We start from the raw sequence: 53,940 nt of genomic DNA, 5'->3' as shown, positions 1-53,940 counted from the left end.
GACTGGTAGCTGTCGAGGAGCGCCTCGGGGTCCGGTGCGTCGCCGCGCAGTACGGCGGTGAGCTTCCAGGAGAGGTTGGCCGCGTCCTGGAGGCCGGTGTTCATGCCCTGGCCGCCGGCGGGGGAGTGGACGTGGGCGGCGTCCCCGGCGAGGAAGACCCGGCCGACCCGGTAGGAGGGGGCCTGGCGCTCGTCGCTGTGGAAGCGGGAGATCCAGCGGGCGTCGTGCATGCCGAGGTCGGTGCCGAGGGCACGGCGGGTGAGCTCGCGGATCTCTTCCAGGTCGACGGGTTCGGTGTCGGGGACCTGGCGGGTGCGGCTCCAGCCCATCACCCGGAACCAGCCGTCGCCGAACGGGGCGATGAAGGCGAAGGCGTCCCCGGAGCCGTTGACACTGAAGGAGTCGGCCGGCTCCTCGGCGAGGCGGACGTCCGCGAGGACGATGGAGCGGATGACGGAGCCGCCGGGGAAGGGCAGGCCGAGGGCGGAACGGACCGTGCTGCGGACGCCGTCCGCGCCCACCAGGTGGCGGGCGGTGAGGGTGAGCGGGGTCCCGTCGGCGTCGGTGAACTCGGCCGTGACCGTGTCGGCGTCCTGGCTCAGGGTGCGCAGCTCCGTCCCGTACCGGAAGGTGACTCCGGCGGTCACCGCCCGGCGCTCCAGGAGGCGCTCCACCTCGTACTGCGGGGTGACGAGCAGGTGGTTGAAGCGGCTGGGGAGGCGGGTCAGGTCGAGGTCCGCGCGGCCGAAGAGCCGGGCGCTGCCGAGGGGCGTGCCGGTGGCGACGAGCTCGTCCGCGAGGTCGCGGGCGTCGAGCTGCTCCAGGGTGCGGGCGTGGACGCCGAAGGCGCGGGTCATGTTGGCCAGGCCGTGCGGGCGGCGCTCGACGAGGGTGACGTCGATTCCGGCGGCGGCGAGGTCGCCGGCGAGGAGCAGGCCGGTGGGGCCCGAGCCGATGACGAGTACCTGTGTGTCGGTCGTTCCCTTGGTGCTCATGGCTGCCTCCAGGATGCCCACGGTCGTTGGCCAACGGTTGTTGGTCAACGCTTGTTGGCAACTGTAGGCGCGGCTCGGATGGAATGTCAACGACTGTTGGCCTACAGTCGTTGACATGACGACCGCACGCCGCTCCGACGCCACCAGGGCCGCCATCCTGGAGGCCGCCCGGGAGCGCTTCGCCACCGACGGGTACGAACGCGCCACCATCCGGGCCATCGCCCGTGACGCGGGGATCGATCCGTCGATGGTCATGCGCTACTACGGCAACAAGGAGGGCCTGTTCGCGGCGGCTTCGGAGATCGAGGTCGACCTGCCCGAGCTGGGCGGACTGCCGGCCCAGCACATCGGTGCCGTCCTGGTCGGCCACTTCCTGGAGCGCTGGGAGCGGGACGACGTCCTCACCGGGATGCTGCGGGTCGCGGTCACCAACGAGGCCGGGGCCGAGCGGATGCGGGAGATCTTCGCCGCGCAGCTCGGACCCGTCACCCGGGGCGTCTGCCCCGATCCGGCGGAGGCTCCGCAGCGGGCCGCGCTCGTCGCGTCCCAGATCCTCGGCATGGCGCTCAGCCGCTACGTCCTGCGGTTCCCCCCGGCCGTCGAGATGACGCCCGAGGAGATCGTGGCCTGGCTGTCCCCGACGGTGCAGCGCTACCTCACCGCCGAGACCCCGTAGGGGTGTCTGCTCCGTACAATCTCTGCATGCCGCAGAAGAAATCCGCCCGGCGCGAGGCGCTGATGTCCGAGCTGTTCGGGGAGGCCCGCCGCTACATGGCCGCCTACGCCCTGTTCAACCAGGCCGTCGCCGATCATCTGGGGCTCCACCCGACCGACGTGCAGTGCCTGAGCCTGCTCAGCCTCGAGGAGCGGCCGGTGACCACCGGGCGGGTCGCCGAACTGACCGGGCTCACCACGGGCTCGGCGACCCGGCTCGTCGACCGCCTCGAACGGGCCGGGTACGTGACGCGTGAACGGGACGCCGAGGACCGGCGCCGGGTCCTGGTGGCCCTCGTGCCCGAGCGGATCGCGGAGCTCGGCGACCTGTGGCGCAAGCTCAACGGCACCTGGGGCACGATGTTCGACGTGTACAGCGACGCCGAGATCGCGCTGCTCACCGCCCATATGCGGCGCACCGTCGAGGTCAGCAACGCCCAGATCGAGCGCCTGCGCGGCGGCGACCTGGCCTGACCGGCGCCACGGCGGGCCCGAGGCCGGAACGGGGCCGGACCGGCCGGAGGCGGGCCGCAGCCGGGTGTCAGACGGTGGTGGTGCCGCCGAACTCCCGTACCGCGTCGGTGACGATGGCCTCCAGGCGGGCGTGGTGCGCGCCCCGCCAGTAGACCCGGCCGCACTCCACGCACTCCGCGAACACGTCGTACGTCTTCTCCGTGCCCCGCTCCAGGCGCTCGCGCACCGCGTCCTTGTCGGCGCCGCTCAGCTCGCCGTTGCACGCGGTGCACCGCGTCCAGGGTGCGAGCGGCGGCGCGAAGCGCTCGAGGACGTCGCGGAGCTGGTCCTCCGGGCGGTCGCTGTAGATGTAGGCGCCCGCCCACAGTTCGCGGCGGCGCAGCAGCCCGCGGTCCCGGGAGAGCATGACGCGCCGCTCCCGCGCGGAGAGCGCGGCGAGGGCGGGGTCGCCGATGTCCTCGCTCTCGTACGCCGCGTCCACCCCGAGCAGGCGCAGTCGCCGGGCCAGCGTGCCGAGGTGCACGTCGAGCAGGAACCGGAGGGGCGCCCCGGCCCGCACCGGCTGGGGGCGGGCGACGCCTTCCACCTCGACCGTCTCGCCCGCGGCGGGAACGTGCGAGGCGTCGACGGGCCGCCCGTCGACCAGGAGCCTTCCGGCCTCGGTGAGCGGCACGCCCAGTGACTCCACGACATGGCCCAGCGAGGAGGCGCCGTCGGTGGTCACGGCCGTCCGGCCGGTGCGCCGCTCCGCCGAGACGAAGAGCGCCAGGCCGGGGGCGAAACTGATGTGGATCTCCGGTCCGTTCACGGGGACAGGATCGCATCGGGGCGGGACGGGCGGCCAGGGATTTCGCCGCCGCCGGCGAGCGTGCCGCGGGCGGCCGACGGCCGGTCGGTGCGCGCTCCACCGGACGGCGGCCACCCGACCGGCCTGTCGGCCTGTCGGCCTGTCGGCCCGTCGGCCCGTCGGGTCAGGGGCGGGGCAGGAAGGCCTCGGCGTGGTCGGCGGCCCAGGTGGCGAAGGTGCGGGCCGGGTGGCCGGTCAGCTCCTCGACCGTGCGGGTCAGCGGGGCGGGACGGCCCTCGTGCGCGGCCCAGTGCGACAGCAGCGCGTCGGCGAACACCTCGGGCAGGAAGGCGGAGACCGACCGCTTCCACTCCTCGGGGGTCACGACGGTGTGCGGCGCGGGCCGCCCGGTCGCCTCGGCGAGGACCGCCAGCTGCTCGACGAAGGTCAGCGACTCGGGTCCGGTCAGCAGATACGAGGAGCCGCGCAGCCGGGGTTCGGTGAGCACCGCGAACGCGGCCTCGGCCACGTCGCGCTCATGGATGGGGTCGCCGGAGGAGTGCGGGTGGGGCAGGGCGGGGCCGCGTCCGTCCCGGAGCGAGGGGGCCCACTGCAGGGCGTTCGTGGCGAAGGCGCCCGGCTGGAGGTGGGTGGCCTCGAAGTGCCCGGCGTCCGCGGCGGCGGAGAGGGCGCGCTCGGCCGCGAGGTGGGAGGCGGCGATCGGGTGGTCGGCGGCGTCCGGCGCGAGGACGGAGCTTGAGGAGAGCAGGACGACGTGCTCGACGCCGGCGGCCCGGGCCCGGTCGGCGAAGGCTTCTCCGTGGCTCGCCTCGGCGTACAGGAAGACGGACTCGACGCCGGCCAGGGCGGTGTCGAAGGTGTCCGGGTCGGTGAGGTCGCAGCGCACGGTGTCGGTCCCGGGCGGTGGCGAGAGGTCCGCCGGGTTCTTGGAGGCGGCCCTGGCCTTGACGCCCGCGGCGTCGAGGAGTCCGAGAAGGGTGGAGGCGACGCGGCCACGGCTGCCGGTGACGAGAACGGTCATGAGAGGTGTCCTTTCGGTGGGCGGGTCGGTCCCGCCTTCCCTTGCGTGGCGCATCATCTGCGTCACGCAGATAAATATCCCGGCGCGTGCCATCCCCGTCAACCCGGATAAAACCCTGAGGTACGGTCCCGGCATGAAGATCACCGACCTCGATCCCGGCGACCCCCGGCTGGAGAACGACCTCCTGCCCGTCCTCCGCGAACTCCGCCCTCACCTCACCCCGGAGCTCTTCCGCGAGGTGTACGAGGCCGGCCACCCGCAGGGCCTGCGCTTCAGCGCGGCCTACGGGGACGACGGCCGCTGCGTCGGCGCGGCCGGCTGGCGGATCATCAACAACACCAGCTCCCTGCGCAAGCTCTACGTCGACGACCTGGTGACCGCCGCCGCCGTCCGCTCCACCGGGGTCGGCCACGCGCTCATCGCCCACCTGGAGGGCCACGCCCGCGCCGCCGGCTGCCACGAGCTCAACCTCGACTCCGGCACCCACCGCACCGGAGCCCACCGCTTCTATCTGCGTGAGCGCTTCGACATCGTCGCCTTCCACTTCACCCGGCCGCTCACCGCACCGGAGGACGCCTCCTGATCCGGCCCGCCGGGCCGCGTCAGGGGGCCGTCAGGTCGAGCCGCCAGTCGTTGCAGCGCAGCGCGTGCCCCGGCGGGTACTCGAAGTCCCGCTCGCCGAGCAGCGCGAACCCGGCCTTGCGGCACACCGCGTTCGACGCGGCGTTCCCCGTGGACGGGTACGCGTGCAGGAAGCGGTGAAGGCCCGCCGCCCGGGCCTCCGCGGCCACCGCGCGCGTGGCGGCCGTCGCCACGCCCCGGCCCTGGAAGCCCGGCAGCACCGACCACCCGGTCTCGTACACCGGGCCGTCGTCCTCGGTGTGCTCCCAGAAGCCGATGCTGCCCACCACGGCCTCCTCCGGCAGCAGCACGATCCGGAACATCCGCCCCCTGCCCGGGTCGTCGGCGCTCAGGTCCACATATCTCCGGTGCCGCTTGGCGAGCTGTTCCTCGGTCTCGGGGCCGCCGAGGTGCTCCATCAGCTCCGGCGCGTTCAGCGCGCGCAGCAGGTCCGCGTCGGCCTCGGACCAGGCTTCCAGCCGCACGGGCGAGGACGCGGGGGAGAGCACGGGCGAGGTGGCGTCGTCAGTCATGTCCGAACGGTAGATCAGGGCAGTGACAGCCCCCGGGCGTAGGCCGTCGGCGGCACCCCGATCGTCGCCGTGAAGTCCCGTACGAGATGGGCCTGGTCGCTGTAGCCCAGCTCGGCCGCCAGCGCCGCCCAGTCCGGGGCGCCCGCCGCCCCGGCGGCCTCGGCGCGCTCCAGGGCCTCGTGGATGCGATAGCGCAGGATCACCCACTTGGGGCCGACGCCCACCTCGGCCGCGAAGAGCCGCTGGAGCGAGCGCGCCGACAGGCCCGAAGCCGCGGCGAGCTGGGACACCCTGCGGACCGAACGGTCGCCGCGGACCAGGTCCACCAGCTCCATGGCCCGGTCGGCGGCCGGGTCGGGCGCGGGGCCGTGGGCCAGCAGGAAGGCGTCCAGCGCCGCCACGCGCGCGTGGTCGGTCCCCGGGGACAGGACGGCGGACATCAGGTCGGCGGAGGTGCCCGCCGCGCCGCCCCCGCTCGTAACCGCCGCGCCGCCCCCGCTCATAGCCGCCGAGCCACCCCCGCTCGTAGCCGCCGCGCCGCCCCCGCCCGTGTCGGGGAACACCTCGGGGAGGGGGACCCGGCGGCCCGTCCAGGTCGACACCGGCCACCCGGGCGCGAAGGGGCGGAAGCCGCCCGGCCGGAACTGGATCCCGCAGACCCGGCCCGTCTCCGTCAGCTTGTGGGTGGCAAGGCCGAGCCCGATCCCCGAGACCTCGGCGGACGCGTGCGCCGCCGACGCGGGCGCGCCCAGCGGCCCGTACCGCTGGAAGACGACGTTCACCGACGGATGCGGGACGACATGGCTCGCGTACGGCTCCGGCAGCTCCCAGTCGATCAGCCAGTAGTGCTCCAGATACGGGCGCAGTTCCGCCGCCGGGGCGTGCCGGCGGAACCGGACCCGGGAGAGCAGTTCGGCGGGGTCGACGATGCCCCGGGTGTCCCGGCGGGGAACGGAGTCGGACATGCTCCGATGCTAGGCGCGGACACATCTGTGGCCTGGCGTGTTTCTTCAAGACCGGGGTGGGCAGGCTCTCCTAGCGTCGCTCCCATGACGAACGAGTCCCCGCCCCGCATCGGTGACATGCTCCGCAGCGCCGCCGCGCAGGCCACGCCCCTGGTCAGGGGCACCGCCGACGCGTCCCTCACCGCGCCCACGCCCTGCGCCGAGTACGACGTGCGCGCCCTGCTGAACCACCTCTTCGGCGTCGTCCTGAACTTCCAGGCCCTCGCCGCCAAGCAGCCCGCCGACCTCTCCTACACGGCCGACCGGCTCGCCGACCCCGACTGGCGGGACCGGTTCGAGGCCGAGACCGGGAAGCTGGTCGAGGCGTGGTCGGCGCCGGGTGCCGAGGAGGGCACCACCGGCGGGATGGGGCTGCCCGCGCGCACCGTCGGCTCCATGGTGCTGCTCGACCTCACGGTGCACGCCTGGGACCTGGCCCGTGCCACCGGGCGGAGCTTCGCACCCGACCCGGCGGTCGTCGCCGGGCTCGCCGACGAGGTGGAGCGGATGGCCCCCATGGCCCGGCAGATGGGTGTCTTCGGTGCCGTCGTCGACCTGCCCGAGGACGCCGACGCCGATGCCTTCGCGCGGCTGCTCGCGACGACGGGCCGCGACCCGCGCGCCTGGCGGGCCTGAGGCGCCCACTGCTCAGCGCTCCCGGCCGAGGCGGTGGCCCGCCCCTCAGCGCAGTCGGCCCGGCGAGCCCTGGGAGAGTCGCGACACGACCTGGCCGAAGGCGTGCTCCTCCGCGGGTGTCAGGGGCACCGACTCCTGCGGGTGCCACACCCGCTCCAGCGGGGCGTGCGCCCGCTCGCGGCGGGTCCGGGCGCGCAGGCCGAGCGACAGCCACACCACGGTCGACACGGCGAGCAGGCCGAAGAGCGTGAGGACACGGGGGTCGGAGAACTGGCCGGGCAAGGACATGGCTCACTCCAGAGCGTGAGGGCCGGCCGTACGCGGCGCGCCCCGGCAGGTGGCGCGCGGGCACGACGGCACCGACGATTCCTACTGCTTCCTCCCGACCTGTTCAGTTAACACCACCCTGGGGGACTTTCGGCAGGGGGGTCCGGGACCTTGGTCCCGGACCGGTTCGTTCCGGTGGCCGGCCGTGGCTCCAGGCCCTCTTGTGCGGGCCGGGCAACCCCTCCAAGGTGGCGGAAGAGGCACATTCCGGCCGGGGAGGGAGCAGCCGTATGTCCGGGACGCAGGCATGGGGATTCACGGACGACAGGGGTACGGAGCTGGGGGCGGCCCGCGTGCCGCGTCGGGTCGTCGCGTACGTACGGGCCGGGGCGGCCCTCTGCGACCTGGGGGTGACGCCGGTCGCGGTGTACGGCTCCGGGCACGACGGCGCGGTCCTCGACCCGGCGAAGGAGGGCGGCCTGCGCGCGGCCGGGGTGACGTACCTCGGGCCCGGCCGGGGGCCGGTCGAGGACCGGCTGCGGGAGCTGCGGCCGGACGTGATCGTGGACGTGACCTACGACGGGAAGAGCCCCTACGCGCTCGACGAGGCCGTCGCCGAGCGGCTCGGTGTCCCGCTCGTCGCGCTCTCCGTCGGCAACGAGCTCACCCTGCCGGCGATCCTCGACCGCTTCGCCGCGCTGGCGACGAGCCTGGGCGCGACGCCGGGCGAGCCGTCCGCCCCCTCGGCCGCCGGGGGTTCCCCGGCCGGCCTCCGGGCCGCCGAGGACGCGCTCCGGGAGGTCGCCGCGCGGACCCGGCTCGGGGTCCTCGCCCTCTCCGGGGCCGGTCCCGACCAGGTGCACCTGGCCAGGCCGCTCGCCTGGCCCGAACTGGCGCGGCTCGCCGAGCTCGGCGTCCGGCTCGTCGACCCGGGCCCCGGGCCGGGAGCCAACTGGCTCACCGGCGACTGGGGCCGTGCCGCCGAGCTCCGCCCCGACCTGGTCCTCTTCGACAGCCGGGCGCACGCCACGGTGCCGGACGGGGCGGCCCTGTCCGGCGTCCGGTTCACCCCCTGGAACCCGGAGACCTCGCCGAGCCCGGCCGCCTACGCGGCCTTCTTCCGCACCCTGACCGCGGCCCTCGCCGACTGAACGGGGTCGCCGGCGGTCAGGCCGGGGTCGCCGTGAGGCGGGTGTGGCGGAGGGATTCGGCGAATTCCTCCGCGCGGGAGAGCTGGGCGCGCAGTTCGGCGACCCGTTCCGCCGCGGCCCGCTCGTACCCCTGGACGCGGGCCACCAGCGTGGCCCGCTCGTCCGGTTCGAGCTCGGTCTCGGTGCCCGCGCGCTCGGCGGCCAGCCGGTCGACGGCCGTGAGGAGTTCGCGCGTCTCGTCGAGGGTGAAGCCGAGCGGCTTCATGCGGCGGACCACCATCAGCCGGGAGACGTCCGCGTCGGTGTAGAGCGGGAAGCCGCCCGGCGAGGCCGCCGACGGCACGACCAGGCCGTTGTCCTCGTACTGCCGGATCGTGCGCAGGGACAGTTCGGTCCGTGCGGCGACCTCGGCGATCTGCATGGGCTCGCCGGCCATCCGTACTCCTCGTGCTCCTCGTGCTCCGCTCACGCGGCAGGTCCTTCCTCGTACGGGGGCTCCCGCAAGGCGTACGGAGCTCCCACCGGGCGCGGCTTCCGCGCATTACATACCATTCGTCCTAACTTCAGCACTTATGAGAGCTGGAAGTGCGGCGAAACGCCTGCTCGTAGGTCGTCCGTTGGACAGCGGCCGGCTGGGGGAGACCCTGCTGCCGAAGCGGGTCGCCCTGCCGATCTTCTGCAGCGACCCGCTCTCCTCGGTCGCGTACGCCACCGAGGAGATCCTGCTGATCCTGGCCCTGGGCGGGCTCGCCGTACTCCATCTGGCCTGGTACGCGGCGGTCGGCATCGTGATCCTGCTCCTGGTCGTCGTCGCCTCCTACCGGCAGACCTGCTACGCCTACCCGGGCGGCGGCGGAGCCTATGTCGTCTCCGCCGAGAACCTCGGGCAGCCCGCCGCGCTCACCGCCGCCTCCGCGCTGCTCATCGACTACGTGATGACCGTCGCCGTCTCCGTCGTCTCCGGGGTCGCCGCCATCACCTCGGCCGTCCCCTCGCTCGACGGGCACGCCGTCGCCATGTCGGTGTTCTTCGTCGCCGTGCTCGCCTGGATGAACCTGCGCGGGGTACGCGAGTCGGGACGCTGGTTCGCCGTCCCCACCTACGCCTTCATCGCCGTCATCTACCTGATGTTCGCGGTGGCCGCGGTCCGGATGGCGACCGGGGCGACGATCCGCGCCGAGTCCGCCGAGCTGCCCGTCCACGCGGTCTCCACCTACTCGGGGATCGCGCTCGTGTTCCTCGCGCTGCGCGCCTTCGCCTCCGGCTGCACCGCGCTCACCGGTGTCGAGGCCGTCAGCAACGGCGTGCCCGCGTTCGCCAAGCCGAAGAGCCGCAACGCCGCCATGACGCTCGCGATCATGGGCGGGCTCTCGGTGACCATGTTCTTCGGGATCACCGTGCTCGCCATGGTCTACGAGGTCCACGTCGCCGAGGACCCCACCGAACTCGGACTCGCCCCCGGAACCCCGATGTCCACCGCGCTCGCGCAGATCGGACGGGCCACCTTCGGCGACTGGCACATCCTCTTCTACGTGCTCCAGGCCGTCACCGCGGGCGTCCTCATCCTGGCCGCCAACACCGCCTTCAACGGCTTCCCCATGCTCGCCTCCGTCCTCGGCCGCGACCGGTACGCGCCCCGCCAGCTCTTCCACCGCGGCGACCGGCTCGTCTACTCCAACGGCATCGTCCTCCTCGCCCTCGCCGCGATCGTCCTGATCGTCGCCTTCGACGCGCAGCTGACCCGCCTCATCCAGCTGTACATCCTCGGCGTCTTCGTCTCCTTCACCCTTTCCCAGGCCGGCATGGTCAAGCACTGGCGGCGAGAACTCGCCACGCCCGCCGGGGCGGCCGACCGCCACAACATCCACCGCCGGCTCGCGATCAACGCCTTCGGCGCCTGCCTCACGGCGGTCGTCCTCGTCATCGTCCTCATCACCAAGTTCACCCACGGCGCCTGGCTCGTCGTCATCGCGATGCCGGTGCTCTACGCCGGGATGAAGGGGGTCCGGCGGCACTACGACGCCGTCGCCGCCGAGGTCGCCGTCGGCCCGGGTGAACGGCCCCAGGCCCTCGCCGGGAACCACGTCCTCGTCCTGGTCGCCTCGGTCAACGCGCCCAGCCTCCGGGCCCTGTCCTACGCGAAGACGCTGCGCCCCGCCTCGCTCACGGCCGTCACCGTCGCCGAGGACCCGGCGGAGGCGGAGGTGCTCCGCGCGAGCTGGGAGGCCCACGGCATCGACGTACCGCTGCGGGTGCTCAGCTCCCCGTACCGCTCGATCGTCCAGCCGGTCCTGCGGCACGTCAGGGAGGTGCCCGAGCGCACGGAGGGCGCGGTGATCTCGGTGGTCATCCCCGAGTACGTGGTGGGCCACTGGTGGGAGCAGCCGCTGCACAACCAGAGCGCGCTGCGGCTGAAGACCCGGCTGCTGTTCATGAAGAACGTCGTCGTCATCGACGTGCCCTACCGGCTCGCCTCGGCCCGCGAACTCGCGGCCGAGCGCGCGAAGGCGGCGCGGGCGGCGCAGGACGCCGAGAAGCAGGCCTGAGCGCCTGCCCGACGGCCCCGACGCCCGGAACGTCCCTGCCCGGCACCGCCCGACCCGGCCTGAGCGCCCCGCCCAGCCCCGCCCCCGTCAGACGCTCAGGGCCACACCAGGCAGTACGGCTGGTGGCCCGCCTCGTGGAGGCGTACCGAGAAGTCCTGCCACTCGTGCAGCAGCTGGTAGACGTCGAAGGCGTCACGCGGGCCGCCGCGGTCCGGGACCGTGGACCAGATGAAGGCCGCCGCGCCGACCGACTCCTCGCCGATCCCGCGCAGCGGGTCGACGACGGTCATCGGCAGCTTGACCACCGCGTAGTCCGGGTGCAGCACCACGAGCTCCAGCGGGGGCACCTTGTTCAGGGGCATGCCCTGGATGCCGGTCAGGACCATGGCGGCTATGGTCTCCGGCTTGATCTTGGTGAACATCCCGCCCATGCCGAGCTCATCCCCGCCGAGCTCTTCGGGCCGCATCGAGATCGGGACGCGGGCCGCCGTGGCGCCGTCGGGCGCGCCGAAGTACTTGTACGTCACCCCCAACCGGCCACTCCCGCCTCCGGTGACCGGTTCCCCGGCAGGGTCCGAGGCCCCCGGAGCGCCTTGAGTGCCCGGCGATCCCGAGGTCGGGTCCTCGCTCCGCCGGCGCCGGTGCCTGCCCCGGCGGGCAGACTCCGGACCCAGGTCGCCCGTCCCCTCGCCCGGTCCGCCACCGCGATGCATATCTCCACCCGACTGCTTTTTCTCGGCAACACGACCCCGCCGCGCGACCCGATCATCGTGTCAGTGACCTCCCCCGCGTTCGTACGGTGAAACACCTGTCCGCAAGAACGCCGTGGCCTCTGACACCATGGATTCCGTGAGCCATCCCTATGACGCCCCAGTTTCGCAGACGCGGAGGGCGAGCGCCCCGGCGTAATACCCCGGATGTTCACACCCCTCCTCCGTTCCCGATGTCGTGCCCGAAGTCGTTCTCGCAGGTCAGGATCACAGTGCCGTATTCATACGAAGCCCCAGTCTCACAGACGCTTTTCGACCGCGCTTCCCTCGTGACGCCCGGCGGCGTGAACTCACCGGTGCGTGCCTTCCGGGCCGTGGGCGGAACGCCCCGGTTCATGGTGTCCGGTTCCGGTCCCTACCTCACCGACGCCGACGGTCGTGAGTACGTCGACCTGGTCTGCTCGTGGGGGCCGATGATTCTCGGCCACGCGCACCCCGAGGTCACCGCCGCCGTGCAGGACGCCGTGGCCCGCGGCACCTCCTTCGGCACGCCCGGCGAGGGCGAGGTCGCGCTCGCCGAGGAGATCGTGGCGCGCGTCGAGCCGGTCGAGCAGGTGCGTCTTGTCTCCTCCGGCACCGAGGCGACGATGTCCGCGATCCGGCTCGCCCGCGGGTTCACCGGGCGGGCGAAGGTCGTCAAGTTCGCGGGCTGCTACCACGGCCACGTGGACGCGCTGCTCGCCGCGGCCGGTTCCGGTGTCGCCACCCTTGGCCTGCCCGACACGCCCGGCGTGACCGGCGCGCAGGCCGGCGACACGATCGTGCTGCCCTACAACGACCTGGCGGCCGTCCGGGCCGCGTTCGCGGCGCACCCGGGCGAGATCGCCTGTGTCATCACCGAGGCCTCGCCCGGCAACATGGGCGTCGTCCCGCCGGTCGAGGGCTTCAACCAGGGCCTCGCGGACCTGTGCCGGGAGAACGGCGCGCTGTACATCTCCGACGAGGTGATGACCGGATTCCGCACCTCGAAGGCCGGCTGGTACGGCGTCGACGGCGTCAAGGCCGACCTGCTGACCTTCGGCAAGGTCATGGGCGGCGGCTTCCCGGCCGCGGCGTTCGGCGGCCGCGCCGACGTCATGGGGCACCTCGCCCCGGCCGGCCCGGTCTACCAGGCGGGCACCCTCTCCGGTAACCCGATCGCGACCGCCGCCGGGCTCGCGCAGCTGCGGCTGCTCGACGACGCGGCGTACGCCAGGGTGAACGCGGTCTCGGCGGAGATCCAGGGCCTGGTCACGGGCGCGCTGGCCAAGGAGGGCGTGGCGCACCGGCTGCAGACCGCGTCCAACATGTTCTCGGTCTTCTTCACCGCCGACGAGGTGCGGAACTACGACGAGGCGAAGCAGCAGGAGGCCTTCCGCTTCAACGCCTTCTTCCACTCGATGCTGGCCGACGGCGTGTACCTGCCGCCGTCGGCGTTCGAGTCCTGGTTCGTGTCGGCCTCGCACGACGAGCGGGCGATCGAGCGGATCGCCGCGGCTCTTCCGGCCGCCGCCCGCGCCGCCGCGGAGGCGACGGCATGAGCGACACGACCAGCCCCCAGGGCGGCCAGGACATCACCGTCGTCCATCTGATGCGGCACGGCGAGGTGCACAACCCGGACGGCGTGCTGTACGGGCGCCGCGCCGGCTACCACCTCTCGGAGCTCGGCCGGCAGATGGCGGACCGGGTCGCCGAGCACCTGGCCGACCGGGACGTCACGTACGTCGTCGCCTCCCCGCTGGAGCGGGCGCAGGAGACGGCGACGCCGGTCGCCAAGTCCCACGGCCTGGACCTGGCGACCGACGAGCGGCTCATCGAGGCGGCGAACGTCTTCGAGGGCAAGACCTTCGGCGTGGGTGACGGGGCGCTGCGCAAGCCGGCGAACTGGAAGCACCTGACCAACCCGTTCCAGCCGTCCTGGGGCGAGCCGTACGTCGAGCAGGTCGTCCGCATGATGGGCGCGCTCGACGCGGCGAAGGACGCGGCCCGGGGTCACGAGGCGGTCCTGGTCAGCCACCAGCTGCCGATCTGGATCGTCCGCAGCTTCGTCGAGAAGCGCCGGCTCTGGCACGACCCGCGGCGGCGCCAGTGCACGCTGGCCTCGCTGACCTCGTTCACGTACCGGGGCGACAAGATCGTCTCGGTCGGCTACAGCGAGCCGGCCCGTGACCTCGTCCCGGCGCATCTGCTCGCCGGCGCGAAGCCGGTCAAGGGCAAGTCAAAGGCGTTCGGGGCGTAGTCGACGGGGCTCGGGGCGTCGTCGACGGCGCTCGGCGGGTGCGGTCGGCCACGCTCGGCGGGTGTCTCCCGCGGGGCCGTGTGTAGTCCTTCGGTGAAGGGTTACGGCCCCGCTGGACAGCGCGGGAGTCCAAGGTCCACAGTTCAGGGCGGTCGGATGGTGTTCATGCCAACCGACCGCCCTTAAATTTTTGTGCGATTTTCCGGAACCTACGTGTTCCTCCCGGCATCTCACTCATTGTCGGTTTGGATGACGTTTCGGTCATACGTCAGCGCGAATGGGGATGTCATGCGCGGGATCAGTGGAATCAGTCGAAGGGGGCTGCTCGGCGCGGGTGTTGGTGCCGCGGCGGCGATGGGAATCGCGGCATGCAGCAGTAACAATCAGGACAAGCCGGGACGTTCTGGACCGGGTAAGGGGGGCGACACCTCGGCGAACCCGGGTACCGCCACCCCGACGAAGGACGACGCCAAGCTCATCGGTGACGGTTCCACCGCGGACACCGGCAAGCAGCCGCACCAGCCCGACGCCCCCACCCCGCTCGAACCCGGCCAGACCCCTCCCCAGTTCGTCGTCTTCTCATGGGACGGCGCCGGCGAGGTCGGCAACGGCCTCTTCCCCCGCTTCCTCGAACTCGCCAAGAACCACGACGCGGCGATGACCTTCTTCCTCTCCGGGATCTACCTCCTCCCCGAATCGAAGAAGAACCTCTACCGCCCGCCGAACAACCGCGTCGGCGCCTCCGACATCGGCTACCTCACCGACGGCCACATCAAGGACACCCTGAAGTACGTCCGGCAGGCCTGGCTCGAAGGCCACGAGATCGGCACCCACTTCAACGGCCACTTCTGCGGCGGCTCCGGCTCCGTCGGCAACTGGACCCCGGCCCAGTGGCAGAGCGAGATCGACCAGGCCATGAAGTTCGTCACCGAGTGGAAGACGAACAGCGGCTGGACCGACCTCGACCCGCTGCCCTTCGACTACTCCAAGGAGCTCGTCGGCGGCCGCACCCCCTGCCTCCTCGGCCAGGACAACCTGCTCCCCACCGCCAAGCGCCTCAACTGGCGCTACGACGCCAGCTCGCCCGGCGGCCGGCAGATGTGGCCCACCAAGCGCCAGGGCATCTGGGACCTGCCGCTCCAGGCCGTGCCCTTCCCCGGGCACTCCTTCGAGGTCCTGTCCATGGACTACAACATGCTCGCCAACCAGTCGAAGAACACGACCAAGGGCATGCCCTCGCGCTACCCGGGGTGGCGCAAGCAGGCCACCGACGCGCTGCTCGGCGGCTTCACGCGCGCGTACGAGTCGAATCGCGCGCCGTTCTTCATCGGCAACCACTTCGAGCAGTGGAACGGCGGCATCTACATGGACGCCGTCGAGGAGGCGCTCAAGGGAATGGCCGGAAAGAAGGACGTCCGGCTCGTCTCCTTCAAGCAGTTCGTGGACTGGCTCGACGTCCAGGACCCGAAGATCCTCCAGAAGCTGCGGAGCCTGGAAGTGGGACGGAAGCCCGCGGGCGGCTGGAACGCTTTCCTCCGGCCCGCGTCGGGCGCTTCGACGTCCGCTTCCACGCCTCCCGCTTAGGCGATCTTGACAAGGGGCTTTACGGGCACGTAGGGGGGTGCCCAAGATCCCCCAAACGCCCATGCGAAACTTTTCACATGAGCCTTGACCGTGCCCCTCGACGCACCCTGCTCGCCGTCGGAGTGCTGTCCGCCGCCCTCGCGCTCTCGGCCTGCGGCGGCGACAGCAACGGCAAGTCCGGCGGCGGTGGCAACACCAACTTCGTCACCAACACCGGCGGCATCTCCACCGCCCCGCAGGGCAAGCGCGCGGCCACCGGCGAACTCGCCGGCGAGACGCTCGACGGCAAGCAGCTCGACGTCGCCGACCTCAAGGGCAAGGTCGTCGTCCTCAACGTCTGGGGCTCCTGGTGCTCGCCCTGCCGGGCCGAGGCCCCGCACTTCGCGAAGGTCGCCAAGGACCTCAAGGGCAAGGGCGTCGAGTTCGTCGGACTCAACACCCGCGACCCCAACAAGCAGCCCGCGATCGCCTTCGAGGAGGACTACGGGGTCGAGTACCCCAGCCTCTACGACCCGCAGGGCAGGCTCATCCTCTTCGGCTTCCCCAAGGGCACGCTCTCCCCGCAGTCCATCCCCTCCACCGTCGTCCTCGACAAGGAGGGCAGGATCGCGGCCCGCTCCCTCATGGCGCTCAACGAGGAGAAGCTCCGGTCGATGATCGAGCCCCTCCTCAAGGAGAAGTGAGCCGGTGAACGAGACGGTCACCAGCGGAGCCCTGCTGCTCGCCCTGCCCCTCGCGGTCCTCGGCGGCCTGGTCTCCTTCTTCTCGCCGTGCGTCCTGCCGCTCGTCCCCGGCTACCTCAGCTACGTCACCGGGGTCACCGGCACCGACCTCGCGGAGAGCCGTCGCGGCCGGATGACCGCGGGGGCCGTCCTCTTCGTCCTCGGATTCACCGCCGTGTTCGTCTCCGGCGGCGCGCTCTTCGGCTACTTCGGGTCGACCCTCCAGGAGTACCGCGGGACGCTCACCACGATCCTCGGCGTGCTCATGATCCTCATGGGCGTGTTCTTCCTCGGCCTGATGCCCTGGTTCACCCAGCGCGAGTTCCGCTTCCACAAGAAGCCCGTCGCCGGACTGGTCGGCGCGCCGCTGCTCGGCGCGCTCTTCGGCATCGGCTGGACGCCGTGCATCGGCCCGACCCTCGCCTCGGTCAACGCGCTCGCCCTGGAGCAGGCCAGCGCGGGCCGCGGGGCGATACTCGCCTTCGCGTACTGCCTCGGGCTCGGCGTGCCGTTCGTGCTCGCCGCGATCGCGTTCCGCAAGGCGCTCGGCGCGTTCGGGTGGGTCAAGAAGCACTATGTGTGGGTGATGCGGATCGGCGGCGGCATGATGCTCGTCACCGGTGTCCTGCTCCTCACGGGCGCGTGGGACAGCATGGTCGCCACGATGCAGGGCTGGTCCAGCGGTTTCACGGTGGGGATCTGAGTTCCATGAGCAAGACCGACACGACGGAGCAGCAGGACAACCTCGGTGAGGCCGGGGCCCAGCTCTCCACCGCCCCCGTCGAGGAGCGCGCCTCCGTCATCGGCGGCCCCACCCTCGGCGTCGTCGGCTGGGTCCGCTGGTTCTGGCGGCAGCTGACCTCCATGCGGGTCGCCCTGATCCTGCTCTTCATGCTCTCCCTGGGCGCCGTGCCCGGCTCCCTGATCCCGCAGACCAGCGCGGACGAGCTCAAGGTGCAGGCCTTCAAGGACGCCCACAAGACGCTCACGCCGCTGTACGAGAAGCTCCAGTTCTTCGACGTCTACAGCTCGGTGTGGTTCTCCGCGATCTACATCCTGCTGTTCGTCTCCCTCATCGGCTGCATCGTCCCCCGCAGCTGGCAGTTCGTCGGCCAGCTCCGCAGCCGCCCGCCGGGCGCCCCCAAGCGCCTCGACCGGCTCCCCGCGTACACCACCTGGCGCACCGAGGCCGAGCCCGAGCAGGTCCGCGAGGCCGCGCTCACCCTCCTCAAGGGCCGCCGCTTCCGCGCCCTCACGGCGGGCGACGCCGTCGCGGCCGAGAAGGGCTACCTCCGCGAGGCCGGGAACCTGGCCTTCCACGTCGCCCTGATCGTGATGCTCGTCGCCTTCGCCTGGGGCCAGCTCTTCAAGTCCGAGGGCGGCAAGCTGATCGTCGAGGGCGACGGCTTCTCCAACACGCTCACCCAGTACGACGACTTCAAGTCCGGCTCCCAGTTCGGCATCGACGAGCTGGAGCCGTTCAGCTTCAAGCTGGACTCCTTCAACGGCACGTACGAGAAGAACGGCCCGCAGCGCGGCACCCCCCGCACCTTCGAGGCGGCCGTCTCCTACTCCCAGGGCGGTACGGACAAGAAGGCCGTCATCCGGGTCAACGAGCCCCTCGAGGTCGGCGACTCCAAGGTCTACCTGATCGCCCACGGCTACGCGCCCGTCGTCACCGTCAAGGACGGCCGCGGCAAGACCGTCTTCCACGGCGCCGTGCCGCTGCTGCCCATCGACAACAACATCACGTCCACCGGCGCGATCAAGGTCATGGACGGCTACCGCGACAAGAACGGGAAGAAGGAGCAGCTGGGCTTCCAGGCCTTCTTCGTACCGACCTTCGCGGGCGCGGGCGCCGGCACGATGTTCTCCCAGTTCCCGGCGCTCGACTTCCCCGTCATGGCGCTCACCGGCTTCCACGGCGACCTGCGGGTCAACTCGGGGCTGCCGCAGAACGTGTACCAGCTGGACAAGTCCAAGATGAAGCAGTTCATGGACGCGTCCGGCAACAAGCTCGCCCAGCGCATGCTGCCCGGCGAGACCATGACGCTCCCCGACGGCGCCGGCTCGATCACCTTCGAGAAGGACGTCAAGGAGTGGGCGAGCTTCCAGATCTCGCAGCAGCCCGGCAACGGTCTCGCCCTCGCGGGTGCGATCGCCGCGATCGCCGGTCTGACCGGCTCGCTCTTCATCCAGCGGCGCCGGATCTGGGTCCGGGCCGTGCGGGGCGAGGACGGCGTGACCGTCGTCGAGATGGCGGGCCTGGGCCGGAGCGAGTCCGCGAAGCTCCCCGAGGAGCTCGGTGACCTGGCGGTCGCGCTCACGGCGGACGCGCCGCCGGCACCGGACGCCGCACCCGTACCCCCAGCAGAAGACCCTGCCCCTTCTGGAGAGGCCGACAAGTGATCCTCGCCGCCACGACCAACGAGAGCCTGGCGCGGATGAGCGACCTGCTCATCTACTCCTCGATGGCCGTCTACACCCTCGCCTTCTTCGCCCACATCGCCGAGTGGGTGCTGGGCAGCCGCAGCAAGGTCGGCCGCACCGCCGCCGCCCTCACCGCGCGCACCGGGGCCGCCACGTCCGCCGTGACCGTCCAGGTCAAGCAGGCGGCCGGGGGCACCGCCGTGCTGGAGAAGCCGAAGGTCGTGACCCGTTCCGCGGCCGGCACCCGGGACGTGCCGGACGGCCCCGGCGCCGCCGGCGGCACCGTCAAGGGCGACCTGTACGGCCGTATCGCCGTCTCGCTCACCGTCCTCGCCTTCGTGGTCGAGGCCTCGGGCGTGGTCACCCGGGCGCTCTCCGTGCAGCGGGCCCCCTGGGGCAACATGTACGAGTTCTCCACCACCTTCTCGACGGTGGCGGTCGGCGCGTACCTCGGCTTCCTCGTCGCGAAGAAGAACGTGCGCTGGCTCGGCCTTCCGCTGGTCACCACCGTCCTGCTCGACCTGGGCATGGCCACCACCTGGCTGAAGACCCCCAGTGACCAGCTGGTCCCCGCGCTCGACTCGTACTGGCTGTGGATCCACGTCTCCACCGCGATCTTCTGCGGTGCGGTCTTCTACCTGGGCGCCACCGCCACCCTGCTGTACCTCTTCCGCGACTCGTACGAGAACAAGCTCGCGACCGGCGGCAACCCGGGTGCCTTCGCCCGCTCCGTGATGGAGCGGCTGCCCTCGGCCGCCTCGCTCGACAAGTTCTCCTACCGCGTCAACGCGGCGATCTTCCCGCTCTGGACCTTCACGATCATCGCGGGCGCGATCTGGGCCGGCGACGCGTGGGGCCGCTACTGGGGCTGGGACGCCAAGGAGGTCTGGTCCTTCATCACCTGGGTCGGTTACGCCGCGTACCTGCACGCACGCGCGACCGCCGGGTGGAAGGGGCGGAAGGCCGCGTACATCGCGCTCATCGCCTTCGGCTGCTTCCTGTTCAACTACTACGGCGTGAACATCTTCGTCAGCAGCAAGCACTCGTACGCGGGCGTCTGAGCCGGCACGGCTGGCACCGGGCCTGCCCCGGGGTGACGCTGGAGGCATGAGCGAGACACTCCGGGGCAGGAGCGAGCCCCACGACGGCGGCACGCACCTGCTGCGGTTCGCCGTCGAGCTGCCGCACCCCCTGGCCGACGTCTGGGAGGCCGTCGCCACCCCTCAGGGCCTGCAAGGCTGGCTCTGCGCGGCGGACCCGCTGGAACCCCGGCTCGACGGCCGGGTCACCCTCCGCTGGCTGAACGGCGACACGACGGCCTCCGGGCGGGTGACCGCCTGGGACCCCGAGTACGTGGCCGAGTACACGGTCGATCCGACGCACGGACGCATCCGGTTCCATCTGGAGCCGGGGGCGGCCGGCGCGGGGTCGACCGTGCTGCGTTTCACCAACGAACTGCGGGCCGACCGGGAGTACCGGCTGGACTGCCTCGCCGGGTGGCACGACCACTTCGAGCGGCTCGTGGAGGCGCTCGCGGGGCGCCCCACCGACTGGGCGTCCTGGGACGCCGCGCGGTGGCAGCACCTGCGCGACCTGTACGAGCGTGACGAGGCCCGCTGGCCGAAGTGGGTGCCGTAGGCCCGGTCAGCCCCGCTTCGGAGGGAGGCAGGCCGTCGTCGGGGGACGGTTCTCCGGCCACGCCAGCTGCACGAAGCGCTGGGAGCCGTCCGGGGCGAGCTCGACGATCGGGACCGCCTTGTTGTACGGGTTGCCGTAGTTGTCCAGGCAGATCCAGCCGCTCGCGCCCTCCACCCGCAGCGAGCCCTTGACCTGCGGCCACTGGGTGACGACGTCCGCGAGCTCCGGGAACCGGGAGCCCTGCGGGGTGGCCTGGCGGATCGCGTGGACCGCCGTCGCCATCGCGTCGTACGCGACGATCGCCTGCCCGTCCGCCAGCGCCACCGGCTGCTTCGACGCCCGGGCGACGTCCGACACGAACGTCCCGTACGCCACCACCGAACCGCCCGTCGCGGGGACCGGCCGCCCCGGCGCGGGCTTCCAGGCGTCCGGGTGGGCCAGCGCGGCGTACCGCACGGTCAGCCTCGCCTTGAGGGCGCCCCGGTCGAGCTTCTCGTCCGCGCCCAGGTACGAGCCCTCGTCGCCGGTCAGGATCGTGAAGGGGCGGTCGACGCAGCCGCGCGCGCCCAGCGCGTTGATGAACTGGCGCAGCTGGGTGTGGCGGCCCGCGAAGAACACCGTCTCGGCGCGGGTGTCGCAGATCAGATGGGTGATCTGACGGAAGGTGTTCGCGGTGGTGCCCTCGTCCGTGGGGTCCGTGGGCGAGGTGAAGAGCTGCGGTTCGTAGGGCGCGCCCTTGAGGGAGGCGGCGAAGGCCGCCTTCAGGGTGTCGGTGTAGTGGTCGCCGCTGCGGGTGTCCTGGACGAGGAGCGCCCGGGCGGCGTCGACCCGGCCGAAGTTGGCGAGGGCCTTGGCCTCGTCGCTGTTGGTGGGGGAGACGCGGGCGAGGCCGGGGTAGCGGTTGTGGCCGGGGCCCGGGCCGTTGGCGATGTCGTCGGCGGTGATGGTGGTGCCGACGACGGCGATCCCGGCGCCGGTGAGCGCGGCCACCGATTCCCGTACCTCGGTGGAGGAGGTGGCGACGCCGGAGACGGCCCGCAGCCGGTCGGGGGCGCCGGTCATGCCGATCAGCCGGTCGACGGTGGCGCGCCAGTGGGCGTTGCCCTTGCCGGTGTTGGCGAGGACGAGACGGATCTTGGGGGTCTCGCTGTTGGACTCGTGGTTGGCCCGGTACTGGTAGGCGTACGCGCCCTGGACCTCGTGCAGCACCTTGACCCGCATGCCGCTGTCGGTGGAGGTCAGCGGCAGGAGAACGGCGACGGTCGCGTACTCGCCGTCCTTGAGGGTGGCGTTCTCGGCGCCGATGAGCCCGGCGATCTCCTGGAGTTCGGGTATGCCGAAGGCGTGGCCGTCGCCGCTGACGCCGACGCACTCGGAGCTGCCCTCCGGTCTCTCGACGCCGGGGGCGCAGGAGCGGTCCTCCGGGGTGGTGAGCCGGGCGACGCCGTAACCGCCAAGGCCGAGGACCACGGCGACCGTGACGAGCGAGGCGAGCAGCTTCTGGCGGGGGGTGCGGACGCGGCGGCGGAGCAGGCCGAGGGGCCGGCCGGTACGGGGGTCGGTCGGGCGGTCGGGCATGGCGTCAGACTCCGTCCTCGCGGCCCGGCGGCAGCGAAAGCTCCCGCCAGGCACGGATGTCGCGCGGCCAGTGGGTGGCCGCGTCCCAGAGCGAACCGCTGCCCGTCAGATGACGGCCGGAGAGCCGGCGCAGCTCGTGCGCGAGCCGGTCGGTCACCTCCTCGTCGGGCAGCGCGAGCGGATCGGTCAGCAGCCATACGGCGTGCAGCAACCGCCGTACGGACAGGTGGAGTTCGGTCGCGTCGGCGTCGAGCCCCGGCGGCATGTCACCGGGCGGCCCCTGGCCGAGGGCGACGGCCCGGCGCGGGTCGGGCCCGGCCGCGCCCCGCTCCCGCGGGTAGGGGGCGGAGGCGATGAACCGCAGCCGCCCCAGCCAGCCGAGGACGTCCTGCCCGGGGAAGCCGACCCGCAGCTCGGTGACCGCCTCCTCGGTGCGGCCGAGCGCCAGATCGTGGTGCAGCCGGTACGGGCCGGGCTCGGGGCCGTAGTGCCGGTGCAGGGTCTCGTGGACGGCGCGCCAGGCCGCGTACCGGGGATGGTCGCCGTCCTCGAAGCGCAGCCGGTGCAGGAGCAGGGCGCGCAGCAGCGGATCGGCGACGAAGTGCCGGGGGCTCTCGCTCCAGTCCTCCGAGCGCAGCTGGTCGCGGACGCGCAGCGCCACGTCCCCGTCCAGGGCCTCGCCCTGGAGCCGGGCGTGGGCCAGCATCCGGGCCGACTCCTCGTCGTGGGCGGCGGCCAGCACCGCGTACGGGCCGGGGCGCCGCACCGGGAGCAGTTCGGCGAGGAGGGTGGCGGCGACCGGCACCGGGGCCGCGTCCTCGCGCAGCTCCACGGTCAGGTCGAGCAGCCCGCCGGGCGTGAGCGCGGGCCGCAGGTGCTCGGGGGCCTCGCCGGCGGCCCGGCCGAGCAGCGCCACGCCGAGCGGCCGACCCGCGGTCAACCGGTGCACCGCGCGGGCGAGTTCGGGCGGCGTCCGGCCGTCCGGGTCGTGGCGGTCGAAGGCCGAGCGGGTCTGGGACGGGGAGAGCGGCGTCAGCTCCACGGCGAGGATGCCGGAGCCGACCCGGCCGTCGCGCGGGGCGGGCGCCCGGTGGGCGGTCTCCGGCAGCCTGATCCTGGTCGCGTGCCGCAGCCCCTCGTGCTCGCGGACCCGCGAGGCGGCCAGGACGACGGTCCGGTCGCGGCGGCCCTCGGCGCGGGCGCGCAGGATCGGTTCGACGAGCTGTCGGCCGAGCGGCTCGTGGGCGTTGTCGAGGAGGACGAGCGGGCGGCCGATGCGGCCGCCGCGCCGGATGCCGACGTACGGGTGGAGCAGGTCCTCGGTCAGCGCCCCGACGAGGAACCCCTCGGCCTCGGCGCGCCGCCTGCCGCCCTGCTCGAAGTCGATCGCCAGCTGCTGGAGGCCCGCCTTGCCGCGGCCGCCCGCGTTGCGATAGGCGCCGTACCAGCTCTCCGAGGTGCGCTGGAGGCGGCCGAAGACCTCTTCGAGGACGGTCTCCACGGTCGCCTCGGCCAGCAGTCCGGCCAGCGGGACCGTCGCCTCGGCGAAGGTCGCGGCCAGCTTGGCGAGGACCTTGCCGACCCAGTGGGCGGCCGCGCCCCGGGTCGCGTCGACGGTCGCGAGCAGCGGGCCGAGCCGCTGGAGGTCACGGCGGACCCGCTCGTCGTCCTCCCGGGACCAGCCGAGCGAGGCGACCGCGACGAGCCCGAGCGAGACCCGGGGGAACTTCACCGGGCGCGCGCCCAGCACCCGCGGCGACAGCTGCACGGCCAGTTCGGCGAGCGCCCCGGTGAGCGGGGTCCAGCCGGGGCCGTGGTCGGCGGGCGGCTCGATGTGCGCGCAGTCGAGGAGCGCGAGCGGTGTGTACCCCTTGTAGCGGTTGCGGACCTCCTTGAGCAGGGCGGTCTTGCCGGTGCCGCGGCCGCCGGTGAAGACGGTGACCGGCGGGTCGTCGCCGTGCTCGAACGGCACCCGGGAGACCCCGTGTTCCGTGAGGCCGCTGAGACGTGCGACCAGTCCTGATGCGTGCAGTGCCGCCTCGCGGCCGTACAGCTCCCTGTCCACGCCCCGTCACCCCCGTCACAGTCAACTCCAGAATATCGACGGTGTGTTGGGAAAGCGGCCGGCTTTTCGACTCTGTTGTGGACGTGTTGTCACTCCGTGGCGATCGCGTCGAGCTGGGCCCGCAGATAGCCGTGCGACTCGATGCCGTGGATCGTCGTCCCGGGCGTGCACTCGTAGAAGTACACCAGCGACATCAGCTCCTCCGTGGGCACGTCCGCCGGCGGCGGCAGCACCCGGTGGCGCCCCGAGCGCCACCGGCCGCCCGTCCAACCCGCCATCAGATCACCGATGTTGACGGTGAATGCCGCCGGGTCGTACGGCGCGTCCTGCCAGCCGCCCGCGTCGGTGAAGACCTGCAGGCCGCCCTTGCCGGCCTCCCGGTCCAGGACGGTGACCGTGCCGAAGTCCGTGTGCGGACCGATCCTGAACTGCCCCGGCTCCGGCTCGCCCGTCCGCTCCCGGCCCGGATACCAGTTGATGTTGAAACCGAACGTGGGGTGCCCGGTGTGCCGGGTGAAGAAGTCCCGCTCCTCGCCGAGCGCCACACCCAGCAGGTCCAGGACCCGGTCCGACAGCGCCTTCATCTCCGCCAGATACGTCTCCACCAGCGGCCTCAGCTCGGGCACCTCGGCCGGCCAGGCGTTCGGCAGGAACCACTCGGCGTCCACCACCGGGTCCCCGGTCGGCTCGTCCGCCGCGAAGGACAGCGACTCCTTGAGGTCGGGCGGGGTCGCCGTACCCTCCGCGTACCCGTTGGCCTCCGCGCCGGGACCCAGCCAGCCGCGGCCGCCGACCCGCACCGCGTACCGCTCCTTGACGGCGGGCGGGAGGTGGAAGAAGCGGCGGGCGGCCGCCCGGATCTCCGCCCGCACCCCCGGATCGACCTCGTGCCCGGTGACCAGCAGGAACCCGGCCTCGCGCAGCGCGCGGTCGACGGCGGGCAGCTGCGGCGCCGGATCACGGCCGAGATCGATCGTGGGCAGGGCCGCCACGCGTCGCGCCTCACTCATCGCCGATGTCCTCGTTCCACAGGGCCGGATGCCGCACCACGAACTCCCTCATCAGCGCGGCGCACTCGGGATCGTCGAGCACCAGGACCTCCACCCCGTGCTCCGCCAGCCAGTCGTGCCCGCCGTGGAAGGTCTCCGCCTCACCGACGACCACCCGCGAGATCCCGAACTGCCGGACCAGACCGGAGCAGTACCAGCACGGCGACAGGGTCGTCACCATCGTCGTACCCCGGTACGAGCGCTGCCGGCCCGCCGCCCGGAAGGCGGCGGTCTCCGCGTGCGCCGACGGGTCGCCGTCCTGCACCCGCCGGTTGTGCCCCCGGCCCAGCAGCGCCCCGTCCGCCCCGTACAGCGCGGCCCCGACCGGGACACCGCCCTCGTCCCGGCCCGCCCGGGCCTCGGCGAGAGCGGTCGCGAGCCACTGCCGGGCGCGCGGGGTGGTCAGGGGCTCGTCCATGCCGGGATGGGGCTCGTCCATGCCGGGATACTTCCCCGGCACGGACGAGGCCTCACCTCCGGTTACCCGTTCAGCGTCGGGTAGTCCGTGTAGCCGCGGTGGTCACCGCCGTAGTACGTCGCCGGGTCGGCCTCCGTGTACGGGCCGCCCGCCTCGGCCCGGACCGTCAGGTCCGGGTTGGCCAGCCACGCCCTCGCCAGGACCACCGCGTCGGCCAGGCCCTCGCGGAGCGCCTCCGCACCGGACTCCGGCGTCGCCGGGGACGCCTCCGTCGCGTGCGGGCTCAGCAGGAGCACGCCCGGCCACTCGGCGCGGATCAGCCGGGTGATCTCCCGCGTCATGACCTCCGCCACGTGGACGTACGCGAGCGGCGTCGCGGCCAGCGAACGGGCCAGCGCGGTGTACAGCTCCGGGCTGTCGGTCTCGCCCATGCCGTTGATGGTGACGGCGGGGGAGACCCTGATGCCCGTGCGCTCCGGACCGATCGCGGCGGTGACGGCGGCCACGACCTCCTCGGTCAGCCGGATCCGGTTCGCGATCGAGCCGCCGTACGCGTCGGTGCGGCGGTTGGTCGAGTCGTCGAGGAACTGGTGCAGCAGGAAGCCGTTCGCCGCGTGGATCTCCACACCGTCGAAGCCCGCCTCGATCGCGTTGCGGGCGGCGGCGGCGAAGTCCTCGACGGTCACGGCGATGTCCTCGGCCGTCATCTCGCGCGGCACCGGATGCTCGAGCATCTCCTCGGGGGTGTAGAGCTGCTCGCCGGAGGCGATCGGCGAGGGGGCGATCGGCAGGGCGCCGTCGGCGTACAGGCTGGGGTGGCCGATGCGGCCGCAGTGCACCAGCTGCGCGAAGATCCGGCCGCCCGCCGCGTGCACCGCGTCGGTGACCTCGCGCCAGGCGTCGACCTGGCCGGCGGTGTGCAGGCCGGGGCTGTAGAGGTAGCCGGAGCCGATGTCGCTGATCCCGGTCGCCTCGCTGATGATGAGGCCGGCGGAAGCGCGCTGCGCGTAGTACTCGGCCGTCAGCACCGTCACCTGCCCGCCGTCGGGGACGCGGGAACGGGTCATCGGACCCATCACCAGGCGGTTCGGCAGATCGAGCTTGCCCACGGTCAGAGGGGAGAAGAGCGTCTCCATAAGGCTGTTCACGTCCGTATCTCGGGTTGGTGGCCGACGGATCAACCCTGCGGCCGGCCCCCGCACCCCATCAATGAGCAGGATCGCAACGCACCGTTCGGCGCGGCTGAACGAACCCCCGCCCGGAGGAGGATCGTTCAGCCTGGGTGAACGGGCTACCGTGTCCCCGTTACGGGGAAAAGCGCGGGGGACACGGATCGTTCACTCTCGCTGAACGATCAGGGGGCACGCCGTGGAACGACGCGAGATGGAGATCTTCCTGACGCTGGCCGACGAACTGCACTTCGGACGGACCGCCGACCGCCTCCACATCTCCAACGCCCTCGTCAGCCAGACCATCAAGACCCTCGAACGCCGCCTCGGCGTCGCCCTCTTCGACCGCACCAGCCGCCGCGTGGCCCTGACCGCCGCGGGACGGCGCTTCCGCGACGACCTCGACCCGCTCTACCAGGGCATACGGGAGGCCGTCGACCGGGTGATGGCCGCGTCCGGCGACGTCACCGGCCTCCTCAAGGTCGGATTCGAGGGCCACCGCGCCGCCCGGGTGGTCCACGCGGCCTCCGAGCTCTACCGCGCCCGGCACCCCGGCACCCGCGTCGACGTCCACGAGGTACAGCTCTTCCACCAGCGCGAACTCCTCCGCCAGGGACAGGTGGACGTCCAGATCACCCTCCTGCCGATCCGGGACCCCGACGTCACCGTGGGCCCGATCGTCTCCACCGCCCCCCTCCACCTCATCGCCGCCGTCGGCCACCGCCTCGCCGACCGCGAGTCGGTCGTCCTCGACGACCTGGCGGGAGAGACCTGGTTCTCCCCGAGCGAAGAGGTCCCCGACTACGTCGTCGACTACTACTTCCCCCGCCGCACCCCCAGCGGCCGGACGATCCGCCGCAGCAACCAACGGTGCCGCACCTTCACCGAACTCATCACGACCGTCGCGACGGGCCAGGTCATCGGCGGCGGCAGCGGCAACGAACTCCACCACTACTACGCCCGCAGCGACGTCGCCTTCATCCCCATCACCGACGCCCCGGCCGTCAGCCACGCCCTGATGTGGCTGACCGACCACGAGGACAGCCGGATCCGCGCGTTCTGCGAAATCGTCTCCGAGGTGGCACCGACGATCCCGTAGACACCGCGACCGCGACCCCATCGGTTCTGCCGATCGGGGGTATCGGGAGGTGTCCTCGCTGGGGCGTGGACCGGGTTCTTGGGGGCTCGTAGGTTCGGGGGCATGAGAAACGAGACCAGGGGAACCGTCGAACTCACCCTCGCCATGGTGCTGTCCGGGACGCTCGGCGTGTTCGTCGTCGAGTCCGGGGCGTCGCCGTTCGAGGTGGTGTTCTTCCGGTGCTTGTTCGGGGCGCTCGCGCTCGGGGTGTACAGCGGGGTCCGGGGGTTCTTCACCGGGCACGGGTTCACCGGGCGGAAGCTGGGGCTGGCCGCGCTCGGGGGCGCCTTCATCGTCTTCAACTGGGTGTTCCTGTTCGAGGCCTACCAGGCGACCTCCATCTCCCTCGCCACCGTCGTCTACCACACGCAGCCCTTCTTCCTCGTGCTGCTCGGGGCGCTGTTCCTGCGGGAGCGGATCTCCGCCGGGAAGCTCGGCTGGCTCGGGCTCGCCTTCGTCGGGCTCGTGCTCGTCTCCGGGGTGCGGCCGGGGGAGACGGCCTCCCTCAAGGGGCTCGGCTTCGCCCTCGCCGCCGCCGTGCTCTACGCCCTCGCCACCTTCGTCACCAAGCGGATCACCGGCGTACGGCCCCATCTGATCGCGCTCGTGCAGGTGCTGGTCGGGCTTCCGCTGCTGCTGCCGTTCGCCGACTTCGGCGCGGCGGCGAAGCTCGGCGCCGGCTGGGGCTGGCTGGTGGGTCTCGGACTGATCCACACCGGGCTGATGTACGTGCTGATGTACGCCGCCTACGCCAAGCTCCCCACCGCCAAGATCGCCGTGCTCGCCTTCACCTACCCCGCCGTCGCCATGGGCGTCGACTGGGCCGTGTACGGGCACCACATCGGGCTCGTCCAGGCGCTCGGCGTCCCGCTGATCGTGTTCGCCAGCCTGAAGGTCACCCTCGCTGCTCCCGCACGAGGCGCCGCGCCTGCTCCACGAACAGGCGGACGTGCGGCGGAAGCCGCTTCCCCCGTCGCCACGCGAGTTGGGTGAAGAGGGTGAACGGGGCCTGCCAGGCGAGCTCCACCAGGGTTCCGGCGGCCAGCTCCGAGGCGACCGCCACCCTCGGCAGGAGCGCCACGCCGAGGCCCCCCGCCACCCCCCGCTTGGTCGCCTCGATCGTGCCGAACTCCATGAACGGCGGCGACCACTCCCCGAGCTCGCGCTCGAACAGGTCGCGGTACGGGCAGCCCGGCTCGGTGCCCACCAGCTGGGCGCCGGCCACGTCCGCGGCCGTCAGCCCCGTACCGCCGGCGAGGGGATGGTCCGGGCCCGCCACCAGGACCAGCGGCTCCGGCGCGAGGACCTCCGACTCCAGGCCGTCGTGCTCCGTCTCCGGCTCCATCAGGAACCCCACGTCGTACGTGCCCTGGCGCAGGGCCTGCCGGGTCTCGTCGCCGAGGGTGGGCCGCAGCGTGAGCCGCACCCCCGGGTAGCGGTGGTGGAAGTACTCCAGGAGCGGCGGCAGCCGGTAGGAGGTCAGCGACTCCATCGTGCCCACCGCGATCGTGCCCGTGGGCTCCGCGGTGGCCGCCACGGCCGTACGGGCCTCCTCCGCGAGCTCCGCCATCCGCCGGGCGTACGGCAGGAGGCGCTCACCGGCCTCGGTGAGGCGGATGCGGCTGCCGAGGCGCTCGAAGAGCTCCACCCCGAGCGAGGACTCCAGGGAGCGGACCTGGCCCGTGACGCTGGACTGCGCGTACCCCAGCTCGGCGGCGGCCCGGGTGAAGGAGAGGACGGTCGCGACCTTCTCGAAGGTGGCGAGGAGCCTGAGCTCCATCAGCTCTCGGTGTCCTCGCCGCGCTCGCGCCCGCGGCGGTCCTCCTCGCCGCGCTCGCGCTTGCGCAGCTCCTCCTCGCGGCGGCGGAGGTCCGCCTCCCACTCCTTGAGGCCGGCCTCGTCGTCCCGCGCCGCGTCCTCGTCCCGGGCCGGGTCGTTACGGGCCGGTTCGTTCCGGAGGGACTTCAGGAAGTCGGGGTTGTCGTCGGGGGCCACCCAGCCGCCCGCGCCGCCCCTGGCCCCGGCCGGGCGCCTGACCTTGCCCGCGGCGATCCAGCCGATCGCCCCGACGACCCAGAACAGCAGGATGACGATGACCCAGACCACCTTCGGCAGGTGCTTGGCCTCTTCTTCCGGGGTGTTCAGGCAGTCGATGAAGGCGTAGATCATCAGCGCCAGCGGCAGGATGAACAGCAGCGCCCTGAGCATGTGGGACAGCCCCCTGGAAGCGGTGGCGGGGGCGCGTTTCGGCGGCCCCGGTGACAGGTCAAGGGTAGCCGGTGACCGATACTGGCCCCTATGGCTTACGACGATCTCCGCTCGCTGCTCAGGGCCCTCGAGCGCGAAGGCGACCTCAAGCGCATCAAGGCCGAAGTCGACCCGTACCTGGAGGTCGGGGAGATCGTCGACCGGGTGAACAAGGCGGGGGGTCCGGCGCTTCTCTTCGAGAACGTCAAGGGCGCCTCGATGCCCCTCGCGATGAACGTCTTCGGCACCGACCGCCGCCTGCTCAAGGCCCTCGGCCTGAAGTCGTACGGCGAGATCAGCGAGAAGATCGGCGGGCTGCTCAAGCCCGAGCTGCCGCAGGGCTTCATCGGGGTCCGCGAGGCCTTCGGCAAGCTCGGCTCGATGGTCCACGTGCCGCCGAAGAAGGTGAAGGACGCCCCCGTCCAGGAGGTGGTCCTGACCGGCGACGACGTCGACCTCGACCAGCTGCCCGCGCTCTTCACCTGGCCCAAGGACGGCGGCTCCTTCTTCAACCTGGGGCTCACCCACACCAAGCACCCGGAGACCGGGGTGCGGAACCTCGGGCTCTACCGGCTCCAGCGGCACGACAAGCGCACCATCGGCATGCACTGGCAGATCCACAAGGACAGCCGCAACCACTACGCGGTGGCGGCGGAGCGCGGCGAGCGGCTGCCGGTCGCGATCGCCTTCGGCTGCCCGCCGGCCGTCACGTACGCCTCGACCGCCCCGCTGCCCGGCGACATCGACGAGTACCTCTTCGCCGGCTTCGTCCAGGGCAAGCGGATCGAGATGGTCGACTGCAAGACCGTCCCGCTCCAGGTGCCCGCGCAGGCCGAGGTCGTGATCGAGGGCTGGCTCGAGCCGGGCGAGATGCTGCCGGAGGGGCCCTTCGGCGACCACACCGGTTTCTACACGCCGCAGGAGCCGTTCCCCGCGCTGAAGATCGACTGCGTGACGATGCGGAAGCGTCCGCTGCTCCAGTCGATCGTGGTCGGCCGGCCGCCGACCGAGGACGGCCCGCTCGGCCGGGCGACGGAGCGTTTCTTCCTGCCGCTGCTCAAGATCATCGTGCCGGACATCGTCGACTACCACCTGCCGGAGTCGGGCGGCTTCCACAACTGCGCGATCGTCTCGATCGACAAGAAGTACCCGAAGCACGCCCAGAAGGTCATGCACGCCATCTGGGGCGCGCACATGATGTCGCTGACCAAGCTGATCATCGTGGTCGACAAGGACTGCGACGTCCACGACCTGCACGAGGTGTCCTGGCGGGCGCTCGGGAACACCGACTACGCCCGTGACCTGACGGTCGTCGAGGGCCCCGTCGACCACCTCGACCACGCCTCCTACCAGCAGTTCTGGGGCGGCAAGGCCGGCATCGACGCCACGAAGAAGCTGCCCGAGGAGGGCTACACCCGCGACGGCGGCTGGCCGGACATGGTCGAGTCGGACCCGGCGACCGCCGCCCTGGTGGACCGCCGCTGGAAGGAGTACGGGCTGTGACCACGGCCGCCGTGCCCGGCGCGCAGCCGGGGCGTACGAAGGCGTTCCTGCGCCTGGTGATGATCGAGCACTCGGTGTTCGCGCTGCCCTTCGCCTACACCGCCGCGCTCACCGCGATGTTCCAGATGGACAGGAACATCCACTGGTGGACGCTGTTCCTCGTCACCGTCTGCATGGTGGGGCTGCGCACCTTCGCCATGGCCTGCAACCGGATCATCGACCGCGAGATCGACGCGCGTAATCCGCGGACGGCCAACCGCGAGCTGGTGACCGGCGCGGTGTCCGTGCGGTCGGCGTGGACCGGGGCCGGGATCGCGGTCGTCGTGTTCCTCGGCGCCGCAGCCCTGCTCAACCCGCTCTGCCTGGCGCTCGCGCCGCTCGCCGTCATCCCGATGGTCGTCTATCCGTACGGCAAGCGGTTCACCAACTTCCCGCACGCCATCCTGGGCCTCGCCCAGGCCATCGGGCCGATCGGCGCCTGGCTCGCGGTGACCGGCGAGTGGTCCTGGGACGCGGTCATCCTCGGGCTCGCGGTCGGCGTCTGGATCGGCGGCTTCGACCTGATCTTCGCCTGCCAGGACGTCCAGGCGGACCGCGCCCACGGCGTGCTGTCGGTCCCGGCCCGCTTCGGCATCCCGGCCGCGCTCTGGGGCGCCCGCGCCTCCGCCGTCGTCACCACCGGACTGCTCGTCTGGTACGCCCTCGCCACCGGCGCCGGTGCCTTCTTCTGGGTCGGCCTGGTGATCGTGGCGGCGGCCTTCTGCTACGAGCACTCGATCGTGAAGCCGCACGACCTGTCCCGGCTGAACCGGGCCTTCTTCACGGTGAACGGTTTCATCGGGATGGCGCTGTTCGTGTGCGCCCTCCTCGACCTGCTGGTCCGCGGGCTCACCCCGTAGCCCCGGCGCGATGACGGATAGGCTCGGCGGCATGAACGACGGCAAGCGCACCCCTTGGATCGTGGGGGTCTCCGGGGCGTCGGGTACGCCGTACGCCGCCGCCGTGCTGCGCGGTCTGCTCGCCGCGGGGGAGAGCGTCGACCTCGTCGTGTCGCGGGCCTCGCGGCTCACGCTGCTGGACGAGACGGGGATCTCCTTCCGCGACGCCCACTGGCGCGAGGACCTGGCGGCCTGGCTGGCGCGGGGCGCGGACGGGAAGCCGGACGCGTTCGACGTGTCGGACCGGCTGGGGGACGTGCGGTACTGGGCGGCCGGGGACCTGGCCGCGGGGCCGTCCTCCGGGTCGTACCCGGCGAAGGGGATGCTGGTGGTGCCGGCCTCGACCGCGGCGGTGGCGGGAGTGGCACTGGGGCTCTCGAAGGACCTGCTGCAGCGGGTCGCGAGCGTGACGCTGAAGGAGCGGCGGCCGCTGGTGGTCGCCGTGCGGGAGACCCCGCTGAACGGTCAGACGCTCAGGCACATGGTGGCGCTGGACGAGGCGGGCGCCGTGGTGCTGCCCGCCTCTCCGGCGTTCTACGCGGGGGCGACGCACATCCAGGATCTGGTGGACTTCGTCGCCGGGCGGGTCCTCGACGCGGCGCGCGTGCCGCATCGGTTGTACCGCCGGTGGGAGGGAGAGCTCGGTGGAGCGACCCCCCGGTCGGATTAGCGCTTCTTGGCGTGCTTCTTCTCGGCACGCTTCGAGGCGGCGGTCGGCTGGTGGGCACGCGAGCGGTTGGCCAGGTCCTGCAGCTCGCGCATACGGGCGTAGGCCATCTCGATCGTGTACACGGTGAACACCACTCCTGAAGATCGTCTTTGATCTGCTCGTTGTGAGCGACAGCGGCTCGATCCATGAACCACTGCAAGATTCACAGGGTGTCGCCCCTGTGTACCTTAGATTCTACACCTAAACTCGCGGTATCGCTGGACAATGGAAGGTTCCTCCCTATGGACGCCGTGGACAGGCAGCTCATCCAGGCTCTGCGCGAGAACGGCCGTGCCTCGTACGCCGAGCTCGGCCGGCTCGTCGGGCTCTCCGGCCCCTCCGTCACCGACCGCATCAACCGCCTTGAGGCCGCCGGAGTCATCACCGGCTACCGCGCCACCGTCGACGCCGCCTCGCTCGGCCTCGGCGTGACCGCCCTCATCGGCATCTCCCTCTCCGACGCCGCCGACCACGAGGACGTGGCCCGCCGCCTCAAGGACCTCGCCGAGATCGAGGACTGCTGGTTCATCGCCGGCGACGACTCCTTCATGCTCAAGGTCCGCGCCAGCGACGTCGACGGCCTGGAGAAGACCATCCGCCGCCTCAGCGGCACCAAGGGCGTCTCCCGCACCCGCACGACCATCGTGCTCTCCACCAAGTGGGAGAACCGGGTCGGAGAGCTGCCCGAAGAAGGCTGACCGGACCGCTGAGAGTACGGTGGTCAGAGCGCGAATTCAGAGACAAAAGGGAGGCGGCCGTATGGACGCGGGGCTCAAGCGCGAGCTGGAGCAGAAGGTCCGGGACGGTGAGCGGCTGAGCCGTGAGGACGGCATCGCCCTGTACGAGTCCGACGACCTCGCCTGGCTCGGCGGTCTGGCCCACGAGGTCAGGACCCGCAAGAACGGCGACGTGGTCCACTTCAATGTCAACCGGCATCTGAACATGACCAACGTCTGCACCGCCTCCTGCGCCTACTGCTCCTTCCAGCGCAAGCCGGGCGAGAAGGACGCGTACACCATGCGCATCGAGGAGGCCGTGCGCCTCGCGAAGGCGATGGAGAACGAGAACCTCACCGAGCTGCACATCGTCAACGGGCTGCACCCCAACCTGCCCTGGCGGTACTACCCGCGCTCCCTCTCCGAGCTCAAGAAGGCCCTGCCGAACGTCTCCCTCAAGGCCTTCACCGCCACCGAGATCCACCACTTCGAGACCATCTCGGGCATGTCCGCCTCCGACATCCTCGACGAGCTGATCGAAGCCGGCCTCGAATCGCTCACCGGCGGCGGCGCCGAGATCTTCGACTGGGAGGTCCGCCAGCACATCGTGGACCACCGCACCCACTGGGAGGACTGGTCCCGGATCCACCGGCTCGCCCACGCGAAGGGCCTCAAGACCCCGAGCACGATGCTGTACGGGCACATCGAGGAGCCCCGCCACCGCGTCGACCACGTGCTGCGGCTCCGTGAGCTCCAGGACGAGACCGGCGGCTTCCAGGTCTTCATCCCGCTGCGCTACCAGCACGACTTCGTGGACATGAAGGACGGCAAGGTCCGCAACAAGCTCCAGGCCCGCACCACCATGGCGACCGGCGCCGAGGCCCTGAAGACCTTCGCGGTCTCCCGGCTCCTCTTCGACAACGTGCCGCACGTCAAGGTCTTCTGGGTCATGCACGGCGTCCAGACCGCGCAGCTCGCGCTCCAGCACGGCGCCGACGACATGGACGGCTCGGTCGTCGAGTACAAGATCACGCACGACGCCGACAACTACGGCACGCCGAACAAGCTGGGTCGCGAGGACCTGCTCGAACTCATCCGCGACGCGGGCTTCCGGCCGGTCGAGCGGAACACCCGGTACGAGATCATCCGCGAGTACCCGGGCCCGGACGCGGAGCGACGGGAGACGCCGCAGGCGATGCGGGTCTGACGACGCACCGGCGTGGTGAGCACATGAGGAAGGGCCGGTGGGAACCCCACCGGCCCTTCCTCATACCGCCGTCACGCGGCCCCTCTTCTTCCCGGCTCTTCCTCCCGGCCTCACGCCGTGCGGTGCTCCACCGGGATCCACAGCTCCGCCCGCGCCGTCTTCCAGTCCTCCGACGGGTCGAGGCGCATGATCTCGGGCCCCGGCCTGATCGCGTACGGATTGGACGGGAACCACTGGGTGAAGATGTCCCGCCACAGGTACTGCACGGCCTCCGGCAGCGGGCCCTCGTTCTCGAACACGGCCCAGCTGCCGGCGGGCACGTCGAGCACGTCGAACTCCCCGGGGACCTCCGCGTCGCTCACCACCGCGTGCCAGTAGTCGAGCTCGGCGCCCTCCTCCCGGCTGTCCGTGAGGTGGACGACCGCCGAGACGATCCCCGCGGGCTCCTGGTCGGAGAGCCGCGCGAGGCGCGCGATCGTCTCCTGCCCGAGGGACCGGATGTGCGCGGCGATCGCCGGGTTCTCCCCCTCGTGGACCAGCGGGACGCGGGCCTTCCGCCCGACGACCCGGAGGTCCGCCTTCTCCACGATCCGGTACCGCATGCTGCTGTTCCCTTCGACGACGAGGCGGAAGGACATCCGTGGCTGGGCGTTGAGCGCGGCCCCCGTCCGGCGGGCCTCCCCGGGGCCGACCCCGTGCACCGCGCGGAACGCGCGGGCGAAGGCCTCCCCGGAGCCGTAGCCGTGGCGCACCGCGATCTCCAGGAGCGTCCGCTCGCCGGCGAGCACCTCGGCGCCCGCGACGGTGAGCCGCCGGCGCCGCACGTACTCCGACAGGGGCATCCCGGCGAGCGCCGAGAAGAGCCGCCGGAAGTGGTACTCCGAGGTGGCCGCGATCCGGGCGAGCTCGGCCGGGTCGAGGTCGCCGCCGGCGTCGGCGGCGAGGTGCTCCTCGATGCGGTCGAGTGCCTGGTTGAGCCGCTCCAGCACGTGGTCCGTCCTTCCTTTTCCGTGTCCTCACCGTAGGAAGGACGGGGTGCCGCGGACCCGACTTCCTGTGCCCGTTCCGGTCGGGTGGGCGCCCGGCGTCCCGGCGGGGGGACTCAGAGCAGGGGCAGCAGCATGATGATGTCGTCGCGGTCGTCGCCGGGGGCGACCCGGATCGCGTCGGGGACGCGGCCGACCTCCTTGTACCCCGCCTTGGCGTAGAAGCCGTCGACGCCGGTGCCGCCCCGGCAGGTCAGCCGGATCGCCTCGATCGCCTCGAAGCCCTCGGCGGTACGGGCGGAGTGCTCGACCGCGGCCAGCAGGTCGCGGCCGTACCCCTTGCCGTGGTGCCGGGGGTGGACCATCACCGTGTAGACCCACACCCAGTGCGTCATGAGGGGGTGGGTGTTGAAGGTGAAGAACGCGGTGGCGGCAATCTCGCCGTCCGCGTCGCGGCCGACGAGCAGACGGGTGCCGCCCTCGGCCATCGACACGAGGTGCTTGAGCAGGGCGGGACGGATCACGTCGGGGGTGACGGGCGGGACGAAGCCGACCGCGCCGCCGGCGTTGGTGACGTCCGCCCAGAGGGAGAGCACGCCGTCGCGCAGGGCGGGGTCGACCGACGGATCCAGCTCAAACGTAAGGGTCATGGATACACCTTATCTATTACCGAATGTCCTGCTCAAGGGCCGCCGAACCCCCCTCCCGGCGAGCCCCCCTCCTCGTGCTTCACTGGAGGGGCGCACGTCCCGTATGGGATCTTGGGAACTTTTCGGAACGTAGGAAACGGAAGAGTGGGCTGACATGCTCCGTTACACGCTGATGCGTCTCGGCATCTTCGCCGGATGCTTCCTCGCCCTGTGGGGCCTCGTCTACATCGAGGTGCTGCCGCGCGGCCTCGGCGACTCGAACCTCCTCTGGGTCCTCGTCCTCGCCATCGTCATCTCCGCCCCGCTGAGCTTCGTCCTGCTCCGCAAGGTCCGCGACGAGGCGAGCGCCGAGGTCGTGGCCAAGGTCGACCGCGCGAAGGACCGCCTGGCCGCGAACCGCTCCCAGGAGGACTAGCCGGAGCGGCTGCGGCTCCCGGGAACTACTTCTCAGGGAACAGCGCCTTCACCGCCGACGGTCCCGCGAAGTCGGCCGCGAGAGCGTCCATCAGCACCTCGTCGCAGACCTGACCGAGCCAGTAGCCGGATTCCCTCAGCCTTCCCGCGAGCCGGAATCCGGCTCGCTCGTATGCCCTGATCCCCGCCGTGTGGGGTGCGAGGACCTTCAGCCACACCATGCGGAGAGCCGATACGTGGAACGCGTAGTCGAGCGTCAACCGGGTCGCCTCCGCACCCAGCCCGCGCCCGCGCGCTTCCTTGCCGAGCATGATGACGAACTCCGCCGTGCGGACGGCGTCGTCGGGGAGGAGCGTGGTGACGCCGACCGGGACGGACCGCTCGCCGGCCACCTCGTAGACGGTGAAGCGGATGTTGGACCCCCGGAGCTGGTGGGCGATGCCCTCCGTACGGGCCTCCAGGGACTCGGGGGACTGGCGGCCGTAGCCGACCATCAGCGCGGGGTCCTGCTCCCAGCGCCAGTACGTCTCGACGAGGTCCGCCCGATAGGGCCCCAGCGCGCAGGTCGGGCTGGAGATCCAGAGGTCGGGGGCGTGGTCGTTCACGAGGACGCTCCGAAGGTGAGGGCGGTGGTGTACGCCCGGGTGGACGGGGGTTCGGCGACGGGGAGACCGTCGTGAGTGGTGATCCAGGCATGCAGTCGGACCGGATCGGGAGCGACCCCGTGGCACCAGACGACCGAGCGGCGGCGGAGCGCGAGGAGCAGGACGACGGCGGCCGATTCTTCCAGGCACGCGGTACGCCCGGGGGAGGCCCAGGCGGCGCGTCGCACGGCACCGACGGCTGCCGTCGCCTGCCGCACGGTGGCCGGCTTGATCGTGAACGAGTGGGCCGCCCGTACGACACGGAGGACGCGCCGCATCGTGGTCTCCCGCCGTCCCGCGTTCTTCACGGCGAGGACGACGAAGAGGGCGGCGGCCGCCATCGGACTCCAGGCGTCGGCCGGGCGGGTCAGTCCGGCGGGGTGTTCGCTGCTGCCCCAACTCGCGGCGGGTGCGGTCGTGGGGCCCGGCTTCGCCGGGAGCACGCAGCGGACGCGGCCGGTGTCGTAGTCGACGAGGACGCGGACGTGCCCGAAGTCCACAGAGCTTTCCATCAGATCGCCTTTCCGGGCACGGGGGAGGCCCACCTCGGCGTGGGCGCCAGGCTGATCGCGTGCAGCCAGGCGTCCACGGCGAGGGCCTGTTCGATCGTGGCGAGCGGCATCGGCACCCCGGCGGCTGCCCGGCGTAAGCCGGCCCGGAAGAGGGAGAGGTCGATGAGATCCAGGGACGCCAGGTGCAGGCCGGCCTGGTCCAGCAGTTCGGGCAGGGCGGCCCGCATGCCGGTGAAGTGGTCGGCCTCGAAGCTTCCCTTCGTCGTACGGGCGCGGACCTCGGCAGGCAGTACGTCCGCGAACGCCCTGACCAGAGTGGGCTTGTAGGCGTGGAGCGGAGCACGGCCGCCGAGCGGGGTCCGTAGCACCGCGTCCATCACCCGTGCGTCCAGGAACGGGTTGTGGAGATCGATTCCGCATCCCGCCGCCAGCTCGGCGTCCGCGACGGCGGTGCGGGCCACTTCCCTGATGTCGTCCACCAGGACGCGCACGGACGCGTCGAGACCCGGCAGCTCGTCGGGCCCGGCCGCCGCCCGCTCGGCGGCCCGACCCAGGAGCCCCAGGGCGTCCGGAGTCGCCCAGGACGGCATGGGGAGCGTGGGGAACCAGCGGACGTTGCCCGCGTTCTCTCGCGCGCCGGGTCCCGCCGCCAGCCTGGCCGCGAGGCGCTCCAGCGACCGAGCACGGGGGGTGCGGGCCATGGTCGCGGCATCACGAAGGAGGGGGGCGACCGGGGTACGGCGGAGCCGCGCCCACCCGACGGCCTCGCCCGCCGCCCGTCGATGGCGACCGTGCCGGATCAGGTCGGCCAGGTGGGCGGGCGGCTGGAACAGGACGCTGTCGCCACCGTCACCGGTCAGGTGGGTACGGGTCCCGAGCGTCCGGTGCATCCACCGGAGCTGGCCCAGGAAGCGAGCGTGCGTGAGGGCGGACGGGGCGGGTTCGTCGGTCACGGGTACTTCCCGCAGACGGGTGTACGGCCGGTGCTCGGCGGTCAGGGGGAGCAGTCGGTGCGCGATCCGACCCTGCGATGCGTTGGCGGCGAGGCGGGCGTACGAGACGTCGGCTCCGTCGAGGATCCCTGCCGGATGGACCGTGACCGCGTGGAGAGGGGAGTCGACCACAGCCGCGGCGATGCCCGCAATAGTGGTGGAGTCGAGCCCTCCGGAGAGGTCGCTGGACAGCCCGGGGTCGATGGCGGCACGCAGCCGTACGCCGGAGCCGAGGGCGTCGCGCAGTCGCACGTGCGGTGCGCCACCGACCGCGTCCGGGCGCCACTGGACGGAGTGCGTGCGGGGGCCACCGTCGTCCGGGAGGACGACGCGGCATCCCGCCGGCAGACGGACCACACCGGCGAAGAAGCTCCGGCCCTCGGCCAGTACCGGGAGGGAAGGCGCGAGGACGGCACAGGCCAGGCGCTCCGGATCGATCCGGGTGCCGGCCAGGGCGGCGAGGAACCGGGCGGACGTGGACCATGCCCACGTCCCGCCCCACGCGACCGCGTACAGGGGCAGCGCGCTCGCCGGATCGGTGTGCACCACCACCCCGCCCGGTGCTTCCTCCACCACCGCGTACGCGCCGGGCCAACGCCATGCGGCGTCCGCGGGCACCAGGTGGTCGGCCAGGCCCCGGACCTCGTCGTCGCTCGCCCCGCAGAGCCCGATGACGAGGACCCGGCGGTCCTCGTACTGGGCGACTCGGACGGGAAACGCGCCCAATCGCCAAGCGGACGACCTGGTGAGAGCGTGCGCGCCGACCGGGTGGGGAAGGCCTGGCCTGGGCGTGCTGAATCCTCCGATGGGCATCTGGGAGTCCTCCACGTCGGGCAACGGGAATCGAGGGTGTGGCCCCGCCCCGGAAACCGGGACGGAGCCACGCGGCGAGCCGGGATCAGCAGTTGTAGGCCCGCCGCTTGTCCTCGCTCTGGCCGCCGCCCTGGCCCTGGGTCAGCTCGGCGGCGTCACCGATGTCGAGCACCTCCGCCCCGGCCGGGGCCTCCTCCGTACGCGGCAGATCGGTCATGACGGTTCCTCTCTGTGGTCGGTACGGCAACCTTAATGGCAAGCCGCTTTAAGCGGCAAGCGCTTATGATGGATCTCCCGGTGGAGGAACGAGGAAGTAGGGTCGCTGGCAACAGTGAGGTGGAGGTAGGAACATGTCGGGCGATGCGTGGATCAGTGAGACCGCGCCGTACCTGGCCCCGCGGAAGCCCGGTCAGAGTGACGCGTGGACCGATGAGGCCGCTCGTCGAGGGAGCCGTGGAGGGCAGCGGCTGCTGCAGGCGGGCGAGACGGAGGCCCCCGCCGCTGTTCGTGCCGCCCTGGGGCTGTCCGCCGCCGAGCGGGTGATCGTCAGGCGTCGGCTGATCCTGCTGGACGGCCACCCCGTCGAGCTGGCCGACTCGTACTACCCCGTCTCCGTCGCCGGAGGCACGCCCCTGGCGGAACCGCGCAAAGTGCCCGGCGGCGCGGTCACCCTGCTCGCCGACCTGGGGTACACCGGCGCCGAAGTCGTCGAGGACGTGAGCGCCGCCCTGGCCACCCCCGACGAGCGCGAACACCTGGGTCTGGCCGAAGGCGACGCCGTCCTTCGTCTGCTGCGCCTGACACGGACCGCCGACGGGACGCCGATGGAGGCGTCTCTGATGACCATGCCGGCCGGTCGGCACCTCACGTACAGGCTCGGAAAGCAGGGCGCGTGATGGCCAGGGAGTTCAAGGACACGAGGTCGCCGCACCAGAAGATCGCGGCGGAACTCCGGCGGCGGATCACCCGCGGGGACCTCCCGCCGGGAAGCAAGCTGGGCTCGACGGCGGAACTGATGGAGCAGTACGGCGGCGTGGCCAACACGACCGTCCAGAAGGCCCTCCAGGCGCTGAAGGCCGAGGGACTCCTCGAAGGCCTGCCGGGCAGGGGCGTGTACGTGCGCCAGCACGTGCAACAGTCCGTCGAGCCGATCGCCTACATGAAGCCGGCCGGGCCGGGCGAGCCCTACCCCTGGATGTCCGAGGCCGCGAAGCGGGAACGGGCCGGTGCGATCCGGCTTCTCGACGTCGAGGTCGTGGTGCCGCCGGCCGAAGTGGCCGAGGCTCTGCGGCTGGAGGACGGTGGGCGGGCCGTGCTCCGCAAGCAGCTCCTGCTCCTGGACGAAGAACCGACGGAACTCACGCGGTCGTACTACCCGCTGAGTCTGGTCGAGGGCACGGCCGTGCTGGAGAGGAAGCGGATCCGGGGCGGCACGCCGGCGCTGCTCGACTCGCTGGGCTTCCCTCCGCGCGAATTCGTGGACGAGCTGTCGTCCGAGATCCCGACGGAGGAGGAGGTCGTGGCCCTGGAGCTGCCGAAGGACATGCCCGTCCTCGTTGCCTTCCGAGTGGTCTACTCCGACGGCGGGCGCCCGATCGAGGCGACGCTGATGACGAAGGCGGCGCACCGGTATCGGATGCGGTACAGGCTGCCCGTGACGTGAGGTGACGCGCAGCGGCGACGGGGCGAGGCGGGGGATAAGGCCCGCGTAAGGTTCCTCACAGATCATCGCAGACCGCCCACCCCGGGCGGGAGCTTCCAAGGCTCCCGCCTGGGGTGTTCTGCGTTTCTGAGGTGGAGAGGGGTTCCTGCACCTCAAAGAAGGGCTTTGAGGTTCTCAAAGTTCAAGTGTTAACGTGTTCGACATGACGACAGCAGTGCGCCCCTCTCATGCCGCGAGCACCCCGCTCGTGGCGCGCCTGCACGTCGATCTGTGCCGCTGTATGTCCGCGGTCTGTTGCCGCGAGGTCTGACCCGGCATCATGCAGCGGCCCGCGTGAAAGCGCGTGTGTGCCGCACCCCCGTCCCCGTATTGCCCGATACGCACCAGTGGAGTGTGTCTGTGTCCGCGTCCGCGACCACGCCCGAGAACGAGACCAAGCCCTCGTCCCGGATACCCAAGGTCCCCTTCTGGGCCCAGATCATCGCCGGTCTCGTCCTCGGCGCCCTGCTCGGCTGGATCGCCCGCAGCCAGGACGTCTCCTGGCTGAAGGAGACCCTCGGCCAGGTCGGCGACATCTTCGTCCAGCTGCTCAAGCTGGCCGTCGCCCCCCTCGTCTTCTTCGCGATCCTGGTCTCGATCACCAACCTGCGGAAGGTGAACAACGCCGCCAGGCTCGCCACCCGCACCCTGCTCTGGTTCATGATCACCTCGCTGATCGCGGTGGCCATCGGCCTCGCCATCGGCCTGATCACCAACCCGGGCGCCGGCACCGGCCTCACCCCGCAGGACGGCAAGCTGCCGAAGCGCGAGGGCTCCTGGATCGACTTCCTGACCGGCATCATCCCGACGGACGTCATCACCCCGTTCACCGAGCTGAACGTCCTCCAGATCGTCTTCATGGCCGCCGTCGCAGGCATCGCCGCCCTCAAGCTCGGCGACCGTGCCAAGCCGATCCTCACCCTCTCCGAGTCGGTCCTCGAGCTCCTCCAGAAGGCCCTCTGGTGGGTCATCCGCCTCGCCCCGCTCGGCACCGTCGGCCTCATCGGCTTCGCCATCGCCGACTACGGCTGGGACCTGATCGGCAAGTACGCGACCTTCACCGCCGACATCTACGTCGGCTGCGCCCTGGTCATGTTCGGCGTCTACCCGCTGCTGCTCGCGACGGTCGCCAAGGTCAACCCGCTGCAGTTCTACAAGGGCGCCTGGCCGGCCATCCAGCTGGCCTTCGTCTCCCGCTCCTCGGTCGGCACCATGCCGGTCACCCAGAAGGTCACCGAGCGCCTCGGCGTCCCGAAGGAGTACGCCTCCTTCGCCGTCCCGTTCGGCGCGACCACCAAGATGGACGGCTGCGCCGCGATCTACCCGGCGCTCGCCGCGATCTTCATCGCGCAGATCTTCGACGTGCAGCTCGGCATCGGCGACTACCTGCTCATCGCCTTCGTCTCGGTCATCGGCTCGGCGGCCACCGCCGGCCTGACGGGCGCGACGGTCATGCTGACCCTGACCCTCTCCACCCTGGGCCTCCCCCTGGAGGGCGTCGGCCTCCTGATGGCGATCGACCCGATCCTGGACATGATGCGGACCGCCACCAACGTCGCCGGTCAGGCGCTGGTCCCGGTGATCGTCTCCGCCCGCGAGAAGATCCTCGACCTCACGGCGTACGAGAACGCCTCGTCGTCCCCCATCGACGACCTGGCCGACAGCCGCGAGACCGAGCCGAAGGTCGCCGTCGCGGCCTGACCTCGTCGGTCACCCTCGCACCTCACGTGCCCTCTGCCCCCTGTGGGCAGGGGGCACGTAGGCTTTCGCGGGGCAGTGGGTGGAGTTTGGGGGTTTGGGGTGGGGGGTGTGGTCGGCGGGGGGAAGGCGCGGCGGTTGCCGCGGGTCGTGCGGGAGCGGCAGATGCTGGACGCGGCGGTGCGGAGCTTCGCGCGGCACGGGTACCAGGCCGCTTCGATGGACGAGATCGCCGAGTTGGCCGGGGTGTCGAAGCCGCTCGTGTACCTGTATCTGAACTCCAAGGAGGAGCTCTTCACCGCCGTGATCCGGCGGGAGGCGCAGGCGCTGCTCGGGGTGGTGGCCGAGGCCGTCGTCGGCCGGGGCGGGCCGCCCGACGAGCGGTTGTGGGCGGGGCTGCTCGCCTTCTTCTCGTACGCCGCCGAGCACCCGGACGCCTGGACGGTGCTCAGTGTGCGGGCGCGGACGCAGGGGGAGCCGTTCGCCGGGGAGGCGGCGCGGATGCGGGACGAGATCACGGCGTTCGTGGCGGGGCTCATCGGCGAGGCGGCGCGGGAGGCGCGGGGCGGGGGCGGTGTCGCCGGGCGGGGCGGGGCCGCTGTCGGTGGGCGGGAGGTGGAGGCGCTCGCGCAGGCGCTCGTGGGTTCGGCCGAGTCGCTGGCGAGTTGGGCGAACGCGACGCCGGGGGTGACGGCGAAGGAGGCGGCCGCGACGCTGATGGACTTCGCGTGGTCGGGGCTCGGGAACCTCATGAAAAGCGAGCGCTGGTCTCCCCGTTGACGCTTACCTCGCAGTAAGGTTACCGGCTAGTTACGGCTGTTGCCGGGCACAACGCACCGACGCACGACCTCAGTTCATCGCGAAGACCGAGGAGCCGCCCGTGTCCGTCGACACCGCCCTGTCCGGGAGCGAACCGGTCGAGCCGTCCAAGACCCTGGTGGACGGGGTGGTGCGGGAGGTCTCGGTGCCCGCGCTCGTCCCGGCGGTCCGCCGGGGCTCCCTCGCCGACCTGCCGTACGACAACGCCCGGCAGGACCCCGCGGCGGTGCTCTTCTCCCGGAAGGGGGCGGACGGGGCCTGGAGCGACGTCACCGCGTTCGCCTTCGCCGCCGAGGTCCACTCCGTCGCCAAGGGGCTCATCGCCCACGGGCTGCGCCCCGGCGACCGGCTCGCCCTGATGGCCAGGACCACCTACGAGTGGACGCTGCTCGACTTCGCCGCCTGGGCGGCCGGGCTCGTGACCGTCCCCGTCTATCCCACCTCGTCCGCCTTCCAGACCCGCTGGATCCTCCAGGACTCCGGCGCCGCCGCGTGTGTCGTCGAGGACCCGGCCCAGGCCCGGCTCGTCTCCGCCGAGCGGCGGCAGCTGCCGGGCCTCGCGCACCTGTGGGTCCTGGACACCGGCGCGGTCGCGCAGCTGCGCGCGGCGGGCGCCCGGGTCGCCGACGACGCCGTCACCGTCCGCCGAGGGCTGCTCACCCCCGAGACCCTCGCCACCCTCATCTACACCTCCGGCACCACCGGCCGGCCCAAGGGCTGCGCGCTCACCCACGCCAATTTCTTCGCCGAGGTCGACAACGCCGTACGGCTCCTCCATCCCGTGTTCGTCTCGGAGAGCAAGGACCCCGCGGCCACCCTGTTGTTCCTGCCGCTCTCCCATGTCTTCGGGCGGATGGTCGCGATCGGCTGCGTGCGGGCGAGGGTCCGGGTCGGGCACGCGCCGTCGGTGGAGGGCGCGGAACTCCTCGCGGATCTGGCCGCGTTCCGCCCGACGTTCCTGCTGGCCATCCCGTACGTCCTGGAGAAGGTCTTCAACTCGGCCCGCGCCACCGCCGAACGCGGCGGCAAGGCGGGCTCGTTCGACCGCGCGGCCCGGGTCGCCCGCCGGTACGGGCAGGAGGCGGCGCCCTCGCTCTCGCTGCGGGCCGCCCGGGCGCTGTACGACCCGCTGGTCTACCGGCGGATCCGCGCGGCACTGGGCGGCCGGGTGCGGTACGTGATCTCCGGCGGCTCCCCGCTGGGCGCGCGGCTCGCGGAGTTCTTCGCGGGCGCGGGCGTGGAGGTCTTCGAGGGGTACGGCCTGACGGAGACCACCGCCGCGTCGACGGTCACCCCGCCGCGGCGGCCCCGCACCGGCACGGTCGGCTGGCCGCTGCCCGGCACGTCCGTGCGGATCGCCGACGACGGCGAGGTCTGGCTGCGGGGCGGTCACGTCTTCGCCGGGTACTGGGACGCGCAGCGCGGGGCGGCCGTGCCGTACACCGACGACGGATGGTTTCCCACCGGCGACCTCGGTTCGCTGGACGCGGAGGGCTATCTGCGGATCACCGGCCGCAAGAAGGACATCCTCATCACCTCGGCCGGGAAGAACGTCGCTCCGGCTCCGCTGGAGGACTGGCTGCGGGCCCACCCGCTGGTCGCCCAGTGCGTGGTCCTCGGCGACAACCGCCCGTACGTCACGGCTCTGATCACCCTGGACCACGAGGGCGTGACGCACTGGCGGCGGATGCGGCACAAGGACCATCTGGCGCTGTGGGAGCTGACCCGGGACGAGGAGCTGCTCGCCGCGCTCCAGCGGGCGGTGGACGAGGCCAACCGGCTGGTCTCGCGCGCCGAGTCGATCCGCGCCTTCCGGGTCCTGACCGCCGAGTTCTCGGAGGCCTCCGGTCACCTGACCCCGTCCTTGAAGCTCAAACGGGGCGCGGTGCTGCGGGACTTCGCCCGGGAGGTCGAGGAGATGTACGGGCCCGGCGTGGACGAGTGACCGTCAGGGCCAGAGGAGTTCGCGGGTCCAGCCGTGGTCGGTGCGGCGGTAGCGGAGGCGGAGGTGGCGGCGGTGTTCGTCGCCCTGGAAGAACTCGACCTCGGCCGGTTCGACCAGGTACAGGGTCCAGGTGGGGACGGCGGCGTCCGGTTCGGTCTCGGCGCGGTGCCAGGCGCGCGCGCCGGCTTCCGCGAGGGTCTGCGGGGAGTCGAGGACCTCGCTCTGCCGGCCGACCAGGGCGGCGGCGAGGGCGCCGGTGCTGCGGGCGTGGAGGTCTGCGTACGCCTCCTCGGGGGTGCCGGTGGTGACGTGGCCGCGGACGCGGACCTGGCGGCCCTGGGCCGGCCAGTAGAAGCCGAGCGCGGCCTCGGGGCGGGCGGCGAGCTGGCGGCCCTTGGCGCTGGTGGCGTGGGAGGCGAAGTGCCAGCCGCGGGCGTCGGCGTCGTGCAGCATCACGGTGCGGACGTCGGGCCTGCCGTCCTCGTCGACGGTGGCCAGGGAGAGGGTGTGCGGCTCGGTCTGGCCGGCGGCGACCGCGGCCGTGAACCAGTCGTGGAAGAGGGGGAGGGGCTCGGGCGGGGCGCCCGCCGGGTCGAAGGACGGCAGGGCGGTGTCCCAGACCCGGAGGGAGTGGAGGGCTCGGTGGAAGTCGGTCATGCGGTCACGGTAGGGCGTGCGGGGGTGCCGGTGGGGCCGGTGGTGCCGGTCGTGGTCGGCGCGGCGTAGTCGACCAGCGGGACGGCGTTCGCCGCGGCCTGGATCTCGTCGCGGATCTTCTTGGCGATGAGGTTCTTCCAGGGGGTCTTCGGCAGGGTCCGCACCATGAGCATCCGCAGCTTGATCTTCCACTTCGAGCCGACGGTCATCTCCTTGACGAAGCCTTCCGCCAGCTTCTGGTTGCGCTCGACGCCGGGCCGCATGTGCGCCTCGTAGCGGGCGAAGGCGACGGTGTGGTCGCCGCCGGCCCGGGCCAGTTCGCCGGCGAGGACGTACGCGCCGGTGAGGGCGAGGCCGGTGCCCTGGCCGGAGGCGGGGGAGGCGCAGTGGGCGGCGTCGCCGAGGAGGACGACGCGTCCCTTGGACCAGCGGTCCATCTCGATCAGGGAGATCGAGTCGAAGTAGAGGTCGTCGGCGTCGGCGGCGTGGCCGAGGAGCCGGGGGATCTCCCATCGGTCGCCGGTGAAGGCCTCGGTGAGGAGTCGCTTCTGGGCGGTGATGTCCCGGTGGTGGTAGGGGAGTTCGGGCGAGGAGAAGATGAAGAGGTTCTTGGCGTCGGTCTCACCGGCGGAGCTGTAGGCGCAGACCAGCTTCCCGGGGAGGGCGTGGTACGTCTCCCAGCGGTCGAGTTCCAGGTGGTTGGGGGCGGTGAAGATCGAGATGTACGCGCCGAGGTGGCGCTTGTAGCGCTCCTCGGGTCCGAAGGCGAGCCGCCGGGTGTGGGAGTGGAGTCCGTCGGCGCCGACGACGAGGTCGAAGCGGCGGACGGTGCCGCTCTCGAAGGTGACGGTGACGCCGCCGCCGTCCTCGGTGTATTCGTCGAGGGTGGCGATCGAGTCGCCGAAGAGGTATTCGACGTCGTCGCGGGTCCGCTCGTGTAGGACGCGGGCGAGTTCGCCGCGCATGATCTCGTCGTCGCCCTCGACGCGTCCGCCGAAGATGTCGGCGGGCAGTTCGCCGATGGTGCGTCCCTGGTCATCGACGTACGAACCGCCGCGCATGTCGGTGGAGTGGGCGCGGATCGCGTCGAGGATGCCCATCCGGCGGCAGATCTCGACGGAGGTGCCGCGGATGTCGACCTTGTAGCCGCCGGTGCGCAGTTCGGGGGCGCGCTCGACGACGGTGGGGGTGAAGCCGTAGCGGTGCAGCCAGAGGGCGAGGGCGGGTCCGGCGACGGAGGCTCCGGAGATGAGGACGGTCTTCGCGGCGGTGGGCGTGGCGGTGCTCATGGCAGGACTCCTTGTCGGTGGTCGCGGGCCGTTCCCCTGCCCGCGGACATGACTATACGGATGTCCTACACGTCTGTCTATGACGCTTGTATAGATTCCGGGCCGGCCGTCCTCGACCGGGGTCGACCGGTGGCCGGGCGGGTCACGACCGGCCCAGGACCACCGTGCCCGAGGAGCAGAACCAGCCCCCCGTCCCCGACGCCACCGCCAGCTCCGGCAGGCTTCCGTCCGGCCGCCGCACCTGGAGCCCCGGCGCCTCCCCGCGCAGCTGCCGTACCGCCTCGACCAGCAGGAACAGTCCCCGCATCCCCGGATGGCAGGCCGAGAGCCCGCCGCCGTCCGTGTTCACGGGGAGCCGGTCCTTCTCCTGGACGTACGCCCCGCCCTCGCCCTTCGCGCAGAAGCCCAGGTCCTCCAGCGTCACCAGGGTCATGTAGGTGAAGGCGTCGTAGACCTCGGCCAGGTCGATGTCCGCCGGGGTCACCCCCGCCCGCTCGAAGGCGAGCCGGCCGCTGACCGCCGCCGGGGAGACGGTGAAGTCCTCCCACTCCGACATCGTGGTGTGTGAGACGTGCTCGCCCGTCCCGAGGACCCAGACCGGGGCGGTACGGCAGTCCTGGACGTACTCCTCGGCGACGAGCAGCACCGCGCAGCCGCCGTCGGAGCGCAGGCAGCAGTGCAGCTTGGTGAACGGGTCCGCGATCATCGGCCCGGCCAGGACGTCGTCCACCGTGATCGGGTCGCGGAACATCGCCTCCGGGTTGTGCGCCGCGTTCGCCCGGGCCCGTACGGCGACCTCCGCGAGCTGCTCCAGGGTCGTCCCGTACTGGTGCATGTGGCGGCGGGCCGCCATGGCGTACTTGGCGATCAGGGTGTGCCCGTACGGGACCTCGAACTGCAGCGGGCCGCGCGAGCCGAAGGAGAGGTTCGCGGTGCGCCGCCGGGCGCGGATGTCGGCGCGCGCGGTGGAGCCGTACACGAGGAGGACCGCGTTCGCGTGGCCCGCGGCGATCGCGTCGGCGGCGTGCGCGGCCATGACCTCCCAGGTGGCGCCGCCGACGGCGGTCGAGTCCACCCAGCGGGGCCGCAGCCCCAGGTACTCGGCGACCTCGACCGGCGCCAGGGTGCCGAGACCCGCCGAGGCCAGCCCGTCGATCAGGGAGCGGTCCATGCCGCTGTCCGCGAGGGCCCGCCGGGCGGCCTGGGCGTGCAGGGCGTACGGGGTGGCCTCGTCGACCCGGCCGCAGTCGGCGAGCGCGACACCGGCGACGGCGACGCGGCGGGGGCGGCGGACGGGGGCGCGGGCGGGGGTGGCACCGGTGGTGGCGGTGGCGGGCGCGTCGGACGGCGCGGTGGGCGGCGTGGTCGGCATGAATCTGACGGTACATCAGATTCACGGGAACGGAACCGGCGCGAGTCTGGCAACCGGCCCGGTGCGGGCCTAGCATGACGCACCGTCAGAAACGGAGGGAGCCCTATGGACGCCCCGCCCACCGCCCCGCTCACCGCGGAGCAGCAGGAGATCCGCCGCACCCTGCGCGACCTGCTCGCCGAACGGGCCGGGCCGCAGGAGAACCGCGCGGCCACCGCCACCCCCCAGGGGTACGACCCCGAGCTCTGGGCCCGGATGTCCGGCGCCCTCGGCCTCGCCGGGCTCGCCCTCCCCGAGGAGTACGGCGGAGTCGGCTGCGGGCCCGCCGAACTCGCCCTCGCCTGCGAGGAGACCGGCCGCGCCCTCGCCCCCTCCCCGCTCCTCGCCACCAGCGTCCTCGCCGCCCCGCTGCTCACCGCCCTCGGCACCCCCGAGCAGCGCGCCGAACTCCTCCCGCGGCTCGCCGACGGAACCCTCACCTGCGCCCTCGCCGTCCCCGGCGGCTCACTCGCCCTCGCCCTCGGCCTCACCGGCGACAACGCCGCCGAGGCCTGGTCCGGCGGCGGCCGGGCCGGCGGCGTCCAGGCCCGCGCCGTCGACGGCGGCTGGCGGCTGTACGGCGAGGCCGCCCAGGTCGTCGACGGACACAGCGCCGGCCTGCTCCTCGTCGCCGCCCACACCGGCGGCTTCGCCCGCAGCCGCACCCTGCTCTTCCTCGTACGCGCCGAGGACGACGGCACACCGGGGCTCAGCCGCACCCGGCAGCCCACCCTCGACCTCACCCGCACCCAGGCCACCGTCCAGTTCAGGGACACCCCGGCCGAACTCCTCGGCGAGGAACCCGCCGACGTCCTCGGCGCGCTCGCCGCCACCGGCCGGGGCGCCGCCGTCATGCTCGCCGCCGAAGCCGTCGGCGCCGCCCGGGAGGCCCTCGACCGGACCGTCGCCCACGTCGGCTCACGCGAACAGTTCGGCCGGCCCGTCGGCTCCTTCCAGGCCGTCAAGCACCGGCTCGCCGACCTCTACGTCCAGGTCGAGGCGGCCCGCTCGCTCACCCACTGCGCCGCCCGCGAACCCGGGCCGGGGCCCGACAGCGGGCCGCTCGCCCTCGCCCACGCCCTGGAGGCGCTGCGCGCCACCGCGGGCGAGTCCATCCAGCTGCACGGCGGCATCGGATTCACCTGGGAGCACGAGGCGCACCTCTTCTTCAAACGGGCCGCCTCCGACGAGCTGCTCTTCGGGCCCGTGCGGCGGCTGCGCGCCCGCGCGGCGGAACGGACCGGACTCTTCGGAGAGGTGGCGGCGTAGATGCCCGTCGGACGCACGCTGATGCAGAAGATGTCCTCGACCCGGACCTTCGCCCGGATCGGCCCGCACGTGGTGCCCGCCATGGACAAGGCCGTACACCGGCTGACCAGGGGAAAAGTGCTGCTCAGCGCACAGATGCTGCCCGGGGTCGTGCTCACCGCGCGGGGTGCGAGGAGCGGGTTGCCCCGGGTGACCCCGTTGGCCTGCATGCCCGAGCCGGACGGCCGCTGGCTGCTCGTCGGCTCCAACTTCGGCCGCCCCGGGCACCCGGCGTGGACGGCCAACCTGCTGGCCCATCCGGACGTCGAGGTGAACTGGAAGGGCGAGGACATCCCCGTACGGGCGGAGCTGCTCACGGGGGAGGAGCGGGCGGAGGCCTGGCGGGCGGCGCTCGCCTTCTGGCCGCCGTACGCCACGTACCAGGCGCGGATCGAGCGCGAGATCAGGCTCTTCCGTCTGACGAGACGCTGACCCGGAGGCGGTGACGCCTGGCGCCGACCCGGAGACGGCGACGCCTGGCGCCGACCCGGAGACGGCGACGCCGGCGGCGGTCCGTGGGGGCGGGCCGCCGCCGGCGTCGGCGACAGGACGGGGGAAGGAGGGTGGGGCTATCTGGTCGGCTTCTTGCCGGTGATGCCCAGATGCACCAACAGGGCCAGGTTCGGCTTGAGTTCGGCCTGCTTCACACCCCAGGTCGTGAAGCCCTTCTGGTGTCCGGCGACCGCGGCCAGCATCGCCACGAGCGAGCCGGCCATGGCGGCGGGGCTGACCTCCTTGTCGACCTTGCCCTTGGTCTGGAGCTCCTTCACCGCGTCCGTGAGGGAGTTGGTGACCGAGTTCAGGATCTTCATGCGGATCTTGTAGAACCGCTTGTCCCCCTCGGCGGCGCCGAGGTCCACGACCCGGAGGATCGCGTCGTGCTTCCGCCAGAAGTCCAGGAAGCCTTCGACGAGTTCCTCGGAGGTCTGCCAGCCGGCCTTGCCGACCCAGGAGCGTCCGGAGACCAGCTCGGTCAACCCGGCGCCCTCCTTGGCCATTTCCTCCGCGATCTCGAGGACCGCTCCCTCGACGTCCGGGAAGTACTGATAGAACGTCGCGGGTGAAGTACCCGCCTTCCGGGCCACATCGATGACCTTGACGTCCCGGTAGGGCGAGGAGCTGAGCATCTCACCGAGGCAGTCGAGCAGCTTCTGCCGCGTCGCCTGGCCGCGTCGTCCGGCCACGCGGCCGTCGACGGTGCGTACTTGTCCTGTCATGCCGTCAGCTTACCGAGGGGGTGTCGGCGCGCGATTCGGCCGACTGCAAATGGGGTGCACCCCCCGCTGAGACCCGGCCAACCGTGTTCTGCGAGGTCGGCACGCGTGTCCTGGTACGGGCGCGGGCCCGGGGGAGGGTCGGGTTCGCGCCAACCGGGGTGCCCGCGGCGGGCGGCCGCGGCAGCCGCGTACCCGAATAGGCTTATGAACAGCCTGTGGACAACTTCGGTGGACAACCCAGGTATCGCAAGGGCTCCGACCCCCCAAATCGCCCATCCGTTCGCATCTCGGGGCGCGCGGGCCCGGCCCCGCCGTTCTAGCGTGGCCCCATGGCGGCACGTATTGAGGGCACCCCCTGCTGGGTGGACGCACAGCTCCCCGACCTCGAAGCGGGAAAGCGCTTCTACGGCGAGCTCTTCGGCTGGACCTTCGACGCCGACCGGGACGAGGCGCTCCTGGGCGGGCGCCGGGTCGCCGGACTCCTCCCCAAGCGCGACGGCCGCATGCCCACCACCTGGACCCTCTACCTCGCCACCCAGAACGCGGGCACCCTCGCCACCCGGATCAAGGCCGCCGGCGGCCAGATGGTCATGGAGCCGTATCCCGTCGGCCCGTTCGGCGTCCTCGCGCTGGCCGCCGACCCCGGCGGCGCCGTCTTCGGGCTCCGGCAGTCGGGTGACGACGACGGCTTCGAGGTCACGAACGAACCGGGCGCCTTCTGCTGGATGGAGGTGTACACGCGCCGCCCCGACGCCGTCGACACCTTCTACGCCACCGTCTTCGGCTACCTCGGCCGCCAGGCCGACCCCGAGGCGGAGGGTAGGGACGCGGCCTTCGACTACCGCGTCTGGTCACCGCCCGGCTCCCGGCCCGGCGACGACAGCGCCTTCGGCGGCCGCGCCGTCATCACCGACGACTTCCCCGCCGTCATGCCCGGCCACGTCCTCGTCTACTTCGCCGTCCAGGACTGCGACCGGGCCTGCGAGACCACCGTCCGGCTCGGCGGGCGGGTCGCCACTCCCGCCTTCGACACCCCGCACGGCCGCATCGCGGTCCTCCACGACAACCAGGGCGCCCGCTTCGCCGTGCTCTCCGAGCCGGCCTCCCAGCCGGCCTCCGAGCCGATCGCCCGACCGGCCTCCGAGCCTGCCTCCCGACCGGCCTCCGAACCGGCCTCCCGACCGGCCCCCGAGCCGCGCGGCGAGGGGTGAGGCATCCGTTCCGGATGGCTCCGGTATGAGGTGTGACACCCCGATCCGCCCCCGGGTTCGCAACCGGGCCCCCGGACAGGAAGAATCAGGGCCACGGGGCCGTACCCTCATGGCCCGTACGGGGAGGTGGCAGGCAAGTGGAACAGCTGACGCAGCACGACCCGAGACGTATCGGGCCCTTCGAGGTGCTGGGCCGGCTCGGCGCGGGCGGAATGGGCCTGGTCTATCTCGCGCGCTCGGCCTCCGGCCGCCGCGTGGCGATCAAGACCGTGCGCACGGAGCTCGCGGAGGACCAGCTGTTCCGGGTCCGCTTCACCCGTGAGGTGGAGGCCGCGCGGGCGGTCTCCGGCTTCTACACGGCCGCCGTCGTGGACGCCGACCCGCGGGCCGCCGTGCCCTGGCTGGCGACCGCGTACGTCCCCGCGCCCTCGCTCGAGGAAATAGTGAACGAGTGCGGACCGCTCCCCGCCCAGGCCGTGCGCTGGCTCGCCGCCGGCGTCGCCGAGGCCCTGCAGTCCATCCACGGCGCGGGCCTGGTCCACCGCGACCTCAAGCCCTCCAACGTCCTCGTCGTCGAGGACGGCCCCCGGGTGATCGACTTCGGCATCGCGTCGGGCGTCTCCAACACGCGCCTGACCATGACCAACGTCGCCGTCGGCACCCCGGCCTACATGTCCCCCGAGCAGGCCCGCGACTCGCGCAGCGTCACCGGCGCGAGCGACGTCTTCTCGCTGGGCTCGATGCTGGTCTTCGCCGCCACCGGCCACGCGCCGTTCCACGGCGCCAACCCGGTCGAGACCGTC

General features: G+C 72.1%; 57 protein-coding genes (2 of these 57 only partly in view). 31 read left to right on the top strand and 26 right to left on the bottom strand.

The window, feature by feature from the left end:
* Window positions 1-995 carry the 5' portion of an FAD-dependent monooxygenase gene (locus DEJ43_RS15730; RefSeq protein ID WP_015034362.1) on the bottom strand. Its footprint begins 430 nt before the window's first position, so 995 of the gene's 1,425 nt are visible here — the first part of the coding sequence; it begins with the start codon at window positions 993-995; its stop codon lies beyond the left edge, outside the window.
* Window positions 996-1,110: 115 nt separating this feature from the next.
* On the opposite strand from DEJ43_RS15730, the gene DEJ43_RS15725 reads away from it, so the two are divergent.
* Both DEJ43_RS15725 and DEJ43_RS15720 read left to right on the top strand, forming a co-directional pair.
* Window positions 1,111-1,671: a TetR/AcrR family transcriptional regulator gene (locus DEJ43_RS15725; RefSeq protein WP_015034361.1), complete on the top strand. Its 561-nt coding sequence runs from the start codon at window positions 1,111-1,113 to the stop codon at window positions 1,669-1,671.
* A gap of 26 nt (window positions 1,672-1,697) precedes the next feature.
* Entirely contained in the window at window positions 1,698-2,183 is a 486-nt protein-coding gene (locus DEJ43_RS15720) for a MarR family winged helix-turn-helix transcriptional regulator (protein WP_015034360.1), read from the top strand.
* A gap of 67 nt (window positions 2,184-2,250) precedes the next feature.
* Here DEJ43_RS15720 and DEJ43_RS15715 read toward each other — a convergent pair whose 3' ends face one another.
* Both DEJ43_RS15715 and DEJ43_RS15710 read right to left on the bottom strand, forming a co-directional pair.
* Complete coding sequence (locus DEJ43_RS15715; protein ID WP_041662525.1) at window positions 2,251-2,991, bottom strand: Mut7-C RNAse domain-containing protein; 741 nt, start codon at window positions 2,989-2,991, stop codon at window positions 2,251-2,253.
* 163 nt (window positions 2,992-3,154) lie between these two features.
* Window positions 3,155-4,012, bottom strand: coding sequence for an NmrA family NAD(P)-binding protein (locus DEJ43_RS15710; RefSeq protein ID WP_015034358.1), 858 nt, complete (start codon window positions 4,010-4,012; stop codon window positions 3,155-3,157).
* A gap of 133 nt (window positions 4,013-4,145) precedes the next feature.
* On the opposite strand from DEJ43_RS15710, the gene DEJ43_RS15705 reads away from it, so the two are divergent.
* A complete protein-coding gene (locus DEJ43_RS15705) occupies window positions 4,146-4,595 on the top strand; it encodes a GNAT family N-acetyltransferase (protein WP_041662524.1) in 450 nt (149 codons plus the stop codon).
* Window positions 4,596-4,614: 19 nt separating this feature from the next.
* Here the strand turns inward: DEJ43_RS15705 and DEJ43_RS15700 are convergent, their stop codons facing one another.
* Both DEJ43_RS15700 and DEJ43_RS15695 read right to left on the bottom strand, forming a co-directional pair.
* The gene (locus DEJ43_RS15700; RefSeq protein ID WP_015034356.1) at window positions 4,615-5,166 is read right to left on the bottom strand and encodes a GNAT family N-acetyltransferase; all 552 of its coding nucleotides are present in this window, start codon (window positions 5,164-5,166) and stop codon (window positions 4,615-4,617) included.
* A 14-nt stretch (window positions 5,167-5,180) separates the two neighbouring features.
* Window positions 5,181-6,131, bottom strand: a complete 951-nt coding sequence (locus tag DEJ43_RS15695) for an AraC family transcriptional regulator (RefSeq protein ID WP_015034355.1) — start codon at window positions 6,129-6,131, stop codon at window positions 5,181-5,183.
* A gap of 84 nt (window positions 6,132-6,215) precedes the next feature.
* On the opposite strand from DEJ43_RS15695, the gene DEJ43_RS15690 reads away from it, so the two are divergent.
* Window positions 6,216-6,806, top strand: a complete 591-nt coding sequence (locus tag DEJ43_RS15690; RefSeq protein WP_015034354.1) for a TIGR03086 family metal-binding protein — start codon at window positions 6,216-6,218, stop codon at window positions 6,804-6,806.
* Window positions 6,807-6,851: 45 nt separating this feature from the next.
* Here the strand turns inward: DEJ43_RS15690 and DEJ43_RS15685 are convergent, their stop codons facing one another.
* Window positions 6,852-7,094 (bottom strand): hypothetical protein, encoded by a 243-nt coding sequence (locus tag DEJ43_RS15685; protein WP_015034353.1) that lies wholly within the window; start codon window positions 7,092-7,094, stop codon window positions 6,852-6,854.
* Between the two features lie 269 nt (window positions 7,095-7,363).
* On the opposite strand from DEJ43_RS15685, the gene DEJ43_RS15680 reads away from it, so the two are divergent.
* On the top strand, window positions 7,364-8,224 hold the full coding sequence (locus DEJ43_RS15680) for a substrate-binding domain-containing protein (RefSeq protein WP_015034352.1): 861 nt from the start codon (window positions 7,364-7,366) through the stop codon (window positions 8,222-8,224).
* 16 nt (window positions 8,225-8,240) lie between these two features.
* On the opposite strand, the gene DEJ43_RS15675 is transcribed toward DEJ43_RS15680, so the two are convergent.
* Window positions 8,241-8,660 carry a MerR family transcriptional regulator gene (locus tag DEJ43_RS15675; RefSeq protein ID WP_015034351.1) on the bottom strand — a complete coding sequence of 140 codons (420 nt, stop codon included), beginning with the start codon at window positions 8,658-8,660 and terminating at the stop codon, window positions 8,241-8,243.
* Between the two features lie 136 nt (window positions 8,661-8,796).
* Between DEJ43_RS15675 and DEJ43_RS15670 the strand changes: the two genes are divergently transcribed.
* Window positions 8,797-10,770, top strand: coding sequence for an APC family permease (locus DEJ43_RS15670; RefSeq protein WP_041662523.1), 1,974 nt, complete (start codon window positions 8,797-8,799; stop codon window positions 10,768-10,770).
* Between the two features lie 95 nt (window positions 10,771-10,865).
* Here DEJ43_RS15670 and DEJ43_RS15665 read toward each other — a convergent pair whose 3' ends face one another.
* Entirely contained in the window at window positions 10,866-11,483 is a 618-nt protein-coding gene (locus DEJ43_RS15665; protein ID WP_078508670.1) for a hypothetical protein, read from the bottom strand.
* A 230-nt stretch (window positions 11,484-11,713) separates the two neighbouring features.
* Here DEJ43_RS15665 and hemL point away from each other — a divergent pair, with 230 nt between their 5' ends.
* The 8 genes from hemL (at window position 11,714) to DEJ43_RS15625 (ending at window position 20,132) form a co-directional block, all read left to right on the top strand.
* On the top strand, window positions 11,714-13,060 hold the full coding sequence (hemL, locus tag DEJ43_RS15660) for a glutamate-1-semialdehyde 2,1-aminomutase (RefSeq protein WP_106433719.1): 1,347 nt from the start codon (window positions 11,714-11,716) through the stop codon (window positions 13,058-13,060).
* The gene (locus tag DEJ43_RS15655) at window positions 13,057-13,758 is read left to right on the top strand and encodes a histidine phosphatase family protein (RefSeq protein ID WP_015034347.1); all 702 of its coding nucleotides are present in this window, start codon (window positions 13,057-13,059) and stop codon (window positions 13,756-13,758) included. Before hemL ends, DEJ43_RS15655 begins: the two co-directional genes overlap by 4 nt.
* A 297-nt stretch (window positions 13,759-14,055) precedes the next feature.
* Window positions 14,056-15,342, top strand: a complete 1,287-nt coding sequence (locus DEJ43_RS15650; RefSeq protein ID WP_086024691.1) for a polysaccharide deacetylase family protein — start codon at window positions 14,056-14,058, stop codon at window positions 15,340-15,342.
* A 77-nt stretch (window positions 15,343-15,419) separates the two neighbouring features.
* On the top strand, window positions 15,420-16,025 hold the full coding sequence (locus DEJ43_RS15645) for a TlpA family protein disulfide reductase (RefSeq protein ID WP_015034345.1): 606 nt from the start codon (window positions 15,420-15,422) through the stop codon (window positions 16,023-16,025).
* Between the two features lie 4 nt (window positions 16,026-16,029).
* Window positions 16,030-16,767 carry a cytochrome c biogenesis CcdA family protein gene (locus tag DEJ43_RS15640; RefSeq protein WP_015034344.1) on the top strand — a complete coding sequence of 246 codons (738 nt, stop codon included), beginning with the start codon at window positions 16,030-16,032 and terminating at the stop codon, window positions 16,765-16,767.
* Window positions 16,768-16,772: 5 nt separating this feature from the next.
* Window positions 16,773-18,473, top strand: coding sequence for a cytochrome c biogenesis protein ResB (gene resB, locus DEJ43_RS15635; protein WP_015034343.1), 1,701 nt, complete (start codon window positions 16,773-16,775; stop codon window positions 18,471-18,473).
* A complete protein-coding gene (ccsB, locus tag DEJ43_RS15630; RefSeq protein ID WP_015034342.1) occupies window positions 18,470-19,555 on the top strand; it encodes a c-type cytochrome biogenesis protein CcsB in 1,086 nt (361 codons plus the stop codon). The genes resB and ccsB overlap by 4 nt, the downstream gene beginning before the upstream one ends.
* Window positions 19,556-19,601: 46 nt before the next feature.
* Window positions 19,602-20,132: an SRPBCC domain-containing protein gene (locus DEJ43_RS15625; RefSeq protein WP_015034341.1), complete on the top strand. Its 531-nt coding sequence runs from the start codon at window positions 19,602-19,604 to the stop codon at window positions 20,130-20,132.
* 6 nt (window positions 20,133-20,138) lie between these two features.
* On the opposite strand, the gene DEJ43_RS15620 is transcribed toward DEJ43_RS15625, so the two are convergent.
* The 5 genes from DEJ43_RS15620 to DEJ43_RS15600 all read right to left on the bottom strand — a co-directional run bounded on the left by DEJ43_RS15620 (window position 20,139) and on the right by DEJ43_RS15600 (window position 26,378).
* A complete protein-coding gene (locus DEJ43_RS15620) occupies window positions 20,139-21,710 on the bottom strand; it encodes a type 1 periplasmic-binding domain-containing protein (RefSeq protein ID WP_015034340.1) in 1,572 nt (523 codons plus the stop codon).
* A gap of 4 nt (window positions 21,711-21,714) precedes the next feature.
* Window positions 21,715-23,775 (bottom strand): hypothetical protein, encoded by a 2,061-nt coding sequence (locus DEJ43_RS15615; protein WP_150253463.1) that lies wholly within the window; start codon window positions 23,773-23,775, stop codon window positions 21,715-21,717.
* Window positions 23,776-23,864: 89 nt separating this feature from the next.
* Window positions 23,865-24,785, bottom strand: coding sequence for an isopenicillin N synthase family dioxygenase (locus tag DEJ43_RS15610; protein ID WP_015034338.1), 921 nt, complete (start codon window positions 24,783-24,785; stop codon window positions 23,865-23,867).
* Window positions 24,778-25,263, bottom strand: coding sequence for a nucleoside deaminase (locus DEJ43_RS15605; protein WP_041662519.1), 486 nt, complete (start codon window positions 25,261-25,263; stop codon window positions 24,778-24,780). The genes DEJ43_RS15610 and DEJ43_RS15605 overlap by 8 nt, the downstream gene beginning before the upstream one ends.
* 41 nt (window positions 25,264-25,304) lie before the next feature.
* Window positions 25,305-26,378, bottom strand: a complete 1,074-nt coding sequence (locus tag DEJ43_RS15600) for an alkene reductase (RefSeq protein WP_041662518.1) — start codon at window positions 26,376-26,378, stop codon at window positions 25,305-25,307.
* A gap of 232 nt (window positions 26,379-26,610) precedes the next feature.
* On the opposite strand from DEJ43_RS15600, the gene DEJ43_RS15595 reads away from it, so the two are divergent.
* Both DEJ43_RS15595 and DEJ43_RS15590 read left to right on the top strand, forming a co-directional pair.
* Window positions 26,611-27,510: a LysR family transcriptional regulator gene (locus tag DEJ43_RS15595; protein ID WP_015034335.1), complete on the top strand. Its 900-nt coding sequence runs from the start codon at window positions 26,611-26,613 to the stop codon at window positions 27,508-27,510.
* A 102-nt stretch (window positions 27,511-27,612) separates the two neighbouring features.
* On the top strand, window positions 27,613-28,542 hold the full coding sequence (locus tag DEJ43_RS15590) for a DMT family transporter (RefSeq protein WP_015034334.1): 930 nt from the start codon (window positions 27,613-27,615) through the stop codon (window positions 28,540-28,542).
* Here the strand turns inward: DEJ43_RS15590 and DEJ43_RS15585 are convergent.
* Entirely contained in the window at window positions 28,445-29,329 is an 885-nt protein-coding gene (locus DEJ43_RS15585) for a LysR family transcriptional regulator (protein ID WP_015034333.1), read from the bottom strand. The two genes, DEJ43_RS15590 and DEJ43_RS15585, sit on opposite strands and share 98 nt — an antisense overlap.
* Window positions 29,329-29,757 carry a PLD nuclease N-terminal domain-containing protein gene (locus DEJ43_RS15580; protein WP_015034332.1) on the bottom strand — a complete coding sequence of 143 codons (429 nt, stop codon included), beginning with the start codon at window positions 29,755-29,757 and terminating at the stop codon, window positions 29,329-29,331. The genes DEJ43_RS15585 and DEJ43_RS15580 overlap by 1 nt, the downstream gene beginning before the upstream one ends.
* Window positions 29,758-29,847: 90 nt before the next feature.
* Here DEJ43_RS15580 and DEJ43_RS15575 point away from each other — a divergent pair, with 90 nt between their 5' ends.
* The 3 genes from DEJ43_RS15575 to DEJ43_RS15565 are packed head-to-tail and all read left to right on the top strand — an operon-like array spanning window position 29,848 to window position 32,907.
* A complete protein-coding gene (locus tag DEJ43_RS15575) occupies window positions 29,848-31,299 on the top strand; it encodes a menaquinone biosynthesis decarboxylase (protein ID WP_015034331.1) in 1,452 nt (483 codons plus the stop codon).
* Entirely contained in the window at window positions 31,296-32,198 is a 903-nt protein-coding gene (gene mqnP / locus DEJ43_RS15570; protein WP_015034330.1) for a menaquinone biosynthesis prenyltransferase MqnP, read from the top strand. Before DEJ43_RS15575 ends, mqnP begins: the two co-directional genes overlap by 4 nt.
* A 31-nt stretch (window positions 32,199-32,229) precedes the next feature.
* A complete protein-coding gene (locus DEJ43_RS15565) occupies window positions 32,230-32,907 on the top strand; it encodes a UbiX family flavin prenyltransferase (RefSeq protein ID WP_015034329.1) in 678 nt (225 codons plus the stop codon).
* Here the strand turns inward: DEJ43_RS15565 and DEJ43_RS37475 are convergent.
* Complete coding sequence (locus DEJ43_RS37475) at window positions 32,904-33,041, bottom strand: hypothetical protein (RefSeq protein ID WP_167537137.1); 138 nt, start codon at window positions 33,039-33,041, stop codon at window positions 32,904-32,906. The genes DEJ43_RS15565 and DEJ43_RS37475 overlap by 4 nt on opposite strands.
* Window positions 33,042-33,188: 147 nt before the next feature.
* Here DEJ43_RS37475 and DEJ43_RS15560 point away from each other — a divergent pair, with 147 nt between their 5' ends.
* Window positions 33,189-33,644: an Lrp/AsnC family transcriptional regulator gene (locus DEJ43_RS15560; protein WP_015034327.1), complete on the top strand. Its 456-nt coding sequence runs from the start codon at window positions 33,189-33,191 to the stop codon at window positions 33,642-33,644.
* 61 nt (window positions 33,645-33,705) lie between these two features.
* The gene (mqnE, locus tag DEJ43_RS15555; protein WP_015034326.1) at window positions 33,706-34,869 is read left to right on the top strand and encodes an aminofutalosine synthase MqnE; all 1,164 of its coding nucleotides are present in this window, start codon (window positions 33,706-33,708) and stop codon (window positions 34,867-34,869) included.
* A 110-nt stretch (window positions 34,870-34,979) separates the two neighbouring features.
* Here mqnE and DEJ43_RS15550 read toward each other — a convergent pair whose 3' ends face one another.
* Both DEJ43_RS15550 and DEJ43_RS15545 read right to left on the bottom strand, forming a co-directional pair.
* Window positions 34,980-35,858 (bottom strand): AraC family transcriptional regulator, encoded by an 879-nt coding sequence (locus tag DEJ43_RS15550; protein ID WP_015034325.1) that lies wholly within the window; start codon window positions 35,856-35,858, stop codon window positions 34,980-34,982.
* Window positions 35,859-35,971: 113 nt separating this feature from the next.
* Entirely contained in the window at window positions 35,972-36,505 is a 534-nt protein-coding gene (locus DEJ43_RS15545; protein WP_015034324.1) for a GNAT family N-acetyltransferase, read from the bottom strand.
* A 154-nt stretch (window positions 36,506-36,659) separates the two neighbouring features.
* Between DEJ43_RS15545 and DEJ43_RS15540 the strand changes: the two genes are divergently transcribed.
* Window positions 36,660-36,920: a DUF4229 domain-containing protein gene (locus tag DEJ43_RS15540; RefSeq protein ID WP_015034323.1), complete on the top strand. Its 261-nt coding sequence runs from the start codon at window positions 36,660-36,662 to the stop codon at window positions 36,918-36,920.
* Window positions 36,921-36,945: 25 nt separating this feature from the next.
* Here the strand turns inward: DEJ43_RS15540 and DEJ43_RS15535 are convergent, their stop codons facing one another.
* The 4 genes from DEJ43_RS15535 to DEJ43_RS15520 form a co-directional block, all read right to left on the bottom strand.
* Window positions 36,946-37,524: a GNAT family N-acetyltransferase gene (locus DEJ43_RS15535; RefSeq protein WP_015034322.1), complete on the bottom strand. Its 579-nt coding sequence runs from the start codon at window positions 37,522-37,524 to the stop codon at window positions 36,946-36,948.
* Window positions 37,521-38,075: a lasso peptide biosynthesis B2 protein gene (locus tag DEJ43_RS15530; protein ID WP_015034321.1), complete on the bottom strand. Its 555-nt coding sequence runs from the start codon at window positions 38,073-38,075 to the stop codon at window positions 37,521-37,523. Before DEJ43_RS15530 ends, DEJ43_RS15535 begins: the two co-directional genes overlap by 4 nt.
* Window positions 38,075-39,880, bottom strand: coding sequence for an albusnodin/ikarugamycin family macrolactam cyclase (locus tag DEJ43_RS15525; protein WP_015034320.1), 1,806 nt, complete (start codon window positions 39,878-39,880; stop codon window positions 38,075-38,077). The genes DEJ43_RS15530 and DEJ43_RS15525 overlap by 1 nt, the downstream gene beginning before the upstream one ends.
* Window positions 39,881-39,965: 85 nt before the next feature.
* Complete coding sequence (locus DEJ43_RS15520) at window positions 39,966-40,097, bottom strand: albusnodin family lasso peptide (RefSeq protein ID WP_015034319.1); 132 nt, start codon at window positions 40,095-40,097, stop codon at window positions 39,966-39,968.
* Between the two features lie 133 nt (window positions 40,098-40,230).
* Between DEJ43_RS15520 and DEJ43_RS15515 the strand changes: the two genes are divergently transcribed.
* From DEJ43_RS15515 to DEJ43_RS15495, 5 genes are all read left to right on the top strand, one after another.
* The gene (locus DEJ43_RS15515) at window positions 40,231-40,776 is read left to right on the top strand and encodes a GntR family transcriptional regulator (protein ID WP_015034318.1); all 546 of its coding nucleotides are present in this window, start codon (window positions 40,231-40,233) and stop codon (window positions 40,774-40,776) included.
* Window positions 40,776-41,543 (top strand): GntR family transcriptional regulator, encoded by a 768-nt coding sequence (locus DEJ43_RS15510; protein WP_015034317.1) that lies wholly within the window; start codon window positions 40,776-40,778, stop codon window positions 41,541-41,543. Before DEJ43_RS15515 ends, DEJ43_RS15510 begins: the two co-directional genes overlap by 1 nt.
* A gap of 399 nt (window positions 41,544-41,942) precedes the next feature.
* Window positions 41,943-43,283, top strand: a complete 1,341-nt coding sequence (locus DEJ43_RS15505; protein ID WP_015034316.1) for a dicarboxylate/amino acid:cation symporter — start codon at window positions 41,943-41,945, stop codon at window positions 43,281-43,283.
* 162 nt (window positions 43,284-43,445) lie between these two features.
* Complete coding sequence (locus DEJ43_RS15500; protein ID WP_078508886.1) at window positions 43,446-44,060, top strand: TetR/AcrR family transcriptional regulator; 615 nt, start codon at window positions 43,446-43,448, stop codon at window positions 44,058-44,060.
* A gap of 100 nt (window positions 44,061-44,160) precedes the next feature.
* Window positions 44,161-46,044 carry an AMP-dependent synthetase/ligase gene (locus DEJ43_RS15495; protein WP_015034314.1) on the top strand — a complete coding sequence of 628 codons (1,884 nt, stop codon included), beginning with the start codon at window positions 44,161-44,163 and terminating at the stop codon, window positions 46,042-46,044.
* 3 nt (window positions 46,045-46,047) lie between these two features.
* On the opposite strand, the gene DEJ43_RS15490 is transcribed toward DEJ43_RS15495, so the two are convergent.
* The 3 genes from DEJ43_RS15490 to DEJ43_RS15480 all read right to left on the bottom strand — a co-directional run bounded on the left by DEJ43_RS15490 (window position 46,048) and on the right by DEJ43_RS15480 (window position 49,362).
* On the bottom strand, window positions 46,048-46,701 hold the full coding sequence (locus tag DEJ43_RS15490) for a pyridoxine/pyridoxamine 5'-phosphate oxidase (RefSeq protein ID WP_015034313.1): 654 nt from the start codon (window positions 46,699-46,701) through the stop codon (window positions 46,048-46,050).
* Window positions 46,698-47,990, bottom strand: coding sequence for an FAD-dependent monooxygenase (locus DEJ43_RS15485; RefSeq protein WP_015034312.1), 1,293 nt, complete (start codon window positions 47,988-47,990; stop codon window positions 46,698-46,700). The genes DEJ43_RS15490 and DEJ43_RS15485 overlap by 4 nt, the downstream gene beginning before the upstream one ends.
* A 142-nt stretch (window positions 47,991-48,132) precedes the next feature.
* Window positions 48,133-49,362, bottom strand: coding sequence for a thiolase C-terminal domain-containing protein (locus tag DEJ43_RS15480; RefSeq protein ID WP_015034311.1), 1,230 nt, complete (start codon window positions 49,360-49,362; stop codon window positions 48,133-48,135).
* A 105-nt stretch (window positions 49,363-49,467) separates the two neighbouring features.
* Between DEJ43_RS15480 and DEJ43_RS15475 the strand changes: the two genes are divergently transcribed.
* Both DEJ43_RS15475 and DEJ43_RS15470 read left to right on the top strand, forming a co-directional pair.
* Window positions 49,468-50,670 carry an acyl-CoA dehydrogenase family protein gene (locus DEJ43_RS15475; protein WP_015034310.1) on the top strand — a complete coding sequence of 401 codons (1,203 nt, stop codon included), beginning with the start codon at window positions 49,468-49,470 and terminating at the stop codon, window positions 50,668-50,670.
* Window positions 50,671-51,141, top strand: a complete 471-nt coding sequence (locus tag DEJ43_RS15470; protein ID WP_015034309.1) for a nitroreductase family deazaflavin-dependent oxidoreductase — start codon at window positions 50,671-50,673, stop codon at window positions 51,139-51,141. It begins immediately after the preceding gene.
* A 137-nt stretch (window positions 51,142-51,278) separates the two neighbouring features.
* Here the strand turns inward: DEJ43_RS15470 and DEJ43_RS15465 are convergent, their stop codons facing one another.
* Complete coding sequence (locus DEJ43_RS15465; RefSeq protein ID WP_015034308.1) at window positions 51,279-51,926, bottom strand: TetR family transcriptional regulator; 648 nt, start codon at window positions 51,924-51,926, stop codon at window positions 51,279-51,281.
* A 329-nt stretch (window positions 51,927-52,255) separates the two neighbouring features.
* Here DEJ43_RS15465 and DEJ43_RS15460 point away from each other — a divergent pair, with 329 nt between their 5' ends.
* Both DEJ43_RS15460 and afsK read left to right on the top strand, forming a co-directional pair.
* Entirely contained in the window at window positions 52,256-53,137 is an 882-nt protein-coding gene (locus DEJ43_RS15460) for a VOC family protein (protein WP_015034306.1), read from the top strand.
* 137 nt (window positions 53,138-53,274) lie between these two features.
* Window positions 53,275-53,940 carry the 5' portion of a protein serine/threonine kinase AfsK gene (gene afsK / locus DEJ43_RS15455; protein WP_041662515.1) on the top strand. It continues 1,815 nt past the right edge of the window, so the window shows 666 of its 2,481 coding nt (coding positions 1-666); its start codon is at window positions 53,275-53,277; its stop codon lies off the right edge, out of view.

This window comes from Streptomyces venezuelae ATCC 10712 (genome assembly GCF_008639165.1).
In the GTDB taxonomy this organism is placed as follows: Bacteria; Actinomycetota; Actinomycetes; order Streptomycetales; family Streptomycetaceae; genus Streptomyces; species Streptomyces venezuelae.
The sequence above is the reverse complement of the archived record's forward strand: the minus strand, read 5'-3'. Positions and strand labels throughout refer to the sequence as shown.

Bases quoted from the DNA above. Each gene is read 5' to 3' on its own strand.
- DEJ43_RS15680 (WP_015034352.1), top strand. From the start codon at position 7,364: ATGTCCGGGACGCAGGCATGGGGATTCACGGACGACAGGGGTACGGAG.
- DEJ43_RS15695 (WP_015034355.1), bottom strand. From the start codon at position 6,131: ATGTCCGACTCCGTTCCCCGCCGGGACACCCGGGGCATCGTCGACCCC.
- DEJ43_RS15525 (WP_015034320.1), bottom strand. From the start codon at position 39,880: ATGCCCATCGGAGGATTCAGCACGCCCAGGCCAGGCCTTCCCCACCCG.
- DEJ43_RS15465 (WP_015034308.1), bottom strand. From the start codon at position 51,926: ATGACAGGACAAGTACGCACCGTCGACGGCCGCGTGGCCGGACGACGC.
- DEJ43_RS15655 (WP_015034347.1), top strand. From the start codon at position 13,057: ATGAGCGACACGACCAGCCCCCAGGGCGGCCAGGACATCACCGTCGTC.
- resB (WP_015034343.1), top strand. From the start codon at position 16,773: ATGAGCAAGACCGACACGACGGAGCAGCAGGACAACCTCGGTGAGGCC.
- DEJ43_RS15460 (WP_015034306.1), top strand. From the start codon at position 52,256: ATGGCGGCACGTATTGAGGGCACCCCCTGCTGGGTGGACGCACAGCTC.
- DEJ43_RS15625 (WP_015034341.1), top strand. From the start codon at position 19,602: ATGAGCGAGACACTCCGGGGCAGGAGCGAGCCCCACGACGGCGGCACG.
- DEJ43_RS15700 (WP_015034356.1), bottom strand. From the start codon at position 5,166: ATGACTGACGACGCCACCTCGCCCGTGCTCTCCCCCGCGTCCTCGCCC.
- DEJ43_RS15665 (WP_078508670.1), bottom strand. From the start codon at position 11,483: ATGCATCGCGGTGGCGGACCGGGCGAGGGGACGGGCGACCTGGGTCCG.
- DEJ43_RS15685 (WP_015034353.1), bottom strand. From the start codon at position 7,094: ATGTCCTTGCCCGGCCAGTTCTCCGACCCCCGTGTCCTCACGCTCTTC.
- DEJ43_RS15470 (WP_015034309.1), top strand. From the start codon at position 50,671: ATGCCCGTCGGACGCACGCTGATGCAGAAGATGTCCTCGACCCGGACC.
- DEJ43_RS15580 (WP_015034332.1), bottom strand. From the start codon at position 29,757: ATGCTCAGGGCGCTGCTGTTCATCCTGCCGCTGGCGCTGATGATCTAC.
- DEJ43_RS15485 (WP_015034312.1), bottom strand. From the start codon at position 47,990: ATGAGCACCGCCACGCCCACCGCCGCGAAGACCGTCCTCATCTCCGGA.
- DEJ43_RS15585 (WP_015034333.1), bottom strand. From the start codon at position 29,329: ATGGAGCTCAGGCTCCTCGCCACCTTCGAGAAGGTCGCGACCGTCCTC.
- DEJ43_RS15710 (WP_015034358.1), bottom strand. From the start codon at position 4,012: ATGACCGTTCTCGTCACCGGCAGCCGTGGCCGCGTCGCCTCCACCCTT.
- DEJ43_RS15560 (WP_015034327.1), top strand. From the start codon at position 33,189: ATGGACGCCGTGGACAGGCAGCTCATCCAGGCTCTGCGCGAGAACGGC.
- DEJ43_RS15670 (WP_041662523.1), top strand. From the start codon at position 8,797: ATGAGAGCTGGAAGTGCGGCGAAACGCCTGCTCGTAGGTCGTCCGTTG.
- hemL (WP_106433719.1), top strand. From the start codon at position 11,714: ATGTCGTGCCCGAAGTCGTTCTCGCAGGTCAGGATCACAGTGCCGTAT.
- DEJ43_RS15530 (WP_015034321.1), bottom strand. From the start codon at position 38,075: ATGGAAAGCTCTGTGGACTTCGGGCACGTCCGCGTCCTCGTCGACTAC.
- DEJ43_RS15475 (WP_015034310.1), top strand. From the start codon at position 49,468: ATGGACGCCCCGCCCACCGCCCCGCTCACCGCGGAGCAGCAGGAGATC.
- DEJ43_RS15610 (WP_015034338.1), bottom strand. From the start codon at position 24,785: ATGAGTGAGGCGCGACGCGTGGCGGCCCTGCCCACGATCGATCTCGGC.
- DEJ43_RS15565 (WP_015034329.1), top strand. From the start codon at position 32,230: ATGAACGACGGCAAGCGCACCCCTTGGATCGTGGGGGTCTCCGGGGCG.
- DEJ43_RS15645 (WP_015034345.1), top strand. From the start codon at position 15,420: ATGAGCCTTGACCGTGCCCCTCGACGCACCCTGCTCGCCGTCGGAGTG.
- DEJ43_RS15725 (WP_015034361.1), top strand. From the start codon at position 1,111: ATGACGACCGCACGCCGCTCCGACGCCACCAGGGCCGCCATCCTGGAG.
- DEJ43_RS15620 (WP_015034340.1), bottom strand. From the start codon at position 21,710: ATGCCCGACCGCCCGACCGACCCCCGTACCGGCCGGCCCCTCGGCCTG.
- DEJ43_RS15480 (WP_015034311.1), bottom strand. From the start codon at position 49,362: ATGCCGACCACGCCGCCCACCGCGCCGTCCGACGCGCCCGCCACCGCC.
- DEJ43_RS15675 (WP_015034351.1), bottom strand. From the start codon at position 8,660: ATGGCCGGCGAGCCCATGCAGATCGCCGAGGTCGCCGCACGGACCGAA.
- DEJ43_RS15520 (WP_015034319.1), bottom strand. From the start codon at position 40,097: ATGACCGATCTGCCGCGTACGGAGGAGGCCCCGGCCGGGGCGGAGGTG.
- DEJ43_RS15600 (WP_041662518.1), bottom strand. From the start codon at position 26,378: ATGGAGACGCTCTTCTCCCCTCTGACCGTGGGCAAGCTCGATCTGCCG.
- DEJ43_RS15510 (WP_015034317.1), top strand. From the start codon at position 40,776: ATGGCCAGGGAGTTCAAGGACACGAGGTCGCCGCACCAGAAGATCGCG.
- DEJ43_RS15720 (WP_015034360.1), top strand. From the start codon at position 1,698: ATGCCGCAGAAGAAATCCGCCCGGCGCGAGGCGCTGATGTCCGAGCTG.
- DEJ43_RS15590 (WP_015034334.1), top strand. From the start codon at position 27,613: ATGAGAAACGAGACCAGGGGAACCGTCGAACTCACCCTCGCCATGGTG.
- DEJ43_RS15540 (WP_015034323.1), top strand. From the start codon at position 36,660: ATGCTCCGTTACACGCTGATGCGTCTCGGCATCTTCGCCGGATGCTTC.
- DEJ43_RS15690 (WP_015034354.1), top strand. From the start codon at position 6,216: ATGACGAACGAGTCCCCGCCCCGCATCGGTGACATGCTCCGCAGCGCC.
- DEJ43_RS15605 (WP_041662519.1), bottom strand. From the start codon at position 25,263: ATGGACGAGCCCCATCCCGGCATGGACGAGCCCCTGACCACCCCGCGC.
- DEJ43_RS15575 (WP_015034331.1), top strand. From the start codon at position 29,848: ATGGCTTACGACGATCTCCGCTCGCTGCTCAGGGCCCTCGAGCGCGAA.
- DEJ43_RS15545 (WP_015034324.1), bottom strand. From the start codon at position 36,505: ATGACCCTTACGTTTGAGCTGGATCCGTCGGTCGACCCCGCCCTGCGC.
- DEJ43_RS15500 (WP_078508886.1), top strand. From the start codon at position 43,446: ATGCTGGACGCGGCGGTGCGGAGCTTCGCGCGGCACGGGTACCAGGCC.
- DEJ43_RS15490 (WP_015034313.1), bottom strand. From the start codon at position 46,701: ATGACCGACTTCCACCGAGCCCTCCACTCCCTCCGGGTCTGGGACACC.
- DEJ43_RS15515 (WP_015034318.1), top strand. From the start codon at position 40,231: ATGTCGGGCGATGCGTGGATCAGTGAGACCGCGCCGTACCTGGCCCCG.
- DEJ43_RS15705 (WP_041662524.1), top strand. From the start codon at position 4,146: ATGAAGATCACCGACCTCGATCCCGGCGACCCCCGGCTGGAGAACGAC.
- mqnE (WP_015034326.1), top strand. From the start codon at position 33,706: ATGGACGCGGGGCTCAAGCGCGAGCTGGAGCAGAAGGTCCGGGACGGT.